General features: G+C 32.7%; 51 protein-coding genes (2 of these 51 cut by a window edge). 29 read left to right on the top strand and 22 right to left on the bottom strand.

Annotated features, from left to right (window positions below; all coding sequences use genetic code 11):
• Together VCM48_RS08370 and VCM48_RS08365 are read left to right on the top strand one after the other, a co-directional pair.
• Positions 1-146, top strand: the 3' end of a protein-coding gene (locus VCM48_RS08370) for a hypothetical protein (protein WP_482270220.1). It extends 628 nt beyond the left edge of the window; 146 of the gene's 774 nt are visible here — the last part of the coding sequence; the start codon falls outside the window, past its left edge; the stop codon is at positions 144-146.
• 108 nt (positions 147-254) lie between these two features.
• Positions 255-761 carry a hypothetical protein gene (locus tag VCM48_RS08365; RefSeq protein WP_482270219.1) on the top strand — a complete coding sequence of 169 codons (507 nt, stop codon included), beginning with the start codon at positions 255-257 and terminating at the stop codon, positions 759-761.
• Positions 762-923: 162 nt separating this feature from the next.
• Here the strand turns inward: VCM48_RS08365 and VCM48_RS08360 are convergent, their stop codons facing one another.
• A complete protein-coding gene (locus VCM48_RS08360; protein ID WP_482270218.1) occupies positions 924-1,895 on the bottom strand; it encodes a hypothetical protein in 972 nt (323 codons plus the stop codon).
• 738 nt (positions 1,896-2,633) lie between these two features.
• Between VCM48_RS08360 and VCM48_RS08355 the strand changes: the two genes are divergently transcribed.
• The 3 genes from VCM48_RS08355 to VCM48_RS08345 all read left to right on the top strand — a co-directional run bounded on the left by VCM48_RS08355 (position 2,634) and on the right by VCM48_RS08345 (position 5,979).
• Positions 2,634-3,113, top strand: a complete 480-nt coding sequence (locus VCM48_RS08355; RefSeq protein WP_482270217.1) for a hypothetical protein — start codon at positions 2,634-2,636, stop codon at positions 3,111-3,113.
• Between the two features lie 327 nt (positions 3,114-3,440).
• Positions 3,441-4,718, top strand: a complete 1,278-nt coding sequence (locus VCM48_RS08350; protein WP_482270216.1) for a hypothetical protein — start codon at positions 3,441-3,443, stop codon at positions 4,716-4,718.
• A 148-nt stretch (positions 4,719-4,866) separates the two neighbouring features.
• Entirely contained in the window at positions 4,867-5,979 is a 1,113-nt protein-coding gene (locus tag VCM48_RS08345; protein ID WP_482270215.1) for a YaaC family protein, read from the top strand.
• A gap of 240 nt (positions 5,980-6,219) precedes the next feature.
• Here VCM48_RS08345 and arfB read toward each other — a convergent pair whose 3' ends face one another.
• The 5 genes from arfB to VCM48_RS08320 form a co-directional block, all read right to left on the bottom strand.
• Entirely contained in the window at positions 6,220-6,621 is a 402-nt protein-coding gene (arfB, locus tag VCM48_RS08340) for an alternative ribosome rescue aminoacyl-tRNA hydrolase ArfB (RefSeq protein WP_482270214.1), read from the bottom strand.
• Positions 6,622-8,166: 1,545 nt separating this feature from the next.
• Positions 8,167-8,820, bottom strand: coding sequence for an AAA family ATPase (locus VCM48_RS08335; RefSeq protein ID WP_482270213.1), 654 nt, complete (start codon positions 8,818-8,820; stop codon positions 8,167-8,169).
• Complete coding sequence (gene pnuC, locus VCM48_RS08330; RefSeq protein ID WP_482270212.1) at positions 8,781-9,413, bottom strand: nicotinamide riboside transporter PnuC; 633 nt, start codon at positions 9,411-9,413, stop codon at positions 8,781-8,783. The genes VCM48_RS08335 and pnuC overlap by 40 nt, the downstream gene beginning before the upstream one ends.
• Complete coding sequence (locus VCM48_RS08325; RefSeq protein ID WP_121147975.1) at positions 9,397-9,657, bottom strand: YkoF family thiamine-binding protein; 261 nt, start codon at positions 9,655-9,657, stop codon at positions 9,397-9,399. The genes pnuC and VCM48_RS08325 overlap by 17 nt, the downstream gene beginning before the upstream one ends.
• 272 nt (positions 9,658-9,929) lie before the next feature.
• A complete protein-coding gene (locus tag VCM48_RS08320) occupies positions 9,930-10,556 on the bottom strand; it encodes a 4'-phosphopantetheinyl transferase family protein (protein ID WP_167712452.1) in 627 nt (208 codons plus the stop codon).
• A 62-nt stretch (positions 10,557-10,618) separates the two neighbouring features.
• Here VCM48_RS08320 and ahcY point away from each other — a divergent pair, with 62 nt between their 5' ends.
• Entirely contained in the window at positions 10,619-11,935 is a 1,317-nt protein-coding gene (gene ahcY, locus VCM48_RS08315; RefSeq protein WP_482270211.1) for an adenosylhomocysteinase, read from the top strand.
• Between the two features lie 84 nt (positions 11,936-12,019).
• On the opposite strand, the gene VCM48_RS08310 is transcribed toward ahcY, so the two are convergent.
• The 16 genes from VCM48_RS08310 to VCM48_RS08235 all read right to left on the bottom strand — a co-directional run bounded on the left by VCM48_RS08310 (position 12,020) and on the right by VCM48_RS08235 (position 33,689).
• Entirely contained in the window at positions 12,020-15,844 is a 3,825-nt protein-coding gene (locus VCM48_RS08310) for a T9SS type B sorting domain-containing protein (RefSeq protein WP_482270210.1), read from the bottom strand.
• Positions 15,845-16,060: 216 nt separating this feature from the next.
• Entirely contained in the window at positions 16,061-16,567 is a 507-nt protein-coding gene (locus tag VCM48_RS08305) for a ferritin (protein ID WP_274639444.1), read from the bottom strand.
• A gap of 82 nt (positions 16,568-16,649) precedes the next feature.
• A complete protein-coding gene (locus VCM48_RS08300; RefSeq protein WP_120185672.1) occupies positions 16,650-16,943 on the bottom strand; it encodes a hypothetical protein in 294 nt (97 codons plus the stop codon).
• 102 nt (positions 16,944-17,045) lie between these two features.
• Positions 17,046-18,053 (bottom strand): TlpA family protein disulfide reductase, encoded by a 1,008-nt coding sequence (locus VCM48_RS08295; RefSeq protein ID WP_482270209.1) that lies wholly within the window; start codon positions 18,051-18,053, stop codon positions 17,046-17,048.
• A gap of 133 nt (positions 18,054-18,186) precedes the next feature.
• Positions 18,187-19,722, bottom strand: a complete 1,536-nt coding sequence (locus VCM48_RS08290) for a YifB family Mg chelatase-like AAA ATPase (RefSeq protein ID WP_274639446.1) — start codon at positions 19,720-19,722, stop codon at positions 18,187-18,189.
• A 42-nt stretch (positions 19,723-19,764) separates the two neighbouring features.
• Entirely contained in the window at positions 19,765-20,127 is a 363-nt protein-coding gene (locus tag VCM48_RS08285; RefSeq protein WP_482270208.1) for a hypothetical protein, read from the bottom strand.
• A 34-nt stretch (positions 20,128-20,161) separates the two neighbouring features.
• Positions 20,162-20,734, bottom strand: coding sequence for a DUF4126 domain-containing protein (locus VCM48_RS08280; protein WP_482270207.1), 573 nt, complete (start codon positions 20,732-20,734; stop codon positions 20,162-20,164).
• A 78-nt stretch (positions 20,735-20,812) separates the two neighbouring features.
• Positions 20,813-22,774, bottom strand: coding sequence for a protein-disulfide reductase DsbD family protein (locus tag VCM48_RS08275; RefSeq protein WP_482270206.1), 1,962 nt, complete (start codon positions 22,772-22,774; stop codon positions 20,813-20,815).
• Positions 22,775-22,798: 24 nt separating this feature from the next.
• Positions 22,799-24,112, bottom strand: coding sequence for a tRNA lysidine(34) synthetase TilS (tilS, locus tag VCM48_RS08270; RefSeq protein ID WP_482270205.1), 1,314 nt, complete (start codon positions 24,110-24,112; stop codon positions 22,799-22,801).
• A gap of 12 nt (positions 24,113-24,124) precedes the next feature.
• A complete protein-coding gene (locus VCM48_RS08265) occupies positions 24,125-24,949 on the bottom strand; it encodes a lysophospholipase (RefSeq protein ID WP_482270204.1) in 825 nt (274 codons plus the stop codon).
• Positions 24,950-25,462, bottom strand: coding sequence for a hypothetical protein (locus VCM48_RS08260; protein WP_482270203.1), 513 nt, complete (start codon positions 25,460-25,462; stop codon positions 24,950-24,952).
• A 66-nt stretch (positions 25,463-25,528) separates the two neighbouring features.
• Complete coding sequence (pabB, locus tag VCM48_RS08255) at positions 25,529-26,845, bottom strand: aminodeoxychorismate synthase component I (RefSeq protein ID WP_482270202.1); 1,317 nt, start codon at positions 26,843-26,845, stop codon at positions 25,529-25,531.
• A 67-nt stretch (positions 26,846-26,912) separates the two neighbouring features.
• Complete coding sequence (locus VCM48_RS08250) at positions 26,913-29,351, bottom strand: sodium-translocating pyrophosphatase (protein WP_482270201.1); 2,439 nt, start codon at positions 29,349-29,351, stop codon at positions 26,913-26,915.
• Between the two features lie 120 nt (positions 29,352-29,471).
• The gene (locus tag VCM48_RS08245; protein WP_099215634.1) at positions 29,472-29,999 is read right to left on the bottom strand and encodes an inorganic diphosphatase; all 528 of its coding nucleotides are present in this window, start codon (positions 29,997-29,999) and stop codon (positions 29,472-29,474) included.
• 103 nt (positions 30,000-30,102) lie between these two features.
• On the bottom strand, positions 30,103-32,634 hold the full coding sequence (locus VCM48_RS08240; RefSeq protein ID WP_482270200.1) for a DUF5686 and carboxypeptidase-like regulatory domain-containing protein: 2,532 nt from the start codon (positions 32,632-32,634) through the stop codon (positions 30,103-30,105).
• Positions 32,635-32,708: 74 nt separating this feature from the next.
• The gene (locus VCM48_RS08235) at positions 32,709-33,689 is read right to left on the bottom strand and encodes a pyruvate dehydrogenase complex E1 component subunit beta (protein WP_099215632.1); all 981 of its coding nucleotides are present in this window, start codon (positions 33,687-33,689) and stop codon (positions 32,709-32,711) included.
• Between the two features lie 215 nt (positions 33,690-33,904).
• On the opposite strand from VCM48_RS08235, the gene VCM48_RS08230 reads away from it, so the two are divergent.
• The 23 genes from VCM48_RS08230 to VCM48_RS08120 all read left to right on the top strand — a co-directional run.
• Complete coding sequence (locus VCM48_RS08230; protein WP_482270199.1) at positions 33,905-34,645, top strand: electron transfer flavoprotein subunit beta/FixA family protein; 741 nt, start codon at positions 33,905-33,907, stop codon at positions 34,643-34,645.
• A gap of 102 nt (positions 34,646-34,747) precedes the next feature.
• On the top strand, positions 34,748-35,701 hold the full coding sequence (locus tag VCM48_RS08225; protein ID WP_482270198.1) for an electron transfer flavoprotein subunit alpha/FixB family protein: 954 nt from the start codon (positions 34,748-34,750) through the stop codon (positions 35,699-35,701).
• 148 nt (positions 35,702-35,849) lie between these two features.
• Complete coding sequence (locus VCM48_RS08220; protein WP_274639463.1) at positions 35,850-36,464, top strand: bifunctional nuclease family protein; 615 nt, start codon at positions 35,850-35,852, stop codon at positions 36,462-36,464.
• A 15-nt stretch (positions 36,465-36,479) separates the two neighbouring features.
• Positions 36,480-38,225 carry a NupC/NupG family nucleoside CNT transporter gene (locus tag VCM48_RS08215; RefSeq protein ID WP_482270197.1) on the top strand — a complete coding sequence of 582 codons (1,746 nt, stop codon included), beginning with the start codon at positions 36,480-36,482 and terminating at the stop codon, positions 38,223-38,225.
• Positions 38,226-38,342: 117 nt separating this feature from the next.
• The gene (locus tag VCM48_RS08210) at positions 38,343-38,525 is read left to right on the top strand and encodes a hypothetical protein (RefSeq protein ID WP_440122764.1); all 183 of its coding nucleotides are present in this window, start codon (positions 38,343-38,345) and stop codon (positions 38,523-38,525) included.
• Between the two features lie 114 nt (positions 38,526-38,639).
• A complete protein-coding gene (locus VCM48_RS08205) occupies positions 38,640-39,464 on the top strand; it encodes a thymidylate synthase (RefSeq protein ID WP_482270196.1) in 825 nt (274 codons plus the stop codon).
• A gap of 64 nt (positions 39,465-39,528) precedes the next feature.
• Positions 39,529-39,714, top strand: a complete 186-nt coding sequence (locus tag VCM48_RS08200) for a hypothetical protein (RefSeq protein ID WP_047790311.1) — start codon at positions 39,529-39,531, stop codon at positions 39,712-39,714.
• An 18-nt stretch (positions 39,715-39,732) separates the two neighbouring features.
• Positions 39,733-40,218, top strand: coding sequence for a dihydrofolate reductase (locus VCM48_RS08195; RefSeq protein ID WP_482270195.1), 486 nt, complete (start codon positions 39,733-39,735; stop codon positions 40,216-40,218).
• The gene (locus VCM48_RS08190; RefSeq protein WP_482270194.1) at positions 40,218-40,679 is read left to right on the top strand and encodes a GNAT family N-acetyltransferase; all 462 of its coding nucleotides are present in this window, start codon (positions 40,218-40,220) and stop codon (positions 40,677-40,679) included. Before VCM48_RS08195 ends, VCM48_RS08190 begins: the two co-directional genes overlap by 1 nt.
• A gap of 7 nt (positions 40,680-40,686) precedes the next feature.
• Complete coding sequence (gene gldA / locus VCM48_RS08185) at positions 40,687-41,580, top strand: gliding motility-associated ABC transporter ATP-binding subunit GldA (protein WP_482270193.1); 894 nt, start codon at positions 40,687-40,689, stop codon at positions 41,578-41,580.
• A gap of 276 nt (positions 41,581-41,856) precedes the next feature.
• Positions 41,857-42,432 (top strand): Pvc16 family protein, encoded by a 576-nt coding sequence (locus tag VCM48_RS08180; RefSeq protein WP_482270192.1) that lies wholly within the window; start codon positions 41,857-41,859, stop codon positions 42,430-42,432.
• A gap of 6 nt (positions 42,433-42,438) precedes the next feature.
• Complete coding sequence (locus VCM48_RS08175; protein WP_099215622.1) at positions 42,439-43,509, top strand: hypothetical protein; 1,071 nt, start codon at positions 42,439-42,441, stop codon at positions 43,507-43,509.
• 29 nt (positions 43,510-43,538) lie between these two features.
• Complete coding sequence (locus VCM48_RS08170) at positions 43,539-45,470, top strand: phage tail sheath family protein (RefSeq protein WP_482270191.1); 1,932 nt, start codon at positions 43,539-43,541, stop codon at positions 45,468-45,470.
• A gap of 44 nt (positions 45,471-45,514) precedes the next feature.
• On the top strand, positions 45,515-45,961 hold the full coding sequence (locus tag VCM48_RS08165; RefSeq protein ID WP_047790305.1) for a phage tail protein: 447 nt from the start codon (positions 45,515-45,517) through the stop codon (positions 45,959-45,961).
• Positions 45,961-46,398 carry a phage tail protein gene (locus VCM48_RS08160; RefSeq protein ID WP_482270190.1) on the top strand — a complete coding sequence of 146 codons (438 nt, stop codon included), beginning with the start codon at positions 45,961-45,963 and terminating at the stop codon, positions 46,396-46,398. The genes VCM48_RS08165 and VCM48_RS08160 overlap by 1 nt, the downstream gene beginning before the upstream one ends.
• 1 nt (position 46,399) lies before the next feature.
• Complete coding sequence (locus VCM48_RS08155; protein ID WP_482270189.1) at positions 46,400-46,561, top strand: DUF5908 family protein; 162 nt, start codon at positions 46,400-46,402, stop codon at positions 46,559-46,561.
• On the top strand, positions 46,561-47,247 hold the full coding sequence (locus VCM48_RS08150) for a CIS tube protein (RefSeq protein ID WP_482270188.1): 687 nt from the start codon (positions 46,561-46,563) through the stop codon (positions 47,245-47,247). Before VCM48_RS08155 ends, VCM48_RS08150 begins: the two co-directional genes overlap by 1 nt.
• Positions 47,248-48,993 (top strand): type VI secretion system tip protein VgrG, encoded by a 1,746-nt coding sequence (gene vgrG / locus VCM48_RS08145; protein ID WP_482270187.1) that lies wholly within the window; start codon positions 47,248-47,250, stop codon positions 48,991-48,993.
• Between the two features lie 4 nt (positions 48,994-48,997).
• On the top strand, positions 48,998-49,288 hold the full coding sequence (locus VCM48_RS08140) for a PAAR domain-containing protein (RefSeq protein WP_099215617.1): 291 nt from the start codon (positions 48,998-49,000) through the stop codon (positions 49,286-49,288).
• Positions 49,289-49,290: 2 nt separating this feature from the next.
• Entirely contained in the window at positions 49,291-49,704 is a 414-nt protein-coding gene (locus VCM48_RS08135) for a GPW/gp25 family protein (protein WP_482270186.1), read from the top strand.
• An 8-nt stretch (positions 49,705-49,712) separates the two neighbouring features.
• Positions 49,713-52,895, top strand: a complete 3,183-nt coding sequence (locus tag VCM48_RS08130; RefSeq protein WP_482270185.1) for a baseplate J/gp47 family protein — start codon at positions 49,713-49,715, stop codon at positions 52,893-52,895.
• The gene (locus VCM48_RS08125; protein WP_482270184.1) at positions 52,883-55,615 is read left to right on the top strand and encodes a YegP family protein; all 2,733 of its coding nucleotides are present in this window, start codon (positions 52,883-52,885) and stop codon (positions 55,613-55,615) included. Before VCM48_RS08130 ends, VCM48_RS08125 begins: the two co-directional genes overlap by 13 nt.
• Before the next feature lie 45 nt (positions 55,616-55,660).
• Positions 55,661-57,671, top strand: the 5' portion of a protein-coding gene (locus VCM48_RS08120) for a hypothetical protein (RefSeq protein ID WP_482270183.1). 3,104 nt of this gene lie beyond the right edge of the window; the window shows 2,011 of its 5,115 coding nt (coding positions 1-2,011); its start codon is at positions 55,661-55,663; its stop codon lies beyond the right edge, outside the window.

Raw genomic sequence — 57,671 nt, 5'->3', positions numbered from 1 at the left:
AAGTATATCCTCATATTCTTTCAGTCAAGCCAAAATTAACAGGGACATATAATGGGCTTGGAGAATATAACCAAGATGTAAATGTAAAAATAAACGAGGTCATAGATATATTAAGTAAAAAACAATCAAAACCTAAAGAGGACTAATATCTTAAGCCATCGTAGCTAATGTGTAAAACTTTTATTCATAAGCTAAAGAAACATAGTGATATCATTTTTAATAGCACGAAGTAATTAAACTACCAAAAAACAATTATGAGAACTCTTTATATTATTACAATAATTCTCGGATTAATAAGTATTTCATGTACAAGTTATAAAAAGACAGTAGCTAAGGATACTTCAAGTCAAACATCTGATGTATCAACTATTGAAACAAATCCTGACCAATCATCTATTTGGACAAATCAGCCAAGTCCAAATTCAACAAAAATTAAAGTATTAAATGCTGCAATTACATTTGGGTCTTTGCCTAATGGACTTAGTGAAATGGATTATATGGTTGTTGAAAATACAGGTACTTATTTAGTAACTAATGCAATTAGAGTTTTGTCTGACGATGTTAGAGTAAAAGCTTGGGTAGAGGGACAAGATATTATACTTACTTCAGAAGTTCAGCAATACAAAGAAACCGAATTTGGACTTCCAGAACCTTCTGGTTTTGTAAAGTGTGTAAGAGGGAACTCTACATCACTTCCTGATTGCTGGCGGACAATTTTAGTAATAGCTAATAATCTTGGAGGCGATAAACAATACCAATAATTTTAATAAAACCCACAAAAAAAACGTCATTATGAGCCTTTCGACTGTCGCTCAAGACAGGCTAAAACGAAGTAATCTTTATGTTTATAGTTCAAAATAAACAGATTACTTCAGTCGTACCTCCTTCGTAATGACGTTATTATTTTTTATAAAAAATTATTCTTACACATCCGTACTCACCCAATAACTTCCCGTTGAGGTAGTAGACGGATTATATGCCAAAATATTCACTTTGGTACCGTTGGCAACATCCGTTAGTAACCATTCCATTGGCTGATTGTTGATAGCGCCACTTTCCAACTCAACCATATTGCCGTTTAAGGTAACCTCGTCGGTACTAATGTCGAACTGTAGTGTGGTTTCTCCTCTGTTTTCAAAACCAATAAAACTTTCCCTGTCATACGATACCTGAGTAATCACCTTGGTTTCATTAGGCGCTACCTGTCCCACAAAATCAGTAATAGAGCTGCTTCCTGTAGTTGGACGATAGCTATACTGCGCCCTTTTTGCAGGCTCATTAGCAAATACCAACTGAGCCGCATTCATAATTTGAACAAGCGTTGTATAACAATCGTTCAAAGCCGAAATACGATCTTGAGTAATAACCAAACGTTGTTTTTTATACACCTCTTGCTGAGTGTTTGCGTTTTTTAATTCGTCTTTAATTGTTGCCAACTCTTCTACAATAGCTGCAGGCATTCCGCCTTTATTCGCATCGGTCAAATCATCTAAATAGTTTGTAACTACCTTTTCTAACGTTTCTAAAAACACCAACATTTTAGGCTGATTCTTACTCGCATCTCTATAGCCAGTAGTAAACTCTTTTAGCACCGCAGGATTATCAGGAAAAGCCCACATAGCATGACTTTTTATACGATTATACACACGACTTGCATTTTGCATTTCTATCAACACCTTTTGCGTTTCCACTCCTTGTTTAGCCAAGGTACTTACATCGGTTACTACTGTATCTGCCGCATCAATCTGATTTAAAAAAGCAGTTTCATACTCACTTGTAAATCGGGCATTGAAAGCGGTAAAACGCTCCAAATCTTGCGTAAAAAGGTTGTAAATTGTTCGTGCGCTTTCAGCTAAAAAAGCATCTGATCCTTTGAATTTTCTTCTTGTTTCCATATTAATATTTAATTTAAGTTACACGAGAGTTTTTAGGGAAGCGTAATACACGCTACCCATAGGTAATCATAAGAAACAATAAGATTATAATAGCAGGAGAGCCCCTTGCCACTAGTTAAAAATCCATAAAAAATTAGATGGTTTTAGCAATACAATCATAGCATTTTGTTAGTTTCTTTTTCTTAACCACTTCTAAATTATAGTGTTGGGGTATAAAAAACAAATGCGATGGTCAATTTTTGCTTTTTTTTAACAGGCAGACTATCAGAAGTATATCTTTTATACTAGTTGCGAATACTTTTTTTGTGTTATCTATCATTGACATCTTTTCTTAACGATTTAGATTTTACATAGAATAATCTTTTCTAAGCTGTTTTTCTTTTTCCATTGATGAAAAAGAAACCGACTTTGGAGGTTCATGAATTCCTTTGAAAACCAATAAAAATTAATGAGCTAAGCAAAAAATCTAGTCTTAACCTGCCTACACTCAAAAATAATCATCCTCGAACCTAAATTAAAATAACTCGCTATCGCTCAAACAGATTTTAATTTTAACGGCTCTTGCGGTGTTATTTTTGGTTTGCCTGCTTATGGCGAGGTACTTTTTTAGTATTCTCATTAATCAAAGCAATTTGTCTTTCAAAAATAATTCTATAGCTGTCGTTACATTTGTTTGACATTTTTTTGTGTGTTGTATCGAAGTGACAATCCGTTAATACGTAGACCGAGAGCGTTGGATTGAATCCATACAGATTTGAGAGTAGGAGGATAGCTGTAGTATCAGCGACCCATGCCGTGGTGTTAACGGAGCGTGCCGTGATATCAGCGACCCGTGCCGTGGTGTTAACGGAGCGTGCCGTAGTATCAGCGACCCATGCCGTGGTGTTAACGGAGCGTGCCGTAGTATTAGCGACCCATGCCGTGGTGTTAACGGAGCGTGCCGTAGTATCAGCGACCCATGCCGTGGTGTCAACGGAGCATGCCGTGATATCAGCGACCCGTGCCGTGGTGTTAACGGAGCGTGCCGTAATATCAGCGACCCGTGCCGTGGTGTTAACGGAGCGTGCCGTGATATCAGCGACCCGTGCCGTGGTGTTAACGGAGCGTGCCGTGATATCAGCGACCCGTGCCGTGGTGTTAACGGAGCATGCCGTAGTATCAGCGACCCAAAACAGCGATATAAAGAACCGTTACTACTCTAAAAAACAACTTTTATAACCTAAATAGTTGAGCTTATGGGATTCCGTAAGAATGTATAGATACTTTGTATTAGGTTCGCAAGAATTGTAAGAGCAATTAGCTTTTATAATTAATTAACAAAAAACAGTAATTCGTTGATAACTTTACTTTTGATAAAGTATTGGAATTGATATATTTGAGTGTATAAAAATTGCTAAACCTTATGATATTCCATGTTTTTATCGGGATAAAAGAACTAAAGTTTGGTATATAACGAGTTGCCAGTAATTTGAGCACCATCAACAACAAAGAATGTTTGGAATAAGAAATAAAATTAACGATGACTCTCTATATCTATTAAATGATATGGTTGAGAACCAAATGAAAACAGCCGAAAAGGAACTTTCAGAATGTTCGGCTGAAGATACAGAACAAATCCAAAAATTAGAGGCTCAAATTGTAATGTATAAGTCTGCATTAGAAAAATTCGAAGCTGATATTGAAGCTCAACTGAAAGAAAAATTTCAATTTTCAGTTGAAGAACTGTATGCAATGTATGGTCAATATGATAACAAATATATTTCAATCGAATTTCATAAATATACAGAATCTGCACAAAAGTTTGGGAGAAGTATAGCTGGAGTAATTACTTACTATAAAAGAGAAAGAGAAGAACTCGAAAAAGCGATTTCCGAGGAAAATGTTCCAAGAACAAATGGAATGGTAAAAATCGATTGTTCCACTCACGAAAAATTGACAGATGACCAAAAAGGCGAGTTAATTAATGACGGATTTAAAAGTGGCGATATTTACCAAGTTTCTGCTTCTGATTATTATATGGAGAAATCTTTTAATCAAGAAGGAAGAAAGGAAATACCGAATACAATTGAGGTCAAATTTGACCCAACTGGAATGGACCCAAATAGAATGTTCTTATGGTTGTTCAGTCAAAGAATAAAAAACGGAGGACAACTGATTGAAGAAGAATGGGCTAAATTTTGTGGCTTCTCTTTATTTTATGAACCAGCTTCAATTGAATTTGATTTAGTAAAACAAATAGGATTTGACGAAGATGGAAATAAAAAATACCTCGTTAGATTTTATGAACTTGAAGCTAAAATTTACGCCAAAGAAGCTAATCAAGAAGAAATCAATGAATTTAGCCAATTTCTAAAAGAAAGAAGAGCTGTAAGAACAGAAGCAATTAAATATGAAATTAAAAGGTCAACTAATAAAACATTAGAAAAATTTGAAGTAGAATATCCAGAAATTTATACTGAAATTCAAAAGTCACTTGTACAATTTGAAAGTGAAACATTGGTTTACCACGAGACAGTGACACCTATATTTTGGGATTACCAAAGTTTTCTACATATTTATTTAAGACATTGTGATGAACTTGAAATCGAAGGACATTTTGAAAAGAAAACCAATTTTCAATATAGTCAAAAAGATATTCGCAAAATATTAAAAATAGCAATTGAAGATTTACATTTAAAAATAAACGAGAAACTAAAAGAAGGAAAAGACTTTAGAATTTATGGAGATAGGTCGTTGTACTTTAACGGAAATCATTATTCGCTACATATTGCAAGTAATGGAAAAGTACTCGCTTTTCATCCTATGGAAAATCCAACTGAATAAAAACTACTGGCAACACCGTGTATAATTAATTGCTTGGTTCGTGCTTACTTACGAAAATACTCGCGGATTTTCTATTCGGTTTGTATTTGCTAAATTAGATGCTTAAAACACGCAACCATATACAAACATGTTGTGACAAATTAGAAATATGAAATATGAAAGAATATTTTCTGAAGCACCAAAATCTTCTATTTGGGATAGAATAGATATTCTTACAACCATAAATGGAACGAAAGAAGCCCTAAAGTATAAATGTGAAAAACAAAATGTTCCTATCAATGAAGAATTAATAACTAATAAAGCAAAAGGAATTGCATTTTGTTTGAGAAGTGCAAAAGACTTATTTAAACAGTCGAACTCGAAAAATTTGACTCCTAGTTTGATATCTTTATACTACGGAACTTACAATTTATTAAGTGCAATATTAATTGGAGACATTAGTAATGAATTAACTCTTGAAAGTGTAGAAAAATTTTCAAAGAATGGAGGACATGGACTTAAGTCTATCTACCAACCTGAAACCGAAAATTTAGCTAAAGATGAATTCATTTATTGTTGTAATAATGGATTTTATAAGGAAATCTTAAAAAATTTTGGATACAAAGTAAACGAAATAGTTACTCTTAAAAATTATTCTAAAATAGAAAAGGTTCCTGATGAGGAAAAGCAAAAGCTAATTTCTCTGAAAGACCTACTTTCTAGAGTACCTGAACTTAAAAACATTTATGTTGAGCTTTTTAAAGAACAACCAAATTATCTAAATTTTTATGGTACAAAGAATTACGAAAAAAAGGATAAAGATTACTATCATATAGCGGTAAATGAAAACCAAAATTCTTATTACTTAAATTCTGATTTGATTAATGATATTTTAAGTATTCCTAGTGAATATAAATTCGAGTATAAAAAAGAGAGACCTGATTCAACTCTTGATGAAAGGTTTTATTGTGAAAACATTCCTGAGGATTTCATTCAGAGAGTACCTAAATACCATTCACCAATCGCGATTAATTGTTCAATAAAACCTATTTTAGGAATTGACGATGTATTATTAATTTATTTTAAAACGTTTTATATACTTAGTATATGGACAAGGTATCGACCTAATCTTTGGAGAGAAGTTTATGAGGGTAAATATGATAATTATAGATCTCTTTTTAGTATTTTGACTGAATCAGCTGAAAGAATAATCCCAAACTTATTTCTAAACAAATTTTATGGAAGAACTTTTACTTTTGCTAGTCATTCATATTACTCTTAATAAACTTGTCACAACAATGTATAAGAAAACATAGGGATTTTGAGTTTAATCGAAAGTTTTATGATTATTTGCAAAGTCGCCAACTATAAAATTTGGCGTTTATTAGAAAAAAAGATAAAAGCAAAATATTTATATTTGGCTTAGTAACAATCCGAAACGTATACCTTACCACCTGCCCTACGTTTCTTATACGGTATGTTGGTAAGAATAAACACGAGCATTGTAAGTTATTTAATAACCCTAAAACCGAAATTTTTTTCGGTTTTCTTTTTTTTCAGCCTGTTGTTTTTTAGCATCCAATCGTTTGGCAATCGCTGCTTTTTTAGGTTTGGTAGCTTTGCGTACTTTAGGTACTACCAAGGCTTGTGCTAAAAGGTTAAAAAAGCGTTCGGTAACCAATTCTTTATTGCGGTGTTGTGAGCGGCTTTCTTGTGAGCTTAGTATGAGTGTGTTTTCTTTAGAAAGTCTGTTGGCTAAGTTTTTAAGGAGTAGTGTTTTTTCTTTGTCCGAGAGTCCTAACGAGTCTTCAATAGTATAACTTAATTCTACTTTAGAGGATACTTTGTTAACATGCTGTCCGCCCGCACCAGAGCTTCGTACGGCTTTAAAGTTGAGTTCTTTTAAAAGTTGTTCTTTGTTCATAGTGTTTGTGAATGTCTCAAATATAGGGAATCTATTGTTGTTTGTAAAGGGGGCTTACTAATCGGAGTGACTCTTATTGGTGAGAGTTGGGAGTTTTAAAGGGTATTCGTAACTAGAATTAAGCAGATTTCTCGCTATCGCTCGAAATGACAAAATGTACGTCATTTCGAACTGTAGTGGAACGGAGGTGAGAAACCGTAAGGTTCAGCGGAGCTAAATCTCAAAGTTGAGAGTTAGGAGTTTTAAAGGGTATTCGCTACTAGAATTAAACAGATTGCTTCGTTTCACTCGCAATGACGGAACTTGTCATTTCGAAGGAGTGTGCGACTGAGAAATCTCAAGGTTCAGCGTAGCTAAATCTTATGGTTGGGTGTTGGGAGTTTTAAAGGGTAGTAGTTACTCTTATTGATGAGATTCCTCCTCCTTCGTCGTTCGGAATGACGTTCAGGTTGTTTATATCATATCAAAACAATTAATAACTGTCATTTCGAAGGAGTTTGCGACTGAGAAATCTCAAAGTCGAGTGTTGGGAACTTTAAAGGGTATTCGTAACTAGAATTAAACAGATTTCTCGCTATCGCTCGAAATGACAAAACGTACGTCATTTCGAAGGAGTGTGCGACTGAGAAATCTCAAAGTCGAGTGTTAGGAGTTTTCAAGAGTGTTTGAAACTAGAATTAAGCAGATTTCTCCCGTTGGTCGAAATGACGAATAGTAATGACGGGATGTTTTTGAGTTTCGTCATAACGAGGAGTGCTAACGACGTGGTTATCTTTTTGTCGACAAGCAGATTGCTTCGTTCCACTCGCAATGACGGAACTTGTCATTTCGAAGGAGGTTACGACTGAGAAATCTCAAGGTTCAGCGGAGCTAAATCTTATGGTTGGGTGTTGGGAGTTTTAAAGGGGAATAGTTACTCCTATTAGTGAGATTCCTCCTCCTTTGTCGTTTGGAATGACGTTTAGGTTGTTTATATCATATCATAACAATTAATAACTGTCATTTCGAAGGAGTTTGCGACTGAGAAATCTCAAAGTCGAGTGTTGGGAGTTTTCAATAGTGTTTGAAACTAGAATTAAGCAGATTTCTCCCTCTGGTCGAAATGACGAATAGTAATGACGGGATGTTTTTGAGTTTCGTCATAACGAGGAGTGCTAACGACGTGGTTATCTTTTTGTCGACAAGCAGATTGCTTCGTTTCACTCGCAATGACGGAACTTGTCATTTCGAAGGAGGTTGCGACTGAGAAACCGCAAGGTTCAGCGGAGTTAAATTTTATGGTTGGGTGTTGGGAGTTTTAAAGGGTAGTAGTTACTCTTATTGATGAGATTCCTCCTCATTCGTCGTTCGGAATGACGTTTAGGTTGTTTATTTCATATTATAATAATTAAAAGCTGTCATTTCGAACTGTAGTGGAACGGAAGAGAGAAACCGCAAGGTTCAGCGGAGCTAAATCTCAAAGTCGAGTGTTGGGAATTTTAAAGGGTATTCGTAACTAAAATTAAGCAGATTTCTCCCGCTGGTCGAAATGACATTTAGCGATACTTACATATCGTAATTAGGCGTGTCGGGTGATTGGTGCATGAAGTGCATGTCTAAATCGGTAAGGGTGTCGGAAAAAGAGTATAAGTTTTCTTTTTTAGTGAGTAATTCATCAATAATTGCGACCGCTTTTTTCAATCGGGTTTCTTTGTCGCCTTTTAACAATACATACGGACGGTTGTATTTTTTCAACGCATTTTCAAAGGCTTTAAACATTTCCAAACGTTGCTCGGGTCTGTCCCGTAAATCATCGGCTTCCCAAGGCGTATCGATATAGGTTAAGAAATAAATATCGTAGGTGTTTGCAATAGCAGCTTCATCTAATTTCGGATCTACGAATCCGCCATAATACTCTTCAGAATATACTTTGGTTTCCAATAAATCGGTATCGCAGATGAGTACCTTATCCGCTTTTTTAGCCAATTCATTTTCCAAGCCCATTTGTCCTTCAGCAATCGGAATCAAGTCTTGCTGCTCACAAGTTTTACGTTCGTTGTTCCACTTATCTTGTAAGTATTCACGCGCAAATTCGGGAGCCCAAACAGTATTGTAATGACGCGCTAACTGACCAGAAAGTGTTGTTTTTCCTGTGCTTTCAGGTCCAAATAATACCACCTTTACAAGGTTGATGGGGTGTTGTGTAAGTGCTTTTTCCATGCTAAATATCCTGCAATTGCAATAAAGGTAAATAATAAATATTGAAAACTGGTAAAGGTAAATCCTTTGTAAAAGTACAGTGGAACGGAGATAATATCGCCAATAATCCAATAAATCCAGTTTTCTATTTTTCGTTTTGCCATCAGCCACATTCCTACAAAGAAAATGGCAGTAGTAAAGGTATCTACATAAGCTGTCCAGCTCGTCCATTTATCAAAAACGGTATAAACAGCATAGACGAAAACTAAGGTGGCTACAAATATGGCTACGCTTTGTTTTTTTTCTTTAGAGGTGGTTCTAGAGATAGGAGTTACATGGGTGGCGTCTACTTTTCGTGTCCAGATATACCAACCGTATACACTCATAATAAAGTAGTAACCGTTAATCATCATATCGCCTAACAGTTCCCATTTTAATAGGAGGTATACAAAAATAGCGGTGCTTATCATCCCCGTAGGGAATACCCAAATTTTATTCTGTTTAGAATACCAAACGGATAAAAAACCAAAGATTACCGCAATAATTTCTAGCCAAACATCAATAGGATTGTAATCAGCATACTGCCCAAAAAGGAAATCAAAAAGTTGGCTCATAATCGCTACGATCGGTTTTTACGATTTTCATAAATAGCAATCCGTTGTCAATTAATTCAAAAGTATTTTTTAATTCAGAAGTAACTAAACTCATCACGGTATCATAATCACCATACACCTGTGTACTCAAAGGATTCTCTAATACGGTCAATCCCGAGGCTCTTAGTTTTTTGATGAAATTGATAATTGGTTCTTCAAATTCGTTCTGAAGCGGACTTAAAGTCAATTCTACGGATATTTTCATGGTTGTTCCTAATTAGAAAGATGCAAAGTTACTAAAGTTAAGTTGTTGTTGCATGGGAAAGGTTTTTGGAGTTTTTCAAAGTTTCAAAGATGCAGAGTTTTGTAGTGGCAAAGTTCAAAGTTTTGGAGTAGTAGAGTTTCAAAGATGCAGAGTCGTGGAGTTACAGAGTTTTTTTAGTTGCAAAGTTTTTAGAGATGCAGAGCTTCAAAGTTTCATAGTAGCAAAGTTTTTGGGTTGTAGAGGTTATGGAGTAGGAGAGTGTGATACATATTTTAACAAGCGCATACGCAGGTGAATCCTTCCATTTCTAAAAAGTGGATGTCGTATTCTGAGGTTTGTCCTTCGTATAAAATTTTTCCAGTGGTTTGATTGGTGTCAAAAGAGAAATCTTCAATATAAATGTTTTCTAAGAAGAGCAATTTTTTCTTTCCATAGATTTTATACAAGCTTTCTTTGGCGCCCCAAACAATGGTTAATTTGCTTACCAAAGCATCGTGGTTGGCAATAGATTTGTATTCTTCTATAGGAGTGAATTTGTGTGCGATTTTTACAATTTTGTCGCGTTGCATTTCAATATCTATTCCCACAGGTTGTGTATCGGAAATAATAATTGCCGAAAAGGTAAATGAATGGGTTATTGAAATAAATTTGCCGTCTTTTAAGTGTGGTTTTCCGTAACCATCGTAAAGTAAGTCATCATCGGTGTAGCCAACTTCTTTTAGTAAATGACGGACGCTCATAAAGCCTCTTTGGTGTAAATCGGACTTCATGCCGTTTACTCTTTGTTGATTTCCTTTTGTTAAAGAAACGCCGTTAGAAAGTTGTTCAAAAGATTCTTCAATCTTCCAAATCAATGCTTTAGCATGGTTGTTTACCGTTAATGTTTTGTAAAGAGGCATATTTTAGAAAGTTATTTCGTAATTTTGCGACTCAAATTTAAGATACATAAATATACAAAAATATGAGCACAAAAACCGCGACATATGTTCCTTACAAAGTTAAAGATATTTCTTTAGCTGATTGGGGAAGAAAAGAGATTGAATTGGCAGAAGCTGAAATGCCAGGGTTAATGAGTTTACGCGAAGAGTATAAAGATGAGCAACCTTTAAAGGGAGCAAGAATTGCAGGATGTTTACACATGACGATTCAAACTGCGGTTTTAATTGAAACGTTACAGGCTTTAGGTGCTGAGGTTACTTGGAGTTCTTGTAATATTTTCTCTACGCAAGATCAAGCTGCTGCTGCTATTGCTGCTGCTGGAACTCCTGTTTATGCTTGGAAAGGTATGAACGAGGAAGAGTTTGATTGGTGTATTGAACAAACATTATTCTTTGGTGAAGATAAGAAGCCATTAAACATGATTTTAGATGATGGTGGAGATTTAACTAATATGGTTTTAGATAAATATCCTGAGTTAGCATCAGGAATTAAAGGTTTATCTGAAGAAACTACTACAGGGGTGCACCGTTTATACGAGCGTATGAAAAACGGAACGTTACCAATGCCTGCTATTAACGTAAATGACTCGGTTACTAAATCGAAGTTTGACAATAAGTACGGATGTAAAGAATCTGCTGTAGATGCAATTCGTCGTGCTACTGATGTAATGTTAGCTGGTAAAAGAGTAGTGGTTTGTGGTTATGGTGATGTTGGTAAAGGTACTGCGGCATCTTTCCGTGGAGCTGGTTCTATCGTTACTGTTACTGAAATTGACCCTATTTGTGCGTTACAAGCTGCAATGGACGGTTTTGAAGTAAAGAAATTAGAAACTGTTGTAGGAAATGCTGATATCGTAATTACTACTACTGGTAACAAAGATATTGTTCGTTCTGAGCACTTCGAAGCAATGAAAGATAAGACTATCGTTTGTAACATCGGTCACTTTGATAACGAAATCCAAATGGGTTGGTTAAACGAAACATACGGTGATACTAAGGTTGAAATTAAGCCTCAGGTTGATAAGTATACTGTTAAAGGAAATGATATTATTGTATTAGCTGAAGGACGTTTAGTAAACTTAGGTTGTGCTACAGGTCACCCAAGTTTTGTAATGTCTAACTCTTTTACAAACCAAACGTTAGCGCAAATCGAATTATGGAAAAATTCTGATGCATATAAAAACGAGGTGTATATGTTACCGAAACACTTAGATGAAAAAGTAGCAAAATTACACTTAGCTAAGATTGGTGTTGAGTTAACTGAGTTACGTGAAGACCAAGCGAAATATATTGGTGTAACTGTTGAAGGTCCATACAAACCAGAACACTATAGATACTAGATTCTTAGAGTCAAGATTTTTAGAATCAGGAATCAAGATATAAAAAATCCCGCAACTTAGTTGCGGGATTTTTATTTTAAGGTATTATTTTCTTAATAAGCTAAAGTTACCCTTTTTTTGTATGATATTGCCTTTTGGATCAACAAGCTCAGCTTTAAACCAATAATCATTTGAAGGTAGCTGAGTACCTTGATATAAACCATCCCAACCTCGCTCATCTATTGCAAGCTTTTTTATTAGTTTCCCATACCTGTCAAAGATTAGAACTTTCCCATTAGTGTAAAAACTCTTATCAATACCTAAAATGTGCCAAGTGTCGTTAATTCCATCATTGTTTGGGGTGAAAAATTTAGGATAACTAATAATAGAAGTTTCAAAAGATAGTACCCCACAACCATTTATATCATTAACTAAAACGATATACATACCTCCTTTTAAATTGTCGAAAAAAGGTGTTTCTTGGTAATCGTATATAACGTTTAGATCAGAATCTAATAAACTAAATTCATAATTTCCTAATCCAATATTTTGTGTGTTAATTCTGATACTATTGTTATCTGAATCGTCTGTAACTTCTAGATTGTTAATAGTGATATTAGCAATATTAGATTCTCTTATTTGAATACTTTTTACTTCAGATTCGCATCCAAACTCTGTGGTAGCTGTCACAAAATATATGCCTTCTTTAGAAACTTTAAGGTTAATAGAGTTACTAATTGATGTTCCCTCAGCGTCTTTCCATTCATAGGAGTAATTACCATTAGGGTTTTTAACCCTAATCTCTAGAGGAGTCGTACTATTTGTACAAAAAATAGCTTTACTGTCTAGATGAAAATTAGGTTTTTCTCTTACTACGAAATCAATAGTTGCTTCATCAAAACAACTTGTGTATTGAGGGTTTTCAATTCTTACTTTTATAGTTTGTGTACTCGTAGTAAATGGATTGGGTAATGGACTAGGTAATGGGATGTTATTACTGTCAAAGTATTTTATAATCATTCCTGTTTGAGTTCCTAGAATTGTATTTTCAATGCTAGAAGTATCAAAAGAGGCTATTCCGTCAAAATCGTCATCACATTGTTTTTGTATAGAAATAGGGTTTATAACAGGTACTGAGTTTACAATAAAATCAATAGTAGTTTCATCATAGCATTGTCCATTTAAGTCTTTTGAAAGTGTGTTAATTATCCTTGCCTTGATTGTTTGTGTGGTTGTAGAAAAAGGGTTGGGTAGTGGACTAGATAAAGGATTATTATTTTCATCAAAATAACTAACAGTTACATCAGTTTGATTACCAATAATTGTGTTTTGAATTGAAGAGGTGTCAAAATCAAATATTCCGTCACTATCATTATCACACTCTGGATTTATAGTTACTGCATTAGCAATAGGTGTTTTTTCAACATTCAACGTTATATAATGTCCAAGACCTAAACAATCATTATTCAATTCACTATCAACTCTGACATAAATATTTTGTTTATTTGGAGAACTAGTATTTTGATAATTTGTGATATCTGTTATTTCATTCAATTCTGACAGGGCATCTGTTTCATTTCTATAATATTTAATAATTAGTTGTTGACTAGAAGGGAACAAATCTTTTATTTCTAGAGAAACTGAACTAAAATCAAAAGTAGCTATTCCGTCATCAGTGTCTATTCCGTCGTCACATTTATAAAAAAATTTTGAAAAAGTAGCAGGGATTTGGGTTGTTGAAACTATTAGGTTTACTTCGCTTAATTTATAACATCCATAGTTGTTTTCTACTCTAGCCCATATTTTATCATTACTAACAGTTTGGTTAGTATATGTAAAGAGATTAGATATTGGATTTACATTACTTTCTGCTGAAAACTTTTCTTCAAAAAAAGTAATTGTATAATTTTCAGGGTTTAAAATTATTTTAAGTTTAGCTTCATTTAAGTTAAAGTTAGTAAATCCATTAAGATCAATGTTGTCGCACTGTTTTAATGAAACAGAAGGTTCTATGTTTGGTAATTCATTTATTTCAATAATAAATGATGTTTCTCCAGATTTTGATGGGTCAGATAAGTGTTCTACTTTTACATAAATAGTTTCTTTACGAACAGAATTTTTATACTCTTTAGGGTTTGAAATTTCGCTTGTTAAGTCTATATCTTTATAATATGATATTTGATAATCTGATAAAGGTCCATTAATTAAAATTTCATCTTGATTTTGTGTTAAATCAAGTTTAATAATACCGTCGGTGTCTGTCCCAAAAGAAGTGTTATCACAAAAAGATAAATCAGGTATGTTTTGATTAATTGAATTGCCTATAATTATACCACAGCTTTCATTAAATTTTGTAATTGTACCATCTGTCCCGTTTGTATTATTTTTATTAATAATGTGCCCGAAGTTTTTATAATTTTCTGGACTACTATTATTAGTGTAAAAACCAATATTTCTACTTATATAGTAGTTATTGTTAGTGTCTTTAAAAAATCCACTTATTCTATCTTGATAAAAAAATCTTTGGTTATTAATTCCGTTACTAACAAGGCGTTTTATATTTCCTTCAAGATCATAAATGGCTAAAAAATAGTCGTTAGTATAAAAAGAAGCTTTAATATTTTTTCCATTAGTACTTAAAAATTCTACTTCAGTAGATATAGAGTCAAAATTTCTTACTGTACCAACCGTGATAATTTCATCATTAGATTTTATAATTTTATATCCAGTACCAGAATATGAATGTGTAGCCCCTTTAATCCATTCACAAATTCCATTAGTATTTACTTTAGCTATAAAAAGTGTACCTACTTTCTCTGAAGTTATTGAGCCATCAGTGTTTTCAAAAACCTGATGAGGAGAATTATCATAATGTGCATCGTTAGAACCAGATATGTATGAATTACCTTGGTCATCTACTGCCATAGACCAAGCTCGTACACCATTACTCACGGGATCATTTAAAAGACTTTTTACCTTCCATAAAAATTGCCCATTCTTATCAAACTTTATTAAGAATGTTTTTGTAGGGTAACTACTCCAAGTGATAATGTTTGGGTTGTTAGTCATTCCTGCCGAATATATTTCTGCATTGGAACTACAATAACCAGTTACATAAATATTATTATTTTCATCACTTCCAAGGTCTATTAAAAACTCCCTATTGGGACCTGAAGTTTTAATACCAGTATACCATAGTAATTTACCTTCAGAATTTATTTTTAGTAAAAAACGATTAACATAATTACTGTCATTTCCCATTTTTTCAAAGTTTGATAATTTGTCAGTAATATGTCCATTTAAATAAAGATTAAATTTAAAATTATTGTAAATTGAAATATCTCCACTCAATAAGATATTTCCATCTTCATCAATATTTATTTTTTTGCTAAAAATATTATCAATAGTAATATGCCATAAAAGCTCACCATTCATATTAAGTTTAACAATAAAACCAGATGAAAAGTTTTCGGTGTAGGTAAAAGTTGTTTGTGTTCCTTTAGAATCAAAAAAAGTACCACGAAATGAATATCCAATAACATATATATTTCCTTCTTTGTCTTCTACAGATCCAAACATTACGTCTCTATATGAATTAATATTTTTTTCAGTATATACAATCCACTTAAGATTTCCGTTGTAGTCGTGCTTTGTTAAATAACTCCCATCTTTATCTTTTAAATTGTTGTAGACATTATTATCATTTGAGTCAAAAGTTTGCTTATTGTATTGACCTGTTGTTAAGAATCCACCATTTACCTCTTCTAAATCAGTTGTTTCAGGATCATGATAACCAGGGTATTCATTATTGTTATATTGACCATTATAAATGTCAATACCGCTGTTAATTAGTGTCCAACAATTATTACTGTTTTGTGCATTAAGAAATAAATTGAATAAAAATACAAAGTAGAATAGTTTCTTTTTCATAATTGGCAAAACTAAATAAAAAGACAGATAAACAGTAATTAATTTTTATTATAAAAAATTAAATGAAACTTTTCTATTAAGGTTTATAGTTAGTTTATTTAAAAACTATATAGTAAAAGCCTTCAATACTAAAGAAAGGCTTAATTAATAAAAAAGAATAAACAAAAAAATCCCGCAACATTGTTGCGGGATTCTTTTATACTGTTTATAAACGTTTTATTCAGTAGGAATACGCTCATCAATCATTTTTAATGGCATACCTTCCATTAAATCGATTAAGTCTAAAATATCTCTTACTTTCTCTTCTTCTTCGGCTTGTTCTGTTACAAACCATTGTAAAAAGATTTCAGAAGTAAAATCACTTACTTTTCTAGCAGTTTTAAATACGTGGTGAATAGATTTAGTTACTTCTATTTCGGCATCTAAAGAAGCTTCAAAAATAGCTCGTAAGCTCTCAAATTCGTGAGCAACTTCTGTAGCTATAGGTGACATTGCACTACCGCCATTATCGTTAACGAATTTGAATATTTTCATCATGTGCTCCCTTTCTTCTTCAGCTTGCTTATAAAAGTATGCGGCACTATTTCTAAGTTCTCTTTGGTCGCACCATGATGCCATGGCTAAATATTTAGAAGAAGCTTGTTGCTCCATCGTTATTTGGTGGTTTAGCAAATCAACTACTTCCACATCTAAAATCATGTCTCTTCTTATTGCTGTTTCCATAATATTTTGTTTAGTTTTAATACTATAAAGATACAGATTATAAGGCTCTAAAAAGAATAGAGGGGCTAATTTAAAGCTAGTCTTAGTAAAGACTTTTCTGCTTAAATACTGATAAAAGAAGTTCTCGTAACTCTATTAGTTGAGGTACATCTAAGAATAATAGGTGTTTGTTGTCTGCTGCAAAAAGGAGTACGAAGTTATCACCGTCGATAATCGTTTCTAAAGATTCATAAGAAGCGTATTCTAGTACTTTTTTTCTGAAGGTTAATAGTTGGCAGAAAGTAAAGTCTATTACTTTATAGCCTAAATCTAGTTGGTAACAGTTTCTGCCACCATAAGAAATTTTAAATGATAATTCTTCTACAAAAAAATTCATTCGGCAAATATAATTATTTTTAATGAATCTAAAGAAGAATAATTTGAGCAATAAAAAAGCCCACTAATTAGTGGGCTTTTTTATTATAAACGTCTTTTAAGACTAAATATTCAATGACTCGAATAATTCAACTAATTTAGGATTAGAAGGTCTTGGAGCATTAGAATCTATAATCTTTCCTTCTGGATCTAATAAAATAAATCTTGGAATTCCTGATACTTTATACGCATCCATAAAAGCTTTATCTTCTTTTGCATATAATTGAACTCCTGATAATTCTTTATCAACAATCATTTTTTTCCAAGTCTCATAGTCTTTTTGTCTGTCAACAGAAATACTTACAAACTCAATATTTTTATTGTGGTATTTTTCTTCAACTTTCTTTAAGAAAGGAATTTCGTTTTTACATGGTTGACACCAAGTAGCCCATAAGTCGATATAAACATACTTACCTTTTAAATCATCTAAAGAAGTAGTACCTCCAGCATTATTTTCATAATCAACAAACTTAGGAGACTCAGCACCTTTAGCTAAGTTTTTAGCAATATATTGCTTATCGTTGTACATTTTAGTTAAGTACTTTTCTAAACCAGCAATACTTTGTTTTTGATTTGCCACGAAAGTAGAATCTAATGTAGCTCCTTCAAATCTCTTGTTAAAATCATCAACAAAATTTGAAACTTTAGATCTAAAGTCTAACTCTGGTAAATCCATTAACTCTTTATCTCCAAATAATTCTTCTTGATTTAAAGAAGACTGAGCTAAGAAAGTACTTTCTTCAGAACCAACACCCGTATAAGTTATAGTTTCATCAAATTTTTGAGCGTCAAGGGTCATGTTAATATCTGCTCCATTTTTTAAGTATAAAGTAGCATATTCTTTACCATCAAAAAGTCTGTAGAAACCATCTTTTATATTCATGGTATCTTTAAAAGTTCCGTCCTCACCAACTTTAATTACTTTGTTGAATTTAAATTGAGGGTTAGAAATAGTAACAGTTTCAGAGTTTTTGTTAGTAATTTTTCCAGAAAAAGTAACATAATCTTTTTGTTCCTTTTTACATGAAATTAAGGCAATAGAAAATGCCAATAAGTAAACTAGTTTTTTCATTAGGGTGTGTTTAATTTTGCTATCCAGCGTTATAATAAGCGTCTAAATTAGTCATTTTAAATGAAAGCGCAATTTTTTAACATTTCCCTAACTGTTTTAAAGTTGTATACTTGCTTGAATTCTAGCTTTATAATTATCCTAACCAACCTTCACGATCCAAACTTCTATATTGAATAGCTTCAGTAATATGTTCGGATTGTATGTTTTCGGAAGAAGCTAAATCGGCAATAGTGCGAGATACCTTTAAAATTCTATCATAAGCTCTAGCTGATAGGTTTAACTTTTCCATGGCTATTTTTAATAAGTTTTTACTTTCTTCTGATAGTTTACAAAATTCACGAATTTGCTTTACATTCATTTGAGCATTGTAATGAATGTTTTCAAAGTCTTTAAACCTAGTTGTTTGTATTTCACGAGCAAGAGTAACTCGTTTTCTAATATCTACGCTACTTTCTCCTTTTCGTTCATCTGATAGTTTATCAAATGGTACTGGAGTTACTTCAATGTGAATGTCTATTCTATCTAATAAAGGACCAGAAATTTTACTTAAATAACGTTGCATTTCGGCAGGAGAGGAGGTAACTGGTGAGTCGGGATTATTGAAATATCCAGAAGGACTTGGGTTCATACTTGCTACTAACATAAAACTACTGGGGTAGTTTACTGTAAAACGAGCACGGGATATCGTAACCTCTCTGTCTTCTAGTGGTTGGCGCATCACTTCTAAAACTGTACGTTTAAATTCGGGAAGTTCATCTAAAAAAAGAACTCCGTTGTGTGCTAAAGAGATTTCTCCAGGTTGAGGGTATTGTCCACCACCTACAAGTGCAACATCAGATATTGTGTGGTGTGGTGATCGAAAGGGACGTTGATACATTAAACCGGTATTCTTTACTTTTCCTACTACTGAATGTATTTTGGTGGTTTCTAAGGCTTCGTGCAAAGTCATAGGAGGTAGAATGGAAGGCAAACGTTTTGCTAACATTGTTTTACCCGCTCCTGGAGGTCCAATAAGAATAATATTATGTCCACCAGCTGCAGCAATTTCCATACAACGTTTTATGGATTCTTGTCCTTTTACATCAGCGAAATCAAACTCTGGAAAATCGATATGTTTGTAAAATTCAGCACGAGTATCAACGGTTGTAGGTTCAATTAGTTGATTACCATCAAAATGATTGATAACTTCCATAATATTGTCTACTCCTAGAACATTTAAGTCGTTAACAATTGCAGCCTCTTTAGCGTTTTCCTTAGGAAGGATGAAATGTTTAAAACCTTCTTCACGTGCTTTAATAGCAATAGGTAAGGCTCCTTTTATGGGTTGTAAACTTCCATCAAGAGAAAGTTCTCCCATAATGATGTATTCGTCAATGTATTCTGATTTTATTTGATTTGAGGCAGCTAAAATTCCTACAGCTAAGGTTAAATCATATGCAGCACCTTCTTTACGAATATCAGCAGGTGCCATGTTAATAATGATTTTCTTTCCAGGGAGTTTGTAACTGTTATTGGCTAAGGCGGCAGAAATTCGATATGAACTTTCACTTACAGCTTTATCGGGTAATCCAACTAAATGATATCCTATACCTTTATCAATATTAACTTCAACGGTGATTGTGGTTGCTTCAATACCAAAAACGGCACTTCCATAGACTTTTACTAGCATATTTTTTTCTCTTTTCGTTAAAGATAGAGAAAAAAATAAAATTTATTGTAATCGCATCTGTTTTGGGTTCCAAAGAGTTGGATCATTCTTTTTTAAGAAGCCTTTTAAAAGATTGTTGTTTTGATAATCGGTATAATCATCATAAATTAATGATGTTGGCTTTTTACTTAGCTTATTGAAAGGAAGAGAAAAGGAATTGTTATCAATATCTTCTTGACTCACAATAAAGAATGAAAATCCTGTTAAATCTAGATTTTTATTTATTGTTGATGAATCAAAAAAAGTAGTCTTTATTTTAGAAAAGGTATAAATACTTTTAGGTGCTTTTTCTTTTTTATCAACTTCTTGGGCTGTACTAGAAAAAATGACAGCTATTAAAAAAAGGGTAGTAATGCTATTTTTCATAAAGTTAGATTTATAAAAAAAATAGTACCAAGAATTATGCCTTTTTTGATTTAGGAAAAATGTACTTGTACATTTTACGAATACCAATAAATATTAAAACGACTAAAATAATAGCAACTACAGGTAAAAAAATAGAAAAGACAGACATAACTACTGAGGTGCCTGTTTCTACAGTTGAAATAACTGGATTGGCTACTCCTCCAGTTGTTGCTGTAGAAGTAAGTCGAGTAGAAGCGGCAGTACCTTTTATAGCTGATGCTGTTCCTCCACCAGCAATAATTGCTAAAGCCCAAGTAATAACGGGCGATAAATCTGCTACGGTTGAAACCATAACTGCTGTACCTGCAATTGCAGCAAGTGGAACTGCTATGGTATCAAGTAAATTATCAAACCAAGGAATATAATAAGCAAATATTTCTAATATGGTAGCTACCCCTAAGGTTATAATAGCAGGAGTACTTGCTACCCAAATCCAGTTTTCGTTTAATGGAATTATATTATAATATCCAGCTAAACTTAAAGCAAACAGAGGCAAAAAGACTCTAAACCCAACTGAAGCAGCTAAGCCAATTCCTAAAAATATGCTGATAATAGTTTCTGGTGTCATATATTTTTTATTGAAAGATATAAAAAAAGCCTCTTTTTTAAAAAAGAGGCTTTTAAATATATAGTTCTAATACTAAAATTAGTTAGAGTTAAATCTGTCTAAACCAGTTTTTAACCAATTGTAGTAAGTCGTATGATCTGTATATTGTTGAGGTGAGTTTAATACCTCTAATTCTGGACTCATTAATACATAGAATGGTTGAGAAGCTGTTTTAAAGTTAGCAGCTTGTAAAGTTGCCCACTTATCACCATAAGTTCTAATTCTTTTTACTTTTCCATTTGATTTGATAAAGTCGAATTGCTCTTCTTCTGGTAACATTCTTTGGTGGTCATCTACATATAATGAAATTAATACATAATCGTCATTAATTAAAGAGTAGATGTTTGGTTGACTCCAAATATTCTCTTCCATTTTACGACAGTTTACACATGCCCATCCTGTAAAGTCTAATAATACTGGCTTATTAACTGATTTTGCGTAAGCAATACCTTCATCAAAATCTTTAAAACAGTTTAAGTTAAGAGGACAGTGATTGTCTTTTTGATAGATACTATGGAATTTAGGTGGAGCAAATCCACTTAATAATTCATTTTGGTTCCAAGCTGGTTTCTCCATAACTCCTGGGGCTAAATACACAGCTAATCCTAATGCACCAATTCCTATTAAAACTCTAAAAAGAGTCATTTTTCCATATTTTTTACCGATAAATCCAAATAGATAAAGTGCTAATAAAAATGCAATTAAAGCCCATATACCGATAAAGATTTCTCTTTTTAATAATCCCCAGTGACCTACTAAGTCAGCATTTGATAAGAATTTGAAAGCAAAAGCTAATTCAATAAATCCTAAAACAACTTTAACAGTGTTTAACCATCCTCCAGATTTTGGTAATGTATTTAACCAGTTAGGGAACATTGCAAATAAAGCAAAAGGTAATGCTAAAGCTAATCCAAAACCTACCATACCTACTGATAATTGCATAGCACCACCGCTTAACGATCCTGCTAATAATGATCCTAAAATTGGTCCTGTACAAGAGAATGATACGATAGCTAAAGTTAATGCCATGAAGAAAATTCCGATTACTCCTCCAATATTAGAAGCACTATCTGCTTTATTACTCCAAGAGCTAGGTAATGTTAATTCGTAAAAACCGAAGAAAGAACCTGCAAAGAATATTAGAATAACAAAGAAGAATAAGTTTAACCAAATGTTAGTTGAAATACTATTTAATATTTCAGGATCTAATGTATCTAAGAAGTGGAAAGGTAAACTTATTAACCCATAAATTAATACGATAAAGAAACCGTATAAAACAGCACTACCAACACCTTTTCCTTTTTTCTCTGTACGTTTTGTGAAAAAAGATACAGTTAAAGGAACCATTGGGAATACACATGGAGTTAAAAAAGCTAATAATCCACCAACAAAACCTAACAAGAAAATGTTTAATAAGGTATCATTTTCTTCTTCACCAGAACTTGCCTCAGTTGAGCTTTTTAATAAAACTGTGTTTTTTAAGTCTAAGTTTAAAGTTTGAGATAACTCTTTACTTTTATCATCAACTTCAGCAACAGTTTGTTCTACTTTTTCACCTGATAATGAAAATGTGAAATCTTCATCAAAAGGTAAACAGTATTCTTTACATACTTGTGCGTCTAGGTTTAATGTAACTTTTGTTAATGTAGAATCAGAAACAGTAATTCGTTGTACTATTTTACCTTCTTCAACAAAAAAGATTTCATCTTTTCCCCAGATTTCACTAAACTGAGTTTCTGTTTCGCTTTCCTTGGCTTTACCATTTAAGGTATATCCAGATTGTCCTTCTGCTGGTGTAATTGTCATAGGTAGTGACGCATCTTCTGGGTTATACTGAGAGTATAAATGCCAGTCTTCAGCAATTAACACGTCAAAAATTAAGTCGTACTCAGTATCAGAGATCTTCTCTACTTTAGGAGTAACAACTACGGGGTTATCATCAGATTGAGAATAAACCGCTAAACCTATGAATAATAAAAATAGAGTAAAGAATTTTTTCATTCTATTGTAGTTTGATGGGGTTAATTAAATACTAATTTTTAATAGTTTGGTTGTTTTTTCTGTCGGTAAAAAGCGTCTGTCTTGCCGTTTTCCTACTATCCAAATAATCTCATTTTTACTGGAACAGAGTAACCAAACTTTATTTTTGTTTACAATTGATATCTTTTCGTCTTTAAAATACTTACTAACTTTTTTACGTCCTAACATTCCTTTAGGATAAAAAAAGTCACCGGACTTCCACCGTCTAAGTTTTAGGGGGAAACTAAGTAGTTCGTCATCAACGTAAATACTTTTATTATCAGCATTAGTTTTTTCTTGAACCCTTTTTAGTAGCAGCTTGATAGGTGCTGTAATTTCTTTGTTTTCCTCCCTTATAATGAAATGTTCCTCTTCAAAAGAGGTCTTTTCATTAGTGCGTAAAAGTAATAAAAAATCTCTGTCTTTCAACAAAGTATAAATTTTTGTTAAAATACGTTTACCTGATTGAGCATAAATTAAGTTGTAAACATCGTCCCATTCCGTGAATTTATAAGGCTTTAGCAGTTGGTATAGGTATGCTTTCGGGTTAGATAACTTTAACAGTTTTCCAATACTTATTTTTAATAAATCTCCCTCTTTTGAGACGATTTCATGGGTGATTTCTTCTATTTTGTCATTAACAATTTGTTGAGATTCTTTTAAATGATCAATTGTTTTATTGAAATTATTTAAAAGATTGGGATTCAGTTCTTTTAGTGTTGGTGTTATTTGATGACGAATTTTATTTCTCAAATATTTTGTTTCAGCATTACTTTTATCTTCACGCCACTCAATATTATTGTTTTTGGCAAAGGTTACAATTTCTTCACGGGGAAAAATAAGTAAAGGTCGGACGATATTTTCATTAATTGGAGGAATTCCAGTTAAGCCTTCCAACCCTGTGCCACGAGATAGGTTGATTATAAAAGTTTCCAAATTATCGTCAGCATGATGTGCTGTTAGTATATAATCAAAAATATTTTCTTGGCTAAGGCTGTTAAACCAATTATAACGTAACTCTCTTGCTGCTAGCTGTGTTGATAATTTATTCTTAACAGCATATTTATTCGTGTTAAAGTGTGTTGTAAATGTTTGGATATTTAAGCTTTCTCCTAACTCTTTAACAAATACTTCGTCTAAGTCACTTTCTTTTTCTCTTAATTGGAAATTACAATGCGCTAATGAAATATTAAAACGCAGTTGATGTAAAAGGTGTGTTAGTACAACACTATCAATTCCTCCAGAAATAGCTACGAGTAATTTTTTCTCTTTTAAAAAGGGAAATTGTTCGTCAATATGTTTTGCTAATTTTTGGAGCATGTAGATGAATAATTATTGTAATTGAGTGTTTAACCAGTTTACAACATCTTGTAACATTTCTTCTTTACATAAGTCATTTTGTAACTCATGATATCCGCCTTCATATAATTTTATACTGGCTTTAGGTGCATTATTAGCAAAAGCTTCCGTGCCTTTATAATCAATAATTTTATCTCCTGTACCGTGTAATAGTAACATTGGTGTTTTTAGAGTGGAAGCATTTTTTATAGCCCATTCACCAGCATCAATAAAAGATAAAGAGAAATTAGGGCTAACTTTATCATGAACTAAAGGGTCATTGCTATATTTTTGAACTTCAACAGGATCACGAGATATATCATTTGCATCTAATTCATTACCTAAAGTAATTGAAGGAGCTATTTTTTGCATTACTTTCCCTAAAGAAAGTTTCCACGCAGGTGGTTGGAATGCTAAACGTAAAAAAGGACTTGTAGCTATAATTCCTTTTAGATGATGTTTTTTTCTAAGAGTATAATTAATTACAGTATTACCTCCCATAGAATGTCCATATAAAAAGGTAGGTTTGTCGCCAAAAACCTCTTTGGATTTATCAATTAATTTAGTTACACTTTCTAATACATAGTTGTAACCTGGATTATGTCCTCTTTTTCCTGTTGTTTTACCATGTCCGAAGTGATCAAAAGCAATTACTCCAAAATTATTATCTGTTAGCTTTTTCGCTACATGTTCATATCTACCAGAGTGCTCTCCCATTCCATGGACAATCACTACCACAGCTTTTACGCTTTCAGGTTTCCAGTATTGACCAAAAAACTCAGTTTTTTGAAAATTGAATGTAAATGTATGAAGTGTCATTTAGTCTCTAGTAATGTTTCCGTCTTCTAAAATATTAAAAATAATAGTAGATGGAGAATCAGAAATATACTCTACTAATTCAATGCTATTTTTATTAAGAGTAGAAGTGGTTTTTAACATTCCTTCCGCTATTTCATCATAAGCCAATACTTGACTGTTGATTATATTGAATTGCTTATCGTAAGTTACCAACATGGAGATTAACTCAGTATTATTTGGATAGAAATAATATACTACAGATTGAAATTTTTCTGAAATTTTAGGAAGGTAAGAAACACCAATTTTAGCATTTTTTCCATTTAATTGCTCTTCAAAAATTGAAGGAAGTTTTAAAAGTTCTTGTTGAGATTTGGTTAATAATTTACCTTCTACATGATTGCTAAAGTTTGTACTATCAACCAAAGGAACATTTTTAGTAGGATAATCGTTTAAAAATGAATACTTGTTTGCTTTACAAGATGTCATTGATGCAATAATAGCAACGAAAAGTATAATTTTAAATGTGTTTTTCATCTCTTTATTTTTTGTAATAGTTTTTTGATTAGAAATATTTATTCTGAGTATTTGTTATAAATATAGTTAACTTTTGTTAGTATGCGTTAAAACATATTTCATAGCCTTGGCTTTGAGTAAGCATTCTTCATATTCTTTTTCTGGAGTAGATTTAGCTGTAATAGCACCACCAACTGAGTATGAAACGTATTTATTTTCTGCATTGTATAAAATACTTCGGATAACTACGTTAAAATCGAAATCACCATTTGGAGTAAAATAGCCAACGGTTCCAGAGTATAAACCGCGTTTGGTTTCTTCTAATTCTTCAATGATTTTCATGGCTGAAATTTTGGGAGCTCCGGTCATGCTACCCATGGGGAAGGTGTCTTTGATTACATCAACTGGGTGTGTAGTGTTTTCAATTTCTGAAACTACAGTAGAAATCATTTGGTGTACTTGCTTAAAAGAGTATACTTTACATAGTTCTTCTACTTGGGCACTTCCTTTTTTAGCTGTTCTTGATAAGTCGTTACGAACTAAATCTACAATCATAATATTTTCTGATCGTTCTTTTTCGTCACGGGCTAAATCAAAAGCAATTTTCTCGTCTTCAATAGGATTGATAAGTCGTTTTGCAGTTCCTTTTATCGGTTGAGAAATAATTTTAGAAGCTTCTTTTCTGATATATCGTTCTGGAGTAGCAGAAAGCAGGTAATGATTGTCATTTCTAAAAAAAGTAGCAAATGGAGGTTCTGATATTTTGTTTAACTGCGTGTATACTTTATACGGATTTATGATTGTGTCTTCTACATAGAATTCTTGACAAAAGTTAGCTTCATAAATATCTCCTCTGTGGATATGTTCCAGTACTTTTTCTACTTTTTGATGGTATTCATCTTTATGAATACGGAGTTTTATTTTTACTTCACCTGTTTCTTCTTGTCCGTGATTTTGAATAATAGGATTGGTTTCAATAATGTCTTCAAAATCTTCTTCTAACTCATCATCAATCATTTGTAAATAGTGAAATTCAACTGTATTTCCTTTGATGAAAATTAATTTTTGAGGTTGAAAAAAATATAAATCAGGAAAATGAAGTCCGTCAAAATTCTTGGATGTCAGTTTTTCTACATCATTTTTAACATCGTAACTAATGTAGCCAAATATATAATCTTTTGTGAAAGATTGGTACTCTTTAAGTTTATCAAAAGCGTTATGATAATCTGTTTTAATAGAAGTAAATTCTTCTACAGCTAAAGCGCAATCAAAAGAGCTATATTGCTGCTCGTAATTGTTAGAATCTAGCCAAATAGCTGTTTCAAATTGTTTAGCCCAAACAAACAGTTTTTGTTTGAAGAGCTCAGGGGTGTCTATAGAAAAAATACGGACGGTTCTTGACATTGCCACAAAAATAAGAAACCCGATAGAAATACTGCTATCGGGTTTGAGTTTTATACGGATTTGAGGATTATTCTTTTTTTGAGTTTTCGTATTCTTTAATTTTCTTTTCAACTTCTTCTAAAGTACCTTCAAAAGTTTTTTCTTCAGTTGTTTCTTCACCGTTTTTAATAATTGTAGTAGTAATAGTAGCTTTAGCAGTACCATCGTCACTCTTTTCAATATTTACTTTAACGATGTTTTCTAATTTGTTTTCTGTAGTAAATTCAGCATCAGCAGAAAGTTTTACTTCATGTTTTTCACCACTCTTGTCAATCCAAACTTTAGTATTTTTTACATCTTCATGTGTATAAGAAGAAGTATGTCCGCCTAATATTGGAGCAATAACTAAACCAACTAAACATGTAAGTTTAATTAAAATATTCATTGATGGTCCTGAGGTGTCTTTAAAAGGGTCTCCAACAGTATCACCCGTAACGGCTGCTTTATGAGCATCAGAACCTTTGTAGGTCATCTCTCCGTTGATTTCAACACCTGCTTCAAAAGATTTCTTAGCGTTGTCCCATGCACCACCAGCATTATTTTGAAAAATAGCCCACATAACACCTGATACACAAACACCAGCCATATAACCACCTAAAGGTTCAGGACCAAAAGCTAATCCGATAATAATTGGGGTGATGATAGTTATTAACCCTGGTAAAATCATTTCTTTTAAGGCAGCTTTGGTTGAAATATCTACACATTTTGCATATTCAGGGATACCTGTTCCTTCCATAATTCCTGGAATTTCTTTAAACTGACGACGTACTTCGTGTACCATTTCCATAGCTGCTTTTCCCACTGATTGCATTGCTAATGCAGAAAATATTACAGGAATCATTCCACCAACAAATAGCATAGCTAATACATCTGCCTTAAAAATATTTATTCCGTCAATTCCTGTAAAAGTTACATAAGCTGCAAATAAAGCTAAAGCAGTTAAGGCAGCAGAAGCAATGGCAAAACCTTTACCAACCGCAGCAGTTGTGTTTCCTACAGAATCTAAAATATCAGTACGCTCACGTACGTGGTCTTCTAGCTCACTCATTTCAGCTACACCACCTGCATTATCAGCAATAGGTCCGAAAGCATCAATAGCCAATTGCATTGCTGTAGTAGCCATCATCGCAGAAGCTGCTAAAGCAACTCCGTAAAATCCTGCAAAGTAATACGAGCCATAAATTGCAGCAGCAAATAATAAAACAGATAAGAAAGTAGACTTCATACCTACAGCTAAACCAGCAATAATATTAGTGCCAGCTCCTGTAGCACTGTTTTGTACAATAGCTAACACAGGTTTTTTACCTAAACTAGTGTAATACGAAGTTACCATAGAAATAAGAGCACCTACTGCCAAACCGATACAGGCTGCCCAAAATACATTAATGGAAGCAACTTCTTTAAAACCTGCGCCGAAGAATTTCATTTGCATTGTTTCAGGAAGCATCCATTTTATTAAGAAAAAACTTGCCGCTAAGGTTAAAATAATAGCAACCCAGTTTCCTGTGTCTAATGCTTTTTGTACTTGAGCTTCTTTAGCTGTGTTATCTTTAATTCCTACCAAAAAAGTTCCAATAATGGAAGCTACAATACCAACTCCAGCAATCACTAACGGAAGTAGTATTGGTCCCATTCCGTTAAATGCATCGGAAAAAGTAGAGTCTATTGACATGTCTCTAATAACATAGTTTCCAAGAACCATGGCTGCTAATACTGTTGCTACGTATGAACCAAATAAATCGGCCCCCATACCAGCAACATCACCAACGTTATCACCAACATTATCTGCAATGGTAGCAGGATTACGAGGGTCGTCTTCTGGGATTCCTGCTTCTACTTTACCTACTAAATCGGCACCTACATCGGCAGCTTTGGTATAAATACCACCACCTACACGAGCAAATAAGGCGATTGATTCTGCTCCTAGTGAAAATCCTGCTAAAGCTTCTAGCACAACAGTCATTTCATTGTAGAAGTTTCCGCCATCTGTAATAAATTGACCAACAAATATTAGAAAAAATAAACTTAGTCCTAAAACGGCTAAGCCAGCAACACCAAGTCCCATTACAGTTCCTCCGCCAAAAGATACTTTTAGAGCTTGTGGTAAACTGGTTTTAGCAGCCTCAGCTGTTCTTGCGTTAGCATCGGTTGCAATACGCATTCCTATGTTTCCTGCTAGTGCAGAAAATATAGCTCCTATGATAAATGCAGGAACAATCATAATACTGGTTGTTTCTACCAATTGAGAGATTCCAAATAAAGCTGATGAAGCGATAATAACAAAGATTAGTAATAATCGATATTCGGCAGCTAAAAAAGCAAGAGCTCCTTCTTTAATACTTTTTGAAATGGATTGCATTTTTTCATTTCCTGCATCTTGTTTTTTAACCCAGATCATTTTTATGTACATAAAAATGAGTCCTAAAAGTGCCAAAAGTATTGGCACATATATCATGTTTTGTTTCATGTTATTGTTATTTGATTAGTTATAAGTGTTCGTAAATATAACAAAATCAATAACTAAACAAAAAACCTCTCAGCTTCAACTGAGAGGTTTTTTGTTTTATATAGGATAATTTTTTACAGATTAAATCTTGAAATTTCCATTAGCTTTATGTTCGCTATTTTCATAACGCTCTAAACACTTGTCTAAAATTTCGTAAGCTTCATCAGCATTACCCCAGTCTCCGATATCAACTTTTTTCTTTTCTAAGTCTTTGTATACTTGGAAGAAGTGTGTGATTTCTTTTTGACGGTGAGGGTTTAGGTCTGTGATATCATTATATCTGTTCCAAATAGGGTCAGATACTGGTACACAAACAATCTTTTCGTCTGGACCTTTTTCGTCTGCCATATGGAAAACACCAATTGGTTTTACCTCCATAACACACATTGGGAAAGTTGGTTCAGCACCTAAAACTAAAACATCTAATGGATCACCATCTAATGCTAAAGTTTGAGGAATAAACCCATAGTCTCCAGGGTACATCATTGAAGAGAATAACATTCTATCAAAACGAATTTTTCCTAAATCAAAATCGTATTCGTACTTGTTTCTACTACCTTTTGGTATTTCAATTAAAACATCAACTGTTTTTCTTTCTTTTGCGGTCATATATTCTAAACTTTTCTTCGTTTTCTAAAATCGGTTTGCAAAAGTAGTGATTTATTAGTTTTTTTAAAGAAAAAATAAAGGTATTTTATGGTTAAATGTATGATTATAAGCCGGGTTTAATACCTATACGGATTGCAAACTTTGGTGTTGGGGCAACAACTGAACCTGCTGGAGGTGTATAATTACTTCTCCAAATAGCGTCAATTCTTAGAAAACGTAAGTTACCATACCCAATATTTTCTAGCCCAACACTATATTCATAATATAGTTTGTTAGGAGCGTTGTAGTTAATGTTATATGCTCCACTGCTATTAGATAAGCCATCATTTATAGCTCTATTTTCTTGAGATATATTTCCGTAAGCAGCTCTAAAAGAAACTAAACTTCTTAGTTTTAACTTTTTTAATAGCGGAATTCTATTCAGAATATAACCATTAAAATGGTGTTCAAAATGTCCTGCTAAATATTCGTCAGCAACAAAATCGTAGTAATTAAGTAAGGCAAAAGTATCTTTTACTAATGAAAACGTTTGGTTGGCAGGAATAGGACTTAATAAAGCAACAGGAACAGTACCAAATGTTTTTCCTGCTTCAATACTAGCGTCTAAAGTTCCAAACTTACTAAGTAGAATAGGTTGGCTGTATTTGAATTGGATTTTGTCGTAACTGTGAGTTCCATTAAAAGGTCCTTTATAACCTTTTCGGTAGTTTAATACGAAAGTAGGAAATACGTTTCGTCCAAAACGTCTTTCTACACCTAACCCATATACAAATCTTCCGGGAGTGAAAGAAACATAAATATCGGAAGCTACATCAGTAACTCTTGATTGAATATTTCCGTTTTCATCAATGTAGTTCATAGAGAAATCTTTCTCTGAAGCTGAGGCTATTTTTGAGTGAGAAAAATTAAACCCTACATGTAAGTTCTGTTGAACTTGGTAATCAAAATTTGTAGCTATTTTTTCAATATTAGATAAAAAGAAATTATCTCCTCTAGAAAATAATGCAGCCGTACCAAAACTTCTTCCTAAAAGTTGTGTTGTGTTTAATAGGGTACTACCTAATTGTTCAATATCTTTTTGATATGCAACACCAACAGCAATTCTTGGTTTGTAAGACAAAAGGTAGCGTGCTTCTGCACCATACTTTGCCTTTTTGTCTTTAAAACCGTAAGCAACATGACCTCCTAGGCGAAAACGATCATCTTTAGTGATAAAGGTTCTGAATCCCATTTTAGTTCTGAATCCTTCTACTTGATTGTTGGCAAAAGCAGTCCATAAAGGTCCAATTTGCACACCAAATTTGGTGTTTATATATCCACTGGCCACTGTGTTAATTAGACCTGTTAGGTTTTTTATTTGTTTCTTTTCTTTAACACTTTCAATTAATTTGTAGGTGTTTTTACTTTCATTGGATTGAACATCTGCCCAATAAGATTCTTCTTTTTCGTATTGATCAGGCCTAATTTTTTCAATAGTCTGTTCGTAAAAGTTTTTAGGAAGTGCTTTGTCTAAGACATAGTTCTTAAAAATGATATTTTTTTTAATAGTTAATCCTTTATTACTCTCGTTTTTATCAATAAAAGTAAAGTCTCCTTCATAAGCATTTTTAGTAGGGATGTAAATGCTGTCGTTTCGTACTTCAAATTCTTTTTCAAAAGTAAGCCCTCTTACAAAGTTTAAGTTGATGCTTTTATGGACTTTCATTTTTAGTTTTTTGATAGAGAAGTTTTTGTCAGCTACCCAAAAGTTCCCCTGAAAAGCTAAATCACCATCCCTTCTTGGGAAGAAGTATATGTTGTAGAGTTTTTTATTATTGTTTACAATACTGTCATATAAAACATAATCGTAAGTAGAAAAACCATCAGTAGATAAAGGACTAATAAAGGGTTTTTGAAGTAAGTTGATATTGTTTTTAAAAACATTAACATTTTGAAAAGTATTAGCCATTCTATCGAAAATAAAACCTTGGGCACTTAAACCTTCAGATTTTTCAGCTTCAATATCTTCTCTAAGATTGTTGTTTTTATTGTCTCCATATACATTAGCAACTTGTTCATTTAAGTAAATAGGAATGTAATAATTTATTCCATCGCTATCATAATTTATTTCTTGAAGAGCTTGTTTATATTCTTTTTTAAATATCTTTTTCAAGAATAGTGTATCTAAGTTGTTTAGCCCTATTTCTATGGATGTGTTTTTTTTGTATTGATAATGATCAACTAAGTCAAGACCATTTTTTCGTTTACGTTTCCAAATTTCTTTTAAAATTCTATAGGCAGGGTTTTCTTTTTTCTTTAAACGTTTTTTAGGTTTGGTAACAATAACGACTTCTTCTAACTCATTACTTTCCTCTTTTAAAACAACACTTAAAAACTTTGTCTTTTGACTAACTTTTATTGTTTGCGTTTGGAATCCTACAAAAGATATTTCGAGTGTACCTCTGTATTTATTTGTTTTTAGATAGAACCTACCGTTGTCATCAGTCGTGGTTCCGTGTGTGGTGTTTTTTAGGATTACATTAACGAAAGGCATTGGAGTGTCAAACTCGTCAACTACTTTACCTTGTATGGTTAATTGTGCGCATAAAACACTGGTAGTTAGTAGTAATAGTAAGGTAAGAAGATGTTTCATCATTTTTTTTACTACAAAATCCTTTTGACCAGAGTCAAAAGGATTTTAATTTATTTTTCAATTTCTTTTTTCTTCAATTATTTGCGGTACATTACCTCTTTTACGGCTGATACAACATCATTTGCATTTGGTAACCATTCCTCCAATAATACAGGGGAATAAGGAGCAGGAGCATCAGCAGTTGTAATTCTTTTAATAGGAGCATCTAAGTAATCAAATGCTTCGTCTTGCACTCTAAAAGTAATTTCTGATGAAACACTTCCAAATGGCCATGCTTCTTCTAAGATTACCAATCTGTTAGTTTTTTTAACAGATTCTAAAATAGTTTTATGATCCATTGGACGAACTGTACGTAAATCGATAATTTCAACTGAAATACCTTCTTTAGCTAATTCGTCAGCAGCTTTATATGCTTCTTTTATGATTTTACCAAAAGATACTACAGTTACGTCTGAACCTTCTCTTTTAATATCAGCAACTCCAATAGGGATGATGTATTCTCCTTCAGGAATTTCCATTTTATCACCATACATTTGCTCAGACTCCATAAAAATTACTGGATCGTCATCGCGAATAGCAGCTTTTAATAAACCTTTTGCGTCGTATGGATTAGAAGGAACAATTACTTTCAATCCAGGACAGTTAGCATACCAGCTTTCAAAAGCTTGTGAGTGTGTTGCTGCTAATTGACCTGCAGAAGCTGTGGGCCCACGGAAAACAATAGGGCAGTTAAACTGTCCACCACTCATTTGACGGATTTTCGCAGCATTGTTAATAATTTGGTCAATTCCTACTAAAGAGAAATTGAAAGTCATATACTCAACAATAGGGCGGTTACCGTTCATTGCTGATCCTACAGCAATACCACCAAAGCCTAATTCTGCAATAGGAGCATCAATAACGCGTTTAGCACCAAACTCGTCTAACATCCCTTTGCTGGCTTTATATGCACCATTATACTCAGCAACTTCTTCTCCTATCAAGTAAATGCTTTCGTCTCTACGCATTTCCTCGCTCATTGCTTCGCAAACGGCTTCTCTAAATTGTACTGTTTTCATACGTTTTATAAGTAGTTGTTTATCAAGAGTGCAAAAATAATAAAAATAGGGGTAATATTGTAGCTTTAAAATCAACAAATGATTATGTAATAATAATACCTTAATTTTGAGGTTGATTAATGTTGAGGAAAAAATTTATTATGCACGCATAGTAAATTAAAAAAAATCCTTAACTTCGTCGCACAAAATTAAGTTTCTTTAAAACAACGATATATATGAAAATATTAGTTTGTATCAGTCATGTACCTGATACTACTTCAAAAATCAACTTTACTGATAACGACACAAAGTTTGATACTAACGGGGTTCAATATGTTATAAATCCATACGACGAGTTTAGTTTAACTCGTGCAATGTGGTTTAAAGAAAAACAAGGAGCAAGTGTAACTGTAGTGAACGTTGGAGGAGCTTCTACAGAGCCTACATTACGTAAAGCTTTAGCGATTGGTGCAGATGATGCAATTCGTGTAAACGCTGAACCTACTGACGGATTTATGGTTGCTAAAGAATTAGCTGAAGTTGTTAAAAGCGGAGGATATGATTTAGTATTAGCAGGAAAAGAATCTGCTGATTATAATGGGCAAATGGTACCAGGGATGTTAGCTTCTTTATTAGATTTTAACTTTGTTAATGGTTGTGTTGGTGTAGAGGTAGATGGAACAAATGCTACTTTAGATAGAGAGATTGACGGAGGAGAAGAAAAAGTATCTTCAACATTACCAATGGTAATTGCAGGTCAAAAAGGAATTGTAGAAGAAAAAGATTTACGTATTCCTAATATGAGAGGTATTATGATGGCGCGTAAAAAGCCATTAAGTGTAGTTGAACCAACGGGCGCAGCAGCAGCGACAACAACTCAAAACTTTGAAAAACCAGCACCAAAAGGAGCGGTTAAGTTAGTTGATAATGTTGATGATTTAATTGATTTATTACATAACGAAGCGAAAGTAATTTAATCAGTTAACCTGTTTTAATAGAGTTCAAAAGAAAAAATAAAAATATTTGTTAGTGTTTAATGATAAAAAACTAACCACTAACGACTAAAAAAATAAATAAATATGTCTGTATTAGTTTTTGCCGATTCATCGGAAGGAAAATTCAAAAAAACAGCTTTTGAGGTTGTTTCATACGGAAAAAAAGTAGCAGAACAATTAGGAAGCGACTTAGTAGTGTTAACTATTAATGGAGGAGATGCTTCTGAATTATATACTTACGGAGCAGAGAATGTAGTAGAAGTAAAGAATGACTTACCTTCATTCAATGCTAAAGCATATGCTTCAATTATTAAACAAGTAGCAGAAGCAAAAGGGGCTAACACGGTAATTATCGACTCTAGTGTTGATGGATTAACTGTAGCACCATTAGTAGCTGTAGCTTTAGAGGCAGGATATGCTTCAAATGCTGTAGCTTTACCAAGTAGCACAAGTCCTTTTGTTGTTAAAAGAAAGGCTTTCTCAAACAAAGGGTTTAATAACACTGAAATTTCAACTGAGAAAAAAGTAATAGGTGTTGCTAAAAATTCTTACGGAGCACATGAAAATGCAGTAAGTGGTTCTGCTGAAAGTTTTGATGCTACATTACCTGAATTAGGAGTGAAATCTGAAAATATTAATAGAGCAACAGGAAAAGTTACTATTGCTGATGCTGATATCGTAGTTTCTGCAGGAAGAGGTTTGAAAGGACCAGAAAACTGGGGAATGGTTGAGGAGTTAGCTGATGTTTTAGGTGCAGCAACTGCATGTTCTAAGCCTGTATCTGATTTAGGATGGCGTCCTCACAGTGAACACGTGGGGCAAACAGGTAAGCCAGTAGCCTCTAATTTATATATTGCTATTGGTATTTCTGGAGCAATTCAGCATTTAGCAGGAATTAATGCTTCTAAAGTAAAAGTAGTTATCAATACAGATCCTGAAGCTCCTTTCTTTAAAGCTGCTGATTATGGTATTGTTGGTGATGCTTTTGAAGTTGTACCTCAGTTAGTAGACAAATTAAAAGCTTTTAAAGAAGCATAAAATAGTGGTAATTTTTTCTTTTTCTATAAATTAGAGTACAACTCATAATTTTTAGTAAATTGTGCCCACTTTAGAAGGCTGTCTAAAATTTTAAGCAAAAGGCCTAAATTTAGACAGTTTTTTTGTATTTTATGATGATTGATTGTACATGAGTTTAATTAAACTAACTATAAAAGGGATTTCGTATAGCCAAACACAAAGTGGGGCATATGCTTTAGTGCTGAGTGAAATGGAAGGAACCAGAACACTTCCTATAATCATAGGAGCATTTGAGGCACAATCAATAGCAATAGCATTGGAAAAAGAAATCCGTCCTCCAAGACCACTTACTCACGATTTATTTAAAACATTTTCTGATAGATTTTCTATCACAGTTAAGCAGGTAATTATACACAAGCTAGTTGATGGTGTGTTTTATTCAAGCTTAATCTGCGAAAGAGAAGGAGTGGAAGAGGTTATTGATACAAGAACGTCAGATGCAATAGCTTTGGCAGTTCGATTTGAAGCACCAATCTTTACCTACGAAAATATTTTAGATAAAGCAGGTATTTATCTAAAAATGGATGAAGAATTAACAATTGAAGAAGATTTGGATTCTGATGAAGATGAGATTGAGTTTTCAATTGAAGAGGAAGAAGAAGATCAAGGGAACTACTCACACTTATCACTTAAAGAATTACACGAACAACTTAACGATGCTGTAGCCAATGAAAACTACGAATTGGCGGCTAAAATTCGTGATGAAATCAGCAAACGTTCTTAATTTAAAATATTAAAAATGAAGAAACTATTTACTTTCATAATGCTTTGCGTTACGATGATAACTTTTAGCCAAAGCATTGAAAAAAAGTGGAATTTCTCATCAATTACAACAACCAAAGGAGATTCAATTGTTTCTATAGATCCTACAGATGTTTTTACCTTATCAGAAGGCAACTTTACATACTCTTTAGTAGCAAAAGATAGTTTACAAGCTTCAGGAAACTATATTCATCAAAATAACTTATTAATTTTTAACTACAAACAACCTAACGATACAGTTCGTTATTACAATGTAGTTGAGTTAACAGATGAAGTATTAACACTTTCAGAAAAAAACATACTTTATAACTTTACAACAGAACCAAAAGTAGTTTTAGAAAAAGACTCTGAAGAAGTAGTAGATAGTACAAGTAAAATAATTCCAAGTCAAGGTTTCTCAATGCAAAGTTTATGGAGAGGAGCTTTAGGAATGGTAACATTATTAATTATAGCTTTTTTATTTAGTGCAAACCGAAGAGGTATAGATTGGAAAACAGTAGGACTGGGATTAGCTTTTCAATTATTAATAGCAATAGGAGTTTTAAAAGTTCCGTTTGTGCAAAAAACATTTGAGTTAGTAGGAGGTTTATTTGTTAGTGTATTAGATTTTACAAGAGCAGGAAGTGAGTTTTTATTCAGCGGTTTAGTTGCTGATATGGATTCTTTTGGATTTATTTTTGCTTTTCAAGTATTACCAACAATTATATTTTTCTCGGCACTAACATCAGTGTTGTTTTATTTAGGGTTAATTCAAAAAGTAGTAAAAGGATTAGCTTGGTTGTTATCTAAATTTTTAAAGATTTCCGGAGCAGAAAGTTTATCGGTAGCAGGAAATATTTTCTTAGGACAAACAGAAGCACCTTTGTTAATTAAAGCATATTTAGAGAAAATGAACCGTTCTGAAATCTTATTAGTAATGATAGGAGGAATGGCAACCGTAGCAGGGGCTGTTTTAGCTGCTTATATTGGATTTTTAGGAGGAGATGATGAAGCATTACGCTTATTATATGCAAAACATTTATTAGCAGCATCTGTAATGGCAGCACCAGGAGCAATTATTATTTCTAAAATATTATATCCACAAACTGAAGAAGTAAATACAGATGTACAAGTTTCATCAGAAAAAATTGGTTCAAATATTTTAGATGCTATTGCTAATGGAACAACAGAAGGTTTACAACTAGCAATGAATGTTGCAGCAATGTTATTAGTATTTATTGCATTTATAGCCATGATAAATGGTATTTTAGGTGGAATTGGAGGTTTTGATGGAATTGAATATTTCAGCTGGAAATTTACTTCTTTGAATGAGTTGATTGAAGGAGCTACACCTTATGAAGCATTATCGTTAGAATTTATTTTAGGATATGCCTTTGCACCTTTAATGTGGTTAATAGGGGTTGCTAAAGAAGATATGGCGTTAATGGGACAATTATTGGGTATTAAATTAGCTGCAAGTGAGTTTGTGGGATATATTCAATTAGCAGACTTAAAAAATGCTGCAAGTGCAACACATTTAACGTATAGCAAGTCAGTAATTATGGCTACTTATATGTTATGTGGTTTTGCAAATTTTGCTTCTATTGGAATTCAAATTGGAGGAATTGGTTCATTAGCACCAGGTCAACGTAAAAACTTATCTGAATTTGGTATGAAAGCTTTAATTGGAGGTACAATTGCTTCGTTAATGTCAGCAACCATAGCAGGTATGATTATTGGTTAATAAGGTTTTTAGAATAATAGTTTTTTTGTAATCTATTGTTTTTTAGGTTGATAGTTTTGTTTGTTCACTTTTTTTGATATATTTATACCAATATTAACCCCCAAAATTAAATCTATCATGAAAAAACTGAAAAGTTTAAAAGGAATTAAAACGTTATCAAAAAGAGAACAAAACCAAATTAACGGAGGTGGCTATACCTACTGTAAAGGAAGCAACATGTGTTGTACAAGATTTGCTAACGGTTTTGAGTTTTGTGATTACGGTTACTGTCAAAGTAATGGAAACTGTGTTTGGGCATAGTTATAGTTGATAACTTATTAATATAATTTTAAAAGCATTTACATTTTTTGTAGATGCTTTTTTATTTTTACGTTGTTAAACAAATCAACAATTTTAACAATTAAACGTAGAAGGATGAAGCAGTATCACGATTTAGTAAAGCATGTTTTAGAAAACGGAAACGAAAAAGGAGATAGAACAGGAACAGGAACTAAGAGTGTTTTTGGATATCAAATGAGATTTGATTTGAGTGAAGGGTTTCCAATGGTAACAACTAAGAAGCTACACCTAAAATCTATTATTTATGAATTATTATGGTTTATAAAAGGTGATACCAATATTAAGTATTTACAAGAAAATGGTGTACGTATTTGGAATGAATGGGCTGATGAAAATGGTGATTTGGGGCCAGTGTATGGACATCAATGGCGTAATTGGAATAGTGATGAAATAGACCAATTAAAAGAAGTAATTGAAACATTAAAAAGCAATCCTAATAGCCGTAGAATGTTAGTGTCTGCATGGAATCCTTCAGTTTTACCCGATACTTCAAAATCGTTTGCAGAAAACGTAGCAAATGGTAAAGCGGCATTACCTCCATGTCATGCATTTTTTCAATTTTATGTAGCAGACGGGAAACTTTCATGTCAATTGTATCAACGTAGTGCAGATATATTTTTAGGAGTTCCTTTTAATATTGCGTCTTATGCGTTGTTTACCATGATGGTTGCACAAGTTTGTGGTTATGAAGCAGGAGAGTTTATTCATACGTTTGGTGATGCTCATATATATAATAATCATATGGAGCAATTAGAGTTGCAATTATCACGTGAGCCAAGACCTCTTCCTAAAATGGAAATTAATTCAGCAATAAAAAATATTGAAGATTTTACTTTTGAAGATTTTGAGTTGATTGGTTATGACCCACATCCTCACATAAAAGGAGTTGTGGCAGTATAATTTAACTTTATTTTATATATATTGTTTAGTAGCTTTGTAAGAAACCAGCAAAAAAGTTATAAGAATGAATATAGACGTTGATGTTTTAAAAGAAGATCTCTACGATAAAATAGCCGAAATTAACGATGAAAATGTATTAAAAGCAATTCATACGTTGGTTGATAATATGAAAAATGAAACTTTTGAAGAGGCTACAACAGAAAAAAGAGACCTTACAGGTTATATTAAAGAATGGGTGAAAAACATGTAAGCCACACAAACTAAATTTATGATTACACTCATAGCTGCAATTGCAAAAAACAATGCTTTAGGGAAAGATAATGACTTAATTTGGCATTTGCCTGCCGATTTAAAGCGTTTTAAAAAAGTTACTACAGGGCATCCTATTTTAATGGGGCGTAATACTTTTGAGAGCATTGGAAAACCTTTGCCTAACCGTACATCAATAATTATTACCCGAAATAAGAACTATTTTATAGATGGATGTTTAATAGCAAATAGTATTGAGCAGGCTATAGAGTTAGTAGGAGGAAAAGATGCGTTTATAATAGGTGGAGCGCAAATTTATAAGGAAGCTTTAGAGCAAAGTTTAGTTGATAGATTAGATATAACTGTGCTACATCATGAATTTGAAGCAGATGCTTTTTTTCCTAAAATAGATATGAATGTATGGAAAGAAGTAGCAAGGGAAGATTTTAAAGCTGACGAGAAAAATAAATATGACTACAGCTTCGTTTCTTACGAAAGAAGATAATGGAGTTTAAAGAAACAAATAAATTATCCACTTTTTATAAAGAACAAGTTAGGTTACTATGGAATCGTGAATCCCCATATGTCATTAAGCAGAAAAGTGTTGAAGATTTTAATCAGTATTTAGGGCCACTAAAGGACAAAAATCATCTTTTGGTTATAGAAAATAGTCGAGTATTGGGTTGGTGTTGTGATTTTATTCGAGAAGGAGAATGTTGGTTTGCAATGATTTTAGATACAGAAATTCAAGGAAAAGGAATAGGTAGAAGCCTAATTGAAAAGCTAAAAAAAAGACACAATAAATTAAATGGTTGGGTTGTTATTGGTGAAAACTATTTAAAAGAAAATAACCAAAGATATAAATCGCCAATAGGTTTTTATCAGAAATTAGGATTCACTGTTTTTGAAAAAGAGAAACTCAATTCATCAATATTAAATGCTGTAAAGATTCAGCTGAAATCATAAGAACTAAATGTCGATAGAACTTACCTCAATAGTAAAAACATACGGAACACAAAAGGCTGTTAATAATATTTCTTTTTCAGTAAAGAAAGGAGAAATAGTTGGTTTTTTAGGTCCAAACGGCGCTGGGAAATCTACAACAATGAAAATCTTAACAGGGTTTATTAAACCTTCAGAAGGAACTGTGTTGGTAAGTGGTATTAATGTAATTTCAAACCCTATTGAAGCACAAAAAAAAATAGGTTATTTACCAGAGCATAATCCGTTGTACTTGGATATGTATGTGCGAGAATATTTACAGTTTCAAGCATCTTTACATAATATAGAAAAGGCTAAAATTAATGAGACTATTGAAAAAGTAGGCTTAACGATTGAAGCACATAAGAAGATTAATCAATTATCTAAAGGTTATCGCCAGCGTGTAGGATTAGCGGCCGCTATTTTACACAATCCAGAAGTATTGATTTTAGATGAACCTACTACAGGATTAGATCCAAATCAATTAGTTGAAATACGTCAATTAATAAAAGAGTTAGGAAAAGATAAAACAGTATTACTATCTACACACATTATGCAAGAAGTAGAAGCAATGTGTGACCGAGTTATAATTATAAATAAAGGAGAAATAGTAATTAATAAACCTATTTCAGAACTTAAAACAGATAATGAACAAGTAATTAAAGTAACGTTTGACTATAAATTAGAAGAACAATTTATAAAACGCTTACCTAATATAGTATCGTATAAAAATACACTAGAAAATAATTGGGTGTTAAGATTTAATTCTTCTGAAGATATGCGTCCAGTAATTTTTGACTTTGCACAAGAAAACGGATTAAAAATTCTAGGATTAAATACCGAAAACAAAAACTTAGAAAGTTTATTCAGGGAATTGACTAAATAAAAAATAATAAACAAGAATATATATAAACTCTTTATACACAGTGTATAAAGAGTTTTTTTATTGGATTCACGTAAAATTTAAAAATTCTTGATTAAAAAAGTAAGGGTGATTTCCCCCTTTTTACTACCTGTAATTCTATTAGAAAATATTTAGGAGAAACTACTTTTTTAAAAGAGTTTTTCATTGCGGTTATTCTTCACAAGAGAGGTTAATTTTACAATGTCTGATTGCTAACCCTTCAATCTACAAGCAAAACTAACCAAACTTACTATTAAAATGATTTTTGAAATATTACAAATCATTACCGAAGAATTGAATGACTATTTCGACGAAAAAGCCGTAGACTTATCAAACATAGCTATGGCTGAAGGAGATGGAAATTCCCCAGCAAACACTCCAGATGTTTCATTAACATTAATTAATACACAGGAAGAATTTGCATTAAAAAATACTTCTAACAATCGTGTAGAAGGAACTTCAGTTAGTTACAGAAATCCAAAAGTATATTTAAACCTTTATGTTTTATTCAGTGTAGATAAATCCAGTTATGCTGAATCTTTAAAGAGTTTGACAAAAATATTAGCCTTTTTTCAAGGTAAAAAAGTATTCACACATCAAAACACCAACTTTGAAGGTATAGATGGACTAGGAGACCTAAAGACTTTTAAATTTATTACTCAACTATATACACCTTCTTTTGAGGAGTTAAATTATATATGGGGAACCTTAGGAGGTAAACAATACCCGTCAGTACTTTACAAAATAACATTACTAGAAATAGAAAGGGATATTGTAACTAAAGAAGGAACAGTGGTCTCAGGTATTGAACAACAATCAATAATTAAAAATTAAAAGATTATGTACAAAACACTGTTCAATATCAATATATACCACTCTTATTTCCTAGATGAAGGAGAACGAACTTTTTTCGAATTAAATGGAGGAAATAATGGAGTAACACCTCTTACAGATGAAGAAAAAAAACGTTTAGAAGAACAATACGATATTAGCAAGTTTCTATCAATTCAACCTACTCAAGAAACCCAAAAGAGTTTAAAAAATCATAGACTATTACTTAGAAGTCATAAAAAAGGAGTTCGAGTACTATCAGAAACTATAAAAGTAACTACCAAAGAAGGAAATCAAGAAGTAAGTAGATATAGTCCAATAATTACATTATCCGATTCACTAACGCTAACTTTTTATTTAAAAGTACACCATGCTTATTTTGAAAATTTTTCTAACATAATTGAAAAGAAAGAGGAGCAACTATATTACTTATCAAACAAAAGTTCCTCAGTAATCAATTTATTTGAAACAATTTCTGAGGTGAAAAAATGGAGCTCATTTTTGATTTCAGATAGTGAAACAAGAAAACTATTACACCAACTAGAAGCTGAAAAAGAGTTTGATACAACTACACCGAATTTAGTAACTGTTGCAAATACCAATGCTTCTGAATTAAATGTTATAGAATCTAAAATAATGAATGCTATCCCTTTAAATGAAGAAGAGCAAAAGGTGATAGATACTATTAATTTTTTTGTAAGAAGAATTAAAAATAGTGGGGTAATAGGGGTTGTTCAAATCCAGATATCAGGAGACAATAACAACAATTTAACAGAAGAAATATTAACTAAGAATGAAGAAACAGAAGTCTTTGATGTCTCAAAACAATGTTTGTTAGAGGAGTCCCCAGAGTTTGCTGTTTGTATTGAAAATAGAAACACATTTTGGCGTTACACGAAAAGAAGTGAAAATCTTGTAATGACTACGTCAGAAGAAAAACCATTGACACTTAATGGGCGTGTAGAGATAGATAAACAAGACGTTATACCAGAACCACAAGAAGATTATTATTTCCCAAATCCTACTCCAGAAAGTATTAAGAAAGAATCGCAAGATTATTATTCGGAAGTATTTATATAAACAAAAATTAAAATTTAAAACAAGTAATTATGTCAGCGTACAAAACACCAGGAGTCTACGTAGAGGAAATTGTAAAGTTTCCCCCATCGGTAGCTCAAGTAGAAACAGCAATTCCAGCTTTTATTGGTTATACCGAGAAAGCTAAAAAGAAAGAGAATAACGACCTACTGTTAGAGCCAACAAGAATAACGTCAATGTTAGATTACGAAACGTATTTTGGCTATGCAAGACAGGAAACAAGTATTGGAGTTAATGTAACAAATGCAAATCAAGCGAATGAGGAAGTAATTGTAACTGCACCAAGTACCCCATCTCCTTTTAAGATGTATTATCACATGCAAATGTATTTTGCCAATGGAGGAGGTCCTTGTTACATCGTATCTGTGAACACCTATGAAGATGAGAGTAACAATGAAAATAGTATTTCTTTCGACGAGTTGAAAGATGGATTAGATAAAGTAGCCTATGTAGATGAAGTAACCTTACTTACATTCCCAGACGGAACATCGTTGGCGTCAGATACTGATTTTTATAGTTTATATGCATCAGCACTTACTCAGTGTAATAAATTACAAGATCGCTTTACCATTATTGATACTTATTCAGATAATGAATATGATGATGGAGGAGGGGATGTAGATCCAGTAGAAGCACTAAGAGATAAAATTTCTTTAGGAAAAGACTACTTGAAATATGGGGCAGCATATTACCCTTTTTTAAATACGATTCTTGACTACTCTTATGATGAAGATAGTATTGAAATAGAAGGATTAGATGAAAGTTTATCTGTACAAGCGGAAGAAGTATTAGATGGAATTGACTTAACAGAGTTAGAAAGTCTATTAACAGTATTGGTTGATACAAAAAATAATATAGATGGGGCAGGTAATGCGGTAGCATTGTCATTTAAAAATGATGCCATTTCCAATATTAAAAATATTATTGGCTATTTAGAGAATATAACTTCATCAATCAACGATTTGATTTCTGCGGCTGAAGATTCAGAAGAAGCTTCTTTAGCAACACCAAGTGCGGATATGACAACTTGGATGGATGCTAATTTAGAAGCCACTTTGGCTGATTTACATGCTAAGCTATTTAAGCTACAACAAGACGACACAGAAGGAAAGTTAATGGGTAGTTTAACTTCTAATGCTACAAACGTATATGATCTATTAGGTATTATCGATGAAGCTGATATGACTAATAATGGAATCTATACCACTTTGGAAGATCAAAAAAATACCGATGAATTATTTGCCTTAAAAGGAGCTATTGATGCATTAGGAGGTGTAACAACACTCCCTTCGTTAGCAGATTTAAAAGTAGATAATAATGCTCTATACAATAAAATAAAGTTAGAAATAGGGTTGTTACCAGTAAAATTGGCACCTAGTGCAACCATGGCAGGAATTTATGCTAAAGTTGATGCCGATAGAGGAGTATGGAAAGCACCAGCAAATGTAGGGTTAAATTATGTATATGGCCCATCTGTTAATATATCACATGATGAGCAAAAAGATTTAAATGTAGACACCAAAGCAGGAAAATCTGTTAATGCTATCAGATCATTTGTAGGAAAAGGAAATCTAGTATGGGGAGCAAGAACTCTTGCAGGAAACGATAATGAATGGAGATATGTATCTGTAAGACGTTTCTTCAACATGGCAGAAGAGTCAATTAAAAAAGCATCAGAACAATTTGTTTTTGAACCTAATGATAAAAATACTTGGGTGCGTGTAAAAGCAATGATTGATAACTTCTTAACACAACAATGGAGAGCAGGAGCACTTGCAGGTCCTACACCAGAAAAAGCATTTTATGTAAGTGTTGGTTTAGGAGAAACCATGACAGCTCAAGATGTTTTAGAAGGAAATATGATCATAGAAATAGGTATGGCAGTAGTACGTCCAGCTGAATTTATCATCCTTAAATTCTCTCACAAAATGCAAGAAGCATAAGTAAACTAACTAACCAAAAAAATATAAATAAAAAATAAAGAATCATGGCAGAATCATATCCAATGCCAAAGTTTTCCTTCGAGGTAACCTTTGGTGATACCAAATTTAATTGTACAGAAGTATCAGGGTTAAGTTTTGATAATAAAGTAATAGAATATCGTGGAGGAGCAGATAAAGAATACCACAAATCAAAACAACCAGGATTATTTGAATATAGTAACATTACTATGAAGAGAGGAACCTTTGTAGACGAAAGCAAACAGTTTTACAAGCAATGGGCTAAAACAGTTTATTTCCAAGAAGGAGGAGAGCAGTTTAGAGGAGATTTAACTATCAAATTATTAGATGAGACTGGACAACCAGCTGTAGTATGGGAAGCTCAGAATGCTTATATCACTAAAGTACAGCCTACAGACTTAAAAGCTGATGGTAATGAAATAGCCATTGAAACTGCTGAGTGGGCAATTGAGAAGCTTAAAATGTCATCATAATGAGCTATCATCCACCAGTAGGATTTAGTTTTAAAGTAGAGTTTGAAGATATTCCAACTTCAAGCGGCGACAATTCATTTCAATCAGTTTCAGGTCTTTCGGTAGACCTTGAAACTGAAGAAATAGCCGAAGGAGGAGAAAACAGATTCAAGCATAAAATACCGGTACGTTCCAAATATCCAAATTTAGTGTTGAAAAGAGGAATGCTTGTCGATTCAGAAGTAATTGAATGGTGTAAAAAAGCCTTAGTAAACTTCGAGATACAACCTATAAATATCAATGTAATGTTATTAGGTGAAGACGAGCAAGCCATACAAACATGGAATGTAAAACATGCATACCCTGTAAAATGGAATGTAGGAGACTTTAATGCTGAAGAAAGTAAACTGGTTATTGAGACACTTGAATTAACCTATAATTATTTTAAAATAGTATAAGATGCCTATTACTATCAAAGAATTACATATCAAGATTAATGTGGATGAAAAATCAGAATCACAAGAGAAAACAAGTGGATCAAAAAACGGAAATACAGCGGCTATAGTTTCGGCATGTGTGGAGGAAGTAATGGATATTCTTGAAAGACAAAAACAACGATAATGAGTCAAGGAGAGTTAAAAAAATTAGTAATAAAGGCGTATTCTGACGATAAGTTTAAGAATGAAGTAGCCAATGGGGAGTTTACAACACTTATAAACCCAGAAAAGTATATGGTTGCTTATAAACCAGAATATACTGAAGAACAAGGGCAAGGCACAAGTGGCTCTCAACCTAAGTTTACAAGAATACCTCCTCAAGAATTAGATTTAGACCTATTGTTTGATAGCAGTGGAGCCATTGACGGAAAAAGTGATCTAAAAGATGGAATCATAGATAAAATAGAAGCGTTTAAAAAAATTGTATTCGAATACAAAGGAGAAGAGCATAAACCTAACTATTTAATGATTAAATGGGGTGCTCTCCTTTTTAAGGGCTCTTTAGTAGATCTTTCTATTGAGTATAAATTGTTTGCACCAGATGGAACACCATTACGTGCCAGTGCAAAGCTTAAGGTAAAAGGTACTATTGATGATGATTTACGAGTAGCAAGAGAAAACAATCAGTCGCCAGATTTAACACATTATCGTAAAGTAAAATTAGGAGACACTTTACCGCTTATGTGTAATCGTATTTATGGAGACCCAAAGTATTATTTAGAAGTAGCTCGTGTTAATAAAATAATGCAGTTCAGAAAACTAAAACCAGGACAAGAAATCTTTTTCCCACCCTTACAAAAATTTGCTTAGATGAATAATACAGGAACCATACAAACTTCAAAAAGTGCAGATTTAGTCACTTTTAAAATCTTGATTGGAGGAGAAGAACTCTCAAAACAATACGAGGTAAAAAACATTATTGTTTCCAAAGAAGTAAACAAAATACCAACCGCTCAAATTGTTTTATTAGATGGAGATGCTTCTCAAAGAGATTTTAAGTTAAGTAATGAGGAGTTATTGATTCCTGGAAAAGAAATAGAGATAACCGCGGGGTATCATTCAGATGAAGAAACCATTTTTAAAGGAATCGTCATCAAACATAATTTAAGGATAAGAGCAAGTTCAGCACAGTTAATAGTTGAGTGTAAAGATGAAGCGGTTAAAATGACCGTAGGTAGAAAAAGTAAGTATTTCTATGAAAGTACTGATAGCGACATTTTTGAAGAAATTATAGGGAACTACGGTTTATCTAAAGATGTAGAGGCTACAAATTATAACCACGCAGAGTTAGTACAGTACAATGCATCAGATTGGGATTTTGTTGTTTCAAGAGCACAAGCAAATGGGAAATTATGTTTTGTAGATGACGGAACGATAACCATAGCTAAACCTAATGTAAGTCAGTCAGAAATTGAAACTGTAACTTTTGGTGGATCCCTATTAGATTTTGATGCAGAAATAGATGCCCGTCATCAAGTAAAGAAAGTAGCTGCCTACAGTTGGAATCATGCCGATCAAGAAGTAATCGAAATTGAAGGAAAAGATCCAAATGTAAGTTTAAATGGAAACTTATCGGTTTCAGACTTAAACAAAACTATAGGCTTAGAAAGTATGGAATTACGACATGGTGGTGCTGTAACGGATACTGAATTACAAGATTGGGCAGATGCTAAATGGTTATTTCAGCAATTAGCAAAAGTAAGAGGGCGTGTAAAATTTCAAGGAATCCCGTCGGTAAAACCAAACACCATTTTAAAACTAGAAGGTGTAGGAGACCGATTTAACGGAAATGTATATGTAACAGGAGTTCAGCATGTAATTTCAGAAGGAAATTGGGTTGCAAATGCACAGTTTGGATTATCAACAGAATGGTTTTCTGAAACTTTTGAAATCTCAGCAAAACCGGCTTCAGGATTATTGCCTGCCATTCAAGGCTTACAAGTGGGAATTGTTTCTCAATTAGAAGAAGACCCTGATGGGGAAGATAGAATTCTAGTACAAATTCCAATTGTAAATAACGAAGAAGAAGGTATTTGGTGTAGAGTAGCTTCACCCGATGCAGGAGAAAACAGAGGTGTTTTCTTCCGTCCAGAAATAGGAGATGAGGTGATTGTAGGGTTTATTAATGAAGATCCTAATGATGCCATTGTTTTAGGAATGTTGCACAGTAGTGCAAAACCTTCTCCAATAACAGCTACTGATGATAATCACGAAAAAGGAATTGTTACCAGAAGTGAAATGAAAGTATTGTTTGATGATGATAAAAAAATAATCACTATTGAAACACCCGCAGGAAAAATTATTTCGCTGGATGAAGATGAAGGAGCCATAACGATTGAAGATGATAATTCTAATGTAATTACGATAAACAGCGATGGAATATCAATGGAAAGTGCCGGAGATATTTCATTAAAAGCATCAGGAGATGTAAATATTGAAGGAACAAATGTGAGCATAGCAGCCAATGCAGAATTTAAAGCAGAAGGTAGTGCTGGGGCAGAAGTTTCAACAAGTGCTATAGCTGTTTTAAAAGGTTCATTAGTTCAAATAAATTAAAAAAATGGGAAACCCAGCAGCAAGAATAACAGACATGCATGTGTGTCCAATGGTTACAGGAACAGTACCTCATGTAGGAGGACCAATTTTACCAGCGGGAGAACCTACCGTATTAATTGGAGGATTACCTGCGGCGAGAGTAGGTGATATGGCAACTTGTACTGGGCCACCAGATAGCATAGTCGCTGGATCAGGAACCGTATTAATTGGAGGGATGCCAGCAGCAAGAATGGGAGATAGTACTTCACATGGAGGAACTATTGTACTAGGAGAAGCAACAGTTTTAATAGGATAACAATGGAAAATAAAAAAGCATTTTTAGGAATAGGTTGGGATTTTCCACCAGAGTTTTCAAAAGATCTAAGCGAAGTTATCATGATTTCAGAAGAAGAAGATATTAAAAGTAGCTTGGAAATATTGTTAACTACCAGATTAGGAGAACGTGTAATGCTACCTAATTACGGTTGCAACTTACAAGAGCTTCTTTTTGAAAAGTTAGATAGAACGCTAATAACCTATGCTAAAGATTTAATTGAAACAGCAATTTTATATCACGAACCAAGAATTGATGTGATTCGTATTGATGTTTCAGAAACAGACCCTTTAGAAGGAATGTTAATAATAAAAATTGAATACAGAGTTAGAGCTACCAATAGTAGAACGAATGTTGTTTTCCCTTTCTATAAAGGAGAAGGAACCGATATAAATTAAGACACACCATGAGTAAAATCATTTCTAGCATATTACAACGAAACGGAACAGGACAAGAGCTGCGTTATATTGACGCATTAGATCCTGATAATTTCGAACTTCACGATTTTACTATAGAAGATTGGATTTTGTTTGCTTATAATTTTGCTGAAAAATTAAATTACTTTCCTACAGGAAATCATAAAGTAGCATCTGGAGATTGGCAAGATTTTTTTAAAAAATTAACCACAGCAGATATTCCTTTTAGGGGAACTAGAGAATATCAAAAAATAAAAGAAAACATTAGCTCAACTCTTAATGGATATACGGAGGGAGGAAAGTTGAGTCCGCATTTAACCTTGTTTGTTTGCTTCTTAGAGTTATTAGAATTTTCAAAAGAACGATTTAATAATTTAACCAAACGTCATTTAGATTTTTATTACAAAGAAATATTACAAGTTCAAAAGCGAGAACCTGTTTCAGATCAAGCGCATATAATTTTTGAATTAGCAAAAAAGATTACTGACGAACGAATTGAAGAAGGAACCTTACTTGACGCAAAAAAAGACAGCCTTGGAAATCCGTTAGTTTATGAAACAACGGAAGAATTAATAGTAAACAAAGCCTCAGTAGGAGCTATAAAAACTATTTATAATAACAATTCAGAAAGTTTAAAAAAGATAAAAGCAAGTACAGTAGCTAACACAAAAGATGGTTTTGAAGAACCACTTCCTGAAGATGCGCCGTATTGGTATCCTTTTGGATATCCTGCGAGTGGAAAAAATGCTGCTGAATTGCCAGATGCAGTAGTAGGATTTTCAATTGCCTCACCAATGTTATTGTTGCAAGAAGGAGATAGAACAGTAACGATAACCATTAAATTTAAAAACAATTTTGAAGAAAACTCTTTTGATGTAAGTGAATTATTGCAAACCGTTCAAATTTTTGGTAGCGGAAAAGAAAAATGGATTGAACCAACACTGGTTGCTATTAATAATGTAAATGATGGAGCGTTAGTTGCTACGAATCAAATAAGTTTCAAATTTACCTTAGGATATGACTCAGGTGCATTAGTAGAGTATAATGAAGAGTTTTTACTAACAAAATATAAAACTTCACATCCGTTAGTGCGCTTTGAATTTGATGTTTCAACAGCTGTAGGATATGATTTTTACAGGTTTTTAGCAGGAAATACACTTGAAAAAGTAACCATAAAAACAGATGTTAAAGGAGTAAAGTCAGCAACGGTTGAAAATGACAATGGAACGGTAAGAACTAAAAAACCATTTCATCCTTTTACAACACGTCCTATTGAAGGGTCAAATTTTAGTGTAAGTTACGACGAAGCTTTCTCAAAAAAATGGAAAGATTTTACGGTAAATCTACGTTGGAAAAATACGCCATATGATTTTAAAGAATGGTACCAAGCGTATGTGCAACCGTCTAGTTATTCTTCAATTAATACGTATAAAGAACAGCTTATAGAAGATATAAGTTCAAGAGCTATCCTAGTTCAAGATGAAAATTATTTTAAAGCGGAAAAGAGGTTGTTGCATGCCGCTGGGGAAACTAAAGAAACAATAGGGGAAATAGTAGAGCTCTTTAAAAAAGAAGTTTTTGAAGACGGAGATAATGAAGAGATATTTTATACAGCTGTTTTTACAGTAACTAATTCAGGAAGTTCGTATGAAATTGACAAGGCAGGACCTTTACAATTATCGTTACAGCAATCATTTTTTCATGAATTATACCCTAAATTATATGCATTAGCAGTTAGTTCAAGAAGTAGACTTATTAATCTTCCTAATGAGCCTTATACTCCTTTGGTTGAGTCAATTTCTGTAGATTATTCGGCAGAAGAAGCGATGCTAATGGAAAGTATGGATTTGGAAGAAAATCGTATTCAACTTTTTCATGAGCATCCTTTCGGTCAGCATGAAGAAAATTATGCAGAGAAGAAATATTTACAAGAAGAAAAAGGAATTGTGGATATTTTTGATAAGGATACTATTCAAACCACTTTAGTACCAAAATACTGTTTAGGAGGTCATTTGTTTTTAGGAATAGAAAACATTGAACCTCAGCAAAACCTTTCGTTGTTAATCCAAGTATTAGAAGGAAGTGAAAATCCACTAGTGGAAAGCTTCGGAGAAAACGAAAAGATAAATTGGTCGATATTATGTAATAATAAGTGGAAAACGTTAGAAAACAATATCATTTCTAATAACACAGATAACTTCTTAAAATCAGGAATAGTTAAATTTTCAATACCTAAAGAAGCTACTTCAAATAATACATTATTACCATCAGGATATACTTGGATAAAAGCACAAATGAGTAAATCATTTGAAGCAGTATGCAAGGCTATTGGTATTCACGCTCAAGCAGTAGAAACTACGTTTGTAAACAATGATAATGAGGTAAGTCATTTAAAAAACGGGCTACCTAGCGGAACCATTAAAAAAATGGTTACACGTATACCACAAATTAAATCAGTATCACAACCTTACAGTTCTTTTGGAGGAAGCCCAGAAGAATCAGACGATAATTTTTACAGAAGAATAAGCGAGCGTTTGCGTCACAAAAACAGAGTAATAACCTTGTGGGATTACGAGCATTTAATTCTTCAAGAATTCCCAGAAATTTATAAAGTAAAATGCTTAAACCATACCTCACAAACAAGTTTCACAGCAGCAGGTTATGTTACTTTAGTAGTCGTGCCAGATACTGTAAATAAAAATGTATTTGACATTTATCAACCACGAGTAAGTAAAGCCACTTTAAATAGTGTAACACAGTATATCAATGCATTAAATACATTACATGTAAATGCAGAAGTAATCAATCCTAATTACGAAGAAGTAAGCATAGGTTTAGAAGTAAGTTTTTATGATGGGTATGATGAAAATTATTATACAGAACAGTTAAAAACAGACATTACAAAGTTTCTGTCTCCTTGGGCTTTTGATGAAACCAAAGAAGTAACCTTCGGAATTATGCTACATAAAAGTGTCTTAATTGATTACCTAGAAAAACTACCCTATGTAGATTATTTGCAAAATGTAACGATGAATGAGGATGCTAATGTGTATAAAATAGAACCAAGTGATCCAAAATCAATATTAGTATCAGCAAAGAAGCATAACGTAAGCACAGTGCTAACCACTTGTAAAGGAACCAAAAAAATCATAGAACAAACATGTCAGCTATAAACGAACATATCAATATTCCGAAGAATATATCTACCAAAGACGATTTAGATTTTTCTTTTTTAAGAAAAGAAGGAATCTCTTATTTAGAAACATTTGGAGGCAAGTTATGGACTGACTTCAACTCGCACGATCCTGGAGTAACTATTTTAGAAATGTTGTGTTATGCTATTACCGATTTAGGGATGCGCATCAATACACCACTGGAAGATTTATTAACATCTAAAGATCCGAACTTATCACTACAAGCACAGTTTTATAAAGCATCAGAAATTTTTCCAACAAAACCAGTCAATGAGTTAGATTATAGAAAACTGTTTATTGATTTAGAAGGAGTAAAAAACTGTTGGTTACGAATTTATGATAAACAAGTATTTGTTGATTGTAAGAATAACAAATTAAGCTACAAAAAGTTTGAAGGTATTTTACCAGAGTTTCAAAAAGACTTTAAGTTAAAGGGACTGTATTCATTATTGGTTGATTTAGAAGAAGGTTATACAAAAGAGCAGGTTTTTCCGAATATCAAAACAGCATATCATAAGAATAGGAATTTATGCGAAGATTTAATAGCAATAAATGAAGTAGATACACAGCCTATTGCTATTTGTGCGAATGTTGATGTTGTGCCAGAAGCAGATGAGGAGTGGGTGTATGCTAATATTTTATTTCAAATAGAAAATTACTTATCACCGTCATTACAGTTTTATTCAGTGCAACAAATGTTTGATAAAGGATATACTACCGATGAGGTGTTTGATGGTCCGGTATTAACAAACGGGTTTATAGATACGGAAGAACTCAAAAAAGCAGAATTAAGAAAAGAAGTACGTCTTTCAGATGTGATGAAAATCATCATGAATATTGGTGGAGTAAAGCTAATTAAAGATATTTCTGTAGGATTTTGTGATGAAAACATTGTTCAAGAAAATAAATGGATAGTTTGTATCGATCCAGATAAAAAACCAGTATTGTGTAAAAAGAGTACGTTTAATTTTAGTAAAGGATTTCTTCCTCTTAACTTAAACTATGATAGAGTAGATGAGTACTTAAAACAATTAAAAGAAGATGAAATTGCTTCACAACAAATAACAGCTGATGAACAAATTTTATCATTACCAAAAGGTAGTTCAATAGGAGCTGGTGAGTATACTACTATTCAAAATGATTTTCCTGATACTTACGGAATTGGTCAAGAAGGCTTAGCGATACATGTAACCAATGAAAGAAAAGCAAAAGCGAAACAACTAAAGACGTATTTAACATTTTTCGATCAAATCTTAGCAACCTACTTCAAACACTTATCAGAAGTAAAAACATTATTGTCTGTTAGCGGACAAGAAACGCGAACATTTTTTACACAAGCAGTAAAAGATATTAAAGATTTTGATGAGCTCGTAAGTGAATATCCACAGTCAGATGATGATGAATTAACAAAGCTTTTATTCAATCAGTTCGATAATAATGTAGAACGCAGAAACTCTATTTTAGATCATTTGCTAGCACGTTTTGCAGAACGATTTGGAGAGTACACATTTATTATGAAAGCGTTGTACGGAACAGCTACTGATGAAATTGTGCTATCAAACAAAGAAGCCTTTTTAAAAGATTATAAAGTAATAAGTAGTGAAAGAGGTGTAGCTTTTGACTATTACAAACAACTACAAGAAAATCTATGGGATACAAATAATGTATCCGGATTTCAAAAACGTATAGCACGTTTAATGGGGATTGCTAATGAGAAAAGAAGACACTTAACGGAAACCAATGTAGATATTTATGAAGTAACAGAAGGGAGCAATACATATAGATGGAGGTTAAAAGACAATGATGGAAATATACTATTGTCAGCAACTGAAAACTATGCTAAAAAAGCCTTTGCTATTGAAGAATTATATTTTGCAGTTTTACAAATGGTACAAACCAAAGAAAAAGATATAGAGCAAGCTTTTGAAGAGGGTATTACAAATAATATGCAAATTGGATTTATAAGAATACATGAATCTACACCTTCAAAACCTTCTATTCCAGTAAAGTATTCTTTTGATGTTATTAATCCAGAAAAACCGAAGAGTAGTTCTGATTATATTATAGCAAAACAATACAAATACTATACAGATAGTAATGATTTAAAAGAAGCATTGTTAGAGATAATTTCTTTTTTGAAAAAAGATTTCACAGAAGAAGGAATGTTTTTAGTAGAGCACATGTTATTGCGTCCAGATGTTACCAATAACAATTCAAAAAACTTCTTACCTATTTGCGCAAAAGATTGTGAAGACTGTGGAACGATTGATCCTTATTCTTATAGAGTAAGTATCGTTTTACCAGGATATACTTATCGTTTTTCAAACCCAGATTTTAGACGCTATATGGAAAATGTTATTCGACAAGAACTTCCAGCACATGTTTTACCAAGAATTTGTTGGGTAGGAGAACGAAAAGGAATTGTACCTGATAATGAAAATGATTTGTTACAGTTCGAGAACTCATACAAAACATACTTGTTTGCAAAAACAAACTTAGAACAAGAACAACCTACAGAGAATAATGAGTTACCAAGCTTAATACATGCTATGCAGCAATTAAACACGATTTATCCTGTAGGAAGATTAACCGATTGTAATGCAGAAGACGAAGCATTAGATGGAAGAATTATACTAAACCAATCTAGTATAGGAAACATACAATCAGAAAAAGAAAATAATAACGAAGAAAACTCATAAAAATAGTACGTGTTTATTTATTAACACAGCCAAAACATAATACGTATGGAAACGACTAACCTGAAACTAAGAGAAATTACAACTGAATATAGTAAGTTTAATGCTAATCAAGTGTTAACAGAAACACAACTTAATACATTTATCGACTACTTTGATGATCAAAACCGTTTGTCAAGGCTAGGTTTAAGTGGTGTTGGAATAGCCTGTGGGTTTGAGGTAACTCCAAAATTTACTATAGATAAAACAGCGGTGTCGAGTATTGAAATTACTCAAGGAACAGCAGTAACTACCGATGGAGATTTAGTTCAGTTTTTTGATTTAATAGAAGAAAATTTACAATCAAAAACATTTTCATTTTATAAAAAGTTTGAAGATACTGATGGTAATTACGAGCGTTTTAAAGATTCTCAAGATAAACAGTACAACTTATGGGAATTACATACAGAGGATGATGAGTCGTACACTAATTTAGTTGAATTTCCAGAGATACAAAAAATGGCTGTTTTGTTATACTTAGAGCAGTATTCGAATGAAGATGTGCTGTGTAATAAGTTGACATGCGATAATCAAGGTATCGAACAAATTAATAAGCTACGAGTATTACTTGTGAGTATTGAAGATTTAGAGGCTATTGTTACAAAAGACTCTATATTTTTAAAGCACAATTGGTATAAAATTAATGATGAGTTACCTGTTGTAGAAGCAAAAAGAGTTGTGTTGAATGAAAATAACACGCAAACATTTACAGAGTTAAAAGCACAGTTTGATAGTGTTGTTAAAGATACAAGTATTAGTGTAGATTTAATTGAAGGCTTTGATACAATATTCTCAAAATTTCAAAAACCATCAATAGCCACTAAAATAAAATCATTATTTAGTTTTAGTTCTTTAGCTGTTCCACTAGATTTTCAATACAGATACGACGTTATCAAAGACTTGGTAGATACGTATAATGAAATTAAAGAACTACTATTACACATCAATGTAAACTGTTGTCCAAATATTGGAGCCTTTCCAAAGCATATAATGTTAGGAAAGTTGAAAAAAGAAACAGAATACCCAGAATTACGCCACCGATTTTATAAATCAACTATTGTAGGTCATGAAAATGAAAACCTTCAAAAAATACAGTTGTTAATTGATAGAGCAATTGCCATTTCGAGTAATTATATAGGAAAATCAAAATCAAAAGATGTGGTAATAACCCCATCGCAAGCACATACCACATTAAGTGAAAAAGCTGTTCCTTTTTATTATAATGTTTCTTCACAGTTTTTAAAGAGATGGGACTTTAACAAAACAAAAAACTATAGAGCAAATCAAAACTTAAGCTATCATAAAGAAAACCTTAAAAATTCAGCAGCAATTCAAAAACCACTATCATATAACATTGATAAAAATGATTTTTATAGAATAGAAGGACATCAAGGTAAAATGTACAGAGATGCCTTAGCAAAAATCTTAAAACTTAAAAAAGATAACGGATTGAGTTTTGATGTGAAAATACTTTCCATTAACGCTACAGAACAAACTATTAATATAAATAATTACGAGTGTGAGTTTGAAGATTTAAAAATGTTGTTGAATGCATGGAGAGCAGAACAGAATTGCATTTTATCAGAAGTAAGTAAAACATTTTCAGCCTTTAAATTAACCGATCCAAAAACTAACACAGTAGTAGATAACGTGGTCAACTATAAAGACAAAATAAGTGTTTTAGAAAAAGAACCCATAAAAGAAGAAATTCCATTAGTAAAAGAGTATATCAGTAGAATGGATTTACTTTCTAAAGAGGCAAGTGTTAAGGAAGATTTTGCGTATAAGTATGATATCGGAACCAAAGAATATAATAAGTTTTTAGAGGAAGAAAACATTGTAAAAGATAGTTTAACAAAAGAGGAAGACTCAATAGGGTTTTTGATAGACCGAGTAATCGATGAAAACAAATACGGATCAGCCAGCGACATTATCGTTGAATTAAATAAAGAAACTGAAGTTTTAAAAGAAAAAGAAGTTTGGAAAGAAGAACCAACACTTAGCGATTTTATTTTAACAG

This window comes from Tenacibaculum sp. DPLXC6, assembly GCF_056815515.1.
Note: the sequence above shows the minus strand (reverse complement) of the source record. Positions and strands in the feature narration are given on the sequence as shown.

Excerpts from the sequence above, each read along its gene's own strand:
- VCM48_RS08365 (WP_482270219.1), top strand. The coding sequence starts at position 255 with ATGAGAACTCTTTATATTATTACAATAATTCTCGGATTAATAAGTATT.
- VCM48_RS08360 (WP_482270218.1), bottom strand. The coding sequence starts at position 1,895 with ATGGAAACAAGAAGAAAATTCAAAGGATCAGATGCTTTTTTAGCTGAA.
- VCM48_RS08350 (WP_482270216.1), top strand. The coding sequence starts at position 3,441 with ATGGTTGAGAACCAAATGAAAACAGCCGAAAAGGAACTTTCAGAATGT.
- VCM48_RS08345 (WP_482270215.1), top strand. The coding sequence starts at position 4,867 with ATGAAATATGAAAGAATATTTTCTGAAGCACCAAAATCTTCTATTTGG.
- arfB (WP_482270214.1), bottom strand. The coding sequence starts at position 6,621 with ATGAACAAAGAACAACTTTTAAAAGAACTCAACTTTAAAGCCGTACGA.
- VCM48_RS08335 (WP_482270213.1), bottom strand. The coding sequence starts at position 8,820 with ATGGAAAAAGCACTTACACAACACCCCATCAACCTTGTAAAGGTGGTA.
- pnuC (WP_482270212.1), bottom strand. The coding sequence starts at position 9,413 with ATGAGCCAACTTTTTGATTTCCTTTTTGGGCAGTATGCTGATTACAAT.
- VCM48_RS08325 (WP_121147975.1), bottom strand. The coding sequence starts at position 9,657 with ATGAAAATATCCGTAGAATTGACTTTAAGTCCGCTTCAGAACGAATTT.
- VCM48_RS08320 (WP_167712452.1), bottom strand. The coding sequence starts at position 10,556 with ATGCCTCTTTACAAAACATTAACGGTAAACAACCATGCTAAAGCATTG.
- ahcY (WP_482270211.1), top strand. The coding sequence starts at position 10,619 with ATGAGCACAAAAACCGCGACATATGTTCCTTACAAAGTTAAAGATATT.
- VCM48_RS08310 (WP_482270210.1), bottom strand. The coding sequence starts at position 15,844 with ATGAAAAAGAAACTATTCTACTTTGTATTTTTATTCAATTTATTTCTT.
- VCM48_RS08305 (WP_274639444.1), bottom strand. The coding sequence starts at position 16,567 with ATGGAAACAGCAATAAGAAGAGACATGATTTTAGATGTGGAAGTAGTT.
- VCM48_RS08300 (WP_120185672.1), bottom strand. The coding sequence starts at position 16,943 with ATGAATTTTTTTGTAGAAGAATTATCATTTAAAATTTCTTATGGTGGC.
- VCM48_RS08295 (WP_482270209.1), bottom strand. The coding sequence starts at position 18,053 with ATGAAAAAACTAGTTTACTTATTGGCATTTTCTATTGCCTTAATTTCA.
- VCM48_RS08290 (WP_274639446.1), bottom strand. The coding sequence starts at position 19,722 with ATGCTAGTAAAAGTCTATGGAAGTGCCGTTTTTGGTATTGAAGCAACC.
- VCM48_RS08285 (WP_482270208.1), bottom strand. The coding sequence starts at position 20,127 with ATGAAAAATAGCATTACTACCCTTTTTTTAATAGCTGTCATTTTTTCT.
- VCM48_RS08280 (WP_482270207.1), bottom strand. The coding sequence starts at position 20,734 with ATGACACCAGAAACTATTATCAGCATATTTTTAGGAATTGGCTTAGCT.
- VCM48_RS08275 (WP_482270206.1), bottom strand. The coding sequence starts at position 22,774 with ATGAAAAAATTCTTTACTCTATTTTTATTATTCATAGGTTTAGCGGTT.
- tilS (WP_482270205.1), bottom strand. The coding sequence starts at position 24,112 with ATGCTCCAAAAATTAGCAAAACATATTGACGAACAATTTCCCTTTTTA.
- VCM48_RS08265 (WP_482270204.1), bottom strand. The coding sequence starts at position 24,949 with ATGACACTTCATACATTTACATTCAATTTTCAAAAAACTGAGTTTTTT.
- VCM48_RS08260 (WP_482270203.1), bottom strand. The coding sequence starts at position 25,462 with ATGAAAAACACATTTAAAATTATACTTTTCGTTGCTATTATTGCATCA.
- pabB (WP_482270202.1), bottom strand. The coding sequence starts at position 26,845 with ATGTCAAGAACCGTCCGTATTTTTTCTATAGACACCCCTGAGCTCTTC.
- VCM48_RS08250 (WP_482270201.1), bottom strand. The coding sequence starts at position 29,351 with ATGAAACAAAACATGATATATGTGCCAATACTTTTGGCACTTTTAGGA.
- VCM48_RS08245 (WP_099215634.1), bottom strand. The coding sequence starts at position 29,999 with ATGACCGCAAAAGAAAGAAAAACAGTTGATGTTTTAATTGAAATACCA.
- VCM48_RS08240 (WP_482270200.1), bottom strand. The coding sequence starts at position 32,634 with ATGATGAAACATCTTCTTACCTTACTATTACTACTAACTACCAGTGTT.
- VCM48_RS08235 (WP_099215632.1), bottom strand. The coding sequence starts at position 33,689 with ATGAAAACAGTACAATTTAGAGAAGCCGTTTGCGAAGCAATGAGCGAG.
- VCM48_RS08230 (WP_482270199.1), top strand. The coding sequence starts at position 33,905 with ATGAAAATATTAGTTTGTATCAGTCATGTACCTGATACTACTTCAAAA.
- VCM48_RS08225 (WP_482270198.1), top strand. The coding sequence starts at position 34,748 with ATGTCTGTATTAGTTTTTGCCGATTCATCGGAAGGAAAATTCAAAAAA.
- VCM48_RS08220 (WP_274639463.1), top strand. The coding sequence starts at position 35,850 with ATGAGTTTAATTAAACTAACTATAAAAGGGATTTCGTATAGCCAAACA.
- VCM48_RS08215 (WP_482270197.1), top strand. The coding sequence starts at position 36,480 with ATGAAGAAACTATTTACTTTCATAATGCTTTGCGTTACGATGATAACT.
- VCM48_RS08210 (WP_440122764.1), top strand. The coding sequence starts at position 38,343 with ATGAAAAAACTGAAAAGTTTAAAAGGAATTAAAACGTTATCAAAAAGA.
- VCM48_RS08205 (WP_482270196.1), top strand. The coding sequence starts at position 38,640 with ATGAAGCAGTATCACGATTTAGTAAAGCATGTTTTAGAAAACGGAAAC.
- VCM48_RS08200 (WP_047790311.1), top strand. The coding sequence starts at position 39,529 with ATGAATATAGACGTTGATGTTTTAAAAGAAGATCTCTACGATAAAATA.
- VCM48_RS08195 (WP_482270195.1), top strand. The coding sequence starts at position 39,733 with ATGATTACACTCATAGCTGCAATTGCAAAAAACAATGCTTTAGGGAAA.
- VCM48_RS08190 (WP_482270194.1), top strand. The coding sequence starts at position 40,218 with ATGGAGTTTAAAGAAACAAATAAATTATCCACTTTTTATAAAGAACAA.
- gldA (WP_482270193.1), top strand. The coding sequence starts at position 40,687 with ATGTCGATAGAACTTACCTCAATAGTAAAAACATACGGAACACAAAAG.
- VCM48_RS08180 (WP_482270192.1), top strand. The coding sequence starts at position 41,857 with ATGATTTTTGAAATATTACAAATCATTACCGAAGAATTGAATGACTAT.
- VCM48_RS08175 (WP_099215622.1), top strand. The coding sequence starts at position 42,439 with ATGTACAAAACACTGTTCAATATCAATATATACCACTCTTATTTCCTA.
- VCM48_RS08170 (WP_482270191.1), top strand. The coding sequence starts at position 43,539 with ATGTCAGCGTACAAAACACCAGGAGTCTACGTAGAGGAAATTGTAAAG.
- VCM48_RS08165 (WP_047790305.1), top strand. The coding sequence starts at position 45,515 with ATGGCAGAATCATATCCAATGCCAAAGTTTTCCTTCGAGGTAACCTTT.
- VCM48_RS08160 (WP_482270190.1), top strand. The coding sequence starts at position 45,961 with ATGAGCTATCATCCACCAGTAGGATTTAGTTTTAAAGTAGAGTTTGAA.
- VCM48_RS08155 (WP_482270189.1), top strand. The coding sequence starts at position 46,400 with ATGCCTATTACTATCAAAGAATTACATATCAAGATTAATGTGGATGAA.
- VCM48_RS08150 (WP_482270188.1), top strand. The coding sequence starts at position 46,561 with ATGAGTCAAGGAGAGTTAAAAAAATTAGTAATAAAGGCGTATTCTGAC.
- vgrG (WP_482270187.1), top strand. The coding sequence starts at position 47,248 with ATGAATAATACAGGAACCATACAAACTTCAAAAAGTGCAGATTTAGTC.
- VCM48_RS08140 (WP_099215617.1), top strand. The coding sequence starts at position 48,998 with ATGGGAAACCCAGCAGCAAGAATAACAGACATGCATGTGTGTCCAATG.
- VCM48_RS08135 (WP_482270186.1), top strand. The coding sequence starts at position 49,291 with ATGGAAAATAAAAAAGCATTTTTAGGAATAGGTTGGGATTTTCCACCA.
- VCM48_RS08130 (WP_482270185.1), top strand. The coding sequence starts at position 49,713 with ATGAGTAAAATCATTTCTAGCATATTACAACGAAACGGAACAGGACAA.
- VCM48_RS08125 (WP_482270184.1), top strand. The coding sequence starts at position 52,883 with ATGTCAGCTATAAACGAACATATCAATATTCCGAAGAATATATCTACC.